Origin of the sequence: Ahrensia marina (genome assembly GCF_001293565.1) — a bacterium.
Classification (GTDB): domain Bacteria; phylum Pseudomonadota; class Alphaproteobacteria; order Rhizobiales; family Rhizobiaceae; genus Ahrensia; species Ahrensia marina.
In genome coordinates this window covers 1-56,840 of record NZ_JXMU01000013.1, presented here as the reverse complement: position 1 = coordinate 56,840, position 56,840 = coordinate 1, and the positions used below count along the sequence as shown (strand labels likewise).

Annotated in this window: 61 protein-coding genes (1 of these 61 running past the window's edge); 38 read left to right on the top strand and 23 right to left on the bottom strand. The window is 49.8% G+C overall.

Annotated elements, in window-relative coordinates:
- The 10 genes from rnhA to coxB form a co-directional block, all read right to left on the bottom strand.
- A protein-coding gene (gene rnhA / locus SU32_RS09690; protein WP_053999159.1) for a ribonuclease HI crosses the window boundary here: on the bottom strand, positions 1-95 show its beginning. It extends 349 nt beyond the left edge of the window; only the first 95 of its 444 coding nucleotides appear in the window; its start codon is at positions 93-95; its stop codon lies off the left edge, out of view.
- Positions 95-1,060, bottom strand: coding sequence for a homoserine kinase (locus SU32_RS09685; protein WP_053999158.1), 966 nt, complete (start codon positions 1,058-1,060; stop codon positions 95-97). The genes rnhA and SU32_RS09685 overlap by 1 nt, the downstream gene beginning before the upstream one ends.
- Positions 1,061-2,071 (bottom strand): 4-hydroxy-3-methylbut-2-enyl diphosphate reductase, encoded by a 1,011-nt coding sequence (ispH, locus tag SU32_RS09680; RefSeq protein ID WP_053999157.1) that lies wholly within the window; start codon positions 2,069-2,071, stop codon positions 1,061-1,063.
- A gap of 38 nt (positions 2,072-2,109) precedes the next feature.
- Positions 2,110-2,859: an SURF1 family protein gene (locus SU32_RS09675; protein WP_053999156.1), complete on the bottom strand. Its 750-nt coding sequence runs from the start codon at positions 2,857-2,859 to the stop codon at positions 2,110-2,112.
- Between the two features lie 71 nt (positions 2,860-2,930).
- Entirely contained in the window at positions 2,931-3,809 is an 879-nt protein-coding gene (locus SU32_RS09670) for a cytochrome c oxidase subunit 3 (protein WP_053999155.1), read from the bottom strand.
- Between the two features lie 5 nt (positions 3,810-3,814).
- The gene (locus tag SU32_RS09665; protein WP_053999154.1) at positions 3,815-4,510 is read right to left on the bottom strand and encodes a cytochrome c oxidase assembly protein; all 696 of its coding nucleotides are present in this window, start codon (positions 4,508-4,510) and stop codon (positions 3,815-3,817) included.
- The gene (locus SU32_RS09660; protein WP_053999153.1) at positions 4,510-4,701 is read right to left on the bottom strand and encodes a PHD finger domain-containing protein; all 192 of its coding nucleotides are present in this window, start codon (positions 4,699-4,701) and stop codon (positions 4,510-4,512) included. Before SU32_RS09660 ends, SU32_RS09665 begins: the two co-directional genes overlap by 1 nt.
- The gene (locus tag SU32_RS09655) at positions 4,701-5,654 is read right to left on the bottom strand and encodes a heme o synthase (protein ID WP_053999152.1); all 954 of its coding nucleotides are present in this window, start codon (positions 5,652-5,654) and stop codon (positions 4,701-4,703) included. The genes SU32_RS09660 and SU32_RS09655 overlap by 1 nt, the downstream gene beginning before the upstream one ends.
- 96 nt (positions 5,655-5,750) lie before the next feature.
- Positions 5,751-7,406: a cytochrome c oxidase subunit I gene (gene ctaD / locus SU32_RS09650; protein ID WP_053999151.1), complete on the bottom strand. Its 1,656-nt coding sequence runs from the start codon at positions 7,404-7,406 to the stop codon at positions 5,751-5,753.
- A gap of 35 nt (positions 7,407-7,441) precedes the next feature.
- The gene (gene coxB, locus SU32_RS09645; RefSeq protein WP_053999150.1) at positions 7,442-8,329 is read right to left on the bottom strand and encodes a cytochrome c oxidase subunit II; all 888 of its coding nucleotides are present in this window, start codon (positions 8,327-8,329) and stop codon (positions 7,442-7,444) included.
- Positions 8,330-8,706: 377 nt separating this feature from the next.
- Between coxB and SU32_RS09640 the strand changes: the two genes are divergently transcribed.
- Positions 8,707-9,237: an invasion associated locus B family protein gene (locus tag SU32_RS09640; RefSeq protein WP_053999233.1), complete on the top strand. Its 531-nt coding sequence runs from the start codon at positions 8,707-8,709 to the stop codon at positions 9,235-9,237.
- A gap of 58 nt (positions 9,238-9,295) precedes the next feature.
- On the opposite strand, the gene SU32_RS09635 is transcribed toward SU32_RS09640, so the two are convergent.
- Positions 9,296-10,519 carry an acyltransferase family protein gene (locus tag SU32_RS09635; RefSeq protein ID WP_053999149.1) on the bottom strand — a complete coding sequence of 408 codons (1,224 nt, stop codon included), beginning with the start codon at positions 10,517-10,519 and terminating at the stop codon, positions 9,296-9,298.
- A 205-nt stretch (positions 10,520-10,724) separates the two neighbouring features.
- Here SU32_RS09635 and tldD point away from each other — a divergent pair, with 205 nt between their 5' ends.
- On the top strand, positions 10,725-12,146 hold the full coding sequence (gene tldD, locus SU32_RS09630; protein WP_053999148.1) for a metalloprotease TldD: 1,422 nt from the start codon (positions 10,725-10,727) through the stop codon (positions 12,144-12,146).
- 27 nt (positions 12,147-12,173) lie between these two features.
- Here tldD and SU32_RS09625 read toward each other — a convergent pair whose 3' ends face one another.
- On the bottom strand, positions 12,174-12,935 hold the full coding sequence (locus tag SU32_RS09625) for an NAD(P)H-dependent oxidoreductase (RefSeq protein WP_053999147.1): 762 nt from the start codon (positions 12,933-12,935) through the stop codon (positions 12,174-12,176).
- 184 nt (positions 12,936-13,119) lie between these two features.
- On the opposite strand from SU32_RS09625, the gene SU32_RS09620 reads away from it, so the two are divergent.
- Positions 13,120-13,812: a fumarylacetoacetate hydrolase family protein gene (locus SU32_RS09620; protein WP_053999146.1), complete on the top strand. Its 693-nt coding sequence runs from the start codon at positions 13,120-13,122 to the stop codon at positions 13,810-13,812.
- Positions 13,813-13,897: 85 nt separating this feature from the next.
- Here SU32_RS09620 and SU32_RS09615 read toward each other — a convergent pair whose 3' ends face one another.
- Positions 13,898-15,997 carry a putative bifunctional diguanylate cyclase/phosphodiesterase gene (locus SU32_RS09615; protein WP_082376611.1) on the bottom strand — a complete coding sequence of 700 codons (2,100 nt, stop codon included), beginning with the start codon at positions 15,995-15,997 and terminating at the stop codon, positions 13,898-13,900.
- 210 nt (positions 15,998-16,207) lie between these two features.
- Complete coding sequence (locus SU32_RS09610) at positions 16,208-16,792, bottom strand: TetR/AcrR family transcriptional regulator (protein WP_053999144.1); 585 nt, start codon at positions 16,790-16,792, stop codon at positions 16,208-16,210.
- A 102-nt stretch (positions 16,793-16,894) separates the two neighbouring features.
- Between SU32_RS09610 and SU32_RS09605 the strand changes: the two genes are divergently transcribed.
- From SU32_RS09605 to SU32_RS09595, 3 genes are all read left to right on the top strand, one after another.
- On the top strand, positions 16,895-17,482 hold the full coding sequence (locus SU32_RS09605) for an NAD(P)H-dependent oxidoreductase (protein ID WP_053999143.1): 588 nt from the start codon (positions 16,895-16,897) through the stop codon (positions 17,480-17,482).
- A 175-nt stretch (positions 17,483-17,657) separates the two neighbouring features.
- Positions 17,658-18,596: an ABC transporter ATP-binding protein gene (locus tag SU32_RS09600; protein WP_053999142.1), complete on the top strand. Its 939-nt coding sequence runs from the start codon at positions 17,658-17,660 to the stop codon at positions 18,594-18,596.
- Positions 18,593-19,354: an ABC transporter permease gene (locus SU32_RS09595; protein ID WP_053999141.1), complete on the top strand. Its 762-nt coding sequence runs from the start codon at positions 18,593-18,595 to the stop codon at positions 19,352-19,354. Before SU32_RS09600 ends, SU32_RS09595 begins: the two co-directional genes overlap by 4 nt.
- Here SU32_RS09595 and SU32_RS09590 read toward each other — a convergent pair.
- Positions 19,351-19,908: a hypothetical protein gene (locus tag SU32_RS09590; RefSeq protein ID WP_053999140.1), complete on the bottom strand. Its 558-nt coding sequence runs from the start codon at positions 19,906-19,908 to the stop codon at positions 19,351-19,353. The genes SU32_RS09595 and SU32_RS09590 overlap by 4 nt on opposite strands.
- Positions 19,909-20,093: 185 nt before the next feature.
- Positions 20,094-20,714 (bottom strand): pyridoxamine 5'-phosphate oxidase, encoded by a 621-nt coding sequence (gene pdxH, locus SU32_RS09585; protein ID WP_053999139.1) that lies wholly within the window; start codon positions 20,712-20,714, stop codon positions 20,094-20,096.
- 63 nt (positions 20,715-20,777) lie between these two features.
- Here pdxH and SU32_RS09580 point away from each other — a divergent pair, with 63 nt between their 5' ends.
- The 13 genes from SU32_RS09580 to SU32_RS09520 all read left to right on the top strand — a co-directional run bounded on the left by SU32_RS09580 (position 20,778) and on the right by SU32_RS09520 (position 30,776).
- Complete coding sequence (locus SU32_RS09580) at positions 20,778-21,245, top strand: RT0821/Lpp0805 family surface protein (protein ID WP_160316305.1); 468 nt, start codon at positions 20,778-20,780, stop codon at positions 21,243-21,245.
- 87 nt (positions 21,246-21,332) lie between these two features.
- On the top strand, positions 21,333-22,253 hold the full coding sequence (locus SU32_RS09575; protein ID WP_053999137.1) for a DnaJ C-terminal domain-containing protein: 921 nt from the start codon (positions 21,333-21,335) through the stop codon (positions 22,251-22,253).
- Positions 22,254-22,341: 88 nt separating this feature from the next.
- Entirely contained in the window at positions 22,342-23,154 is an 813-nt protein-coding gene (gene fabI, locus SU32_RS09570) for an enoyl-ACP reductase FabI (RefSeq protein ID WP_053999136.1), read from the top strand.
- A gap of 26 nt (positions 23,155-23,180) precedes the next feature.
- A complete protein-coding gene (locus tag SU32_RS09565; RefSeq protein ID WP_053999135.1) occupies positions 23,181-23,792 on the top strand; it encodes a histidine phosphatase family protein in 612 nt (203 codons plus the stop codon).
- A gap of 2 nt (positions 23,793-23,794) precedes the next feature.
- On the top strand, positions 23,795-24,889 hold the full coding sequence (aroC, locus tag SU32_RS09560) for a chorismate synthase (RefSeq protein ID WP_053999134.1): 1,095 nt from the start codon (positions 23,795-23,797) through the stop codon (positions 24,887-24,889).
- 8 nt (positions 24,890-24,897) lie between these two features.
- The gene (locus SU32_RS09555) at positions 24,898-25,509 is read left to right on the top strand and encodes a LysE family translocator (RefSeq protein WP_053999133.1); all 612 of its coding nucleotides are present in this window, start codon (positions 24,898-24,900) and stop codon (positions 25,507-25,509) included.
- A 2-nt stretch (positions 25,510-25,511) separates the two neighbouring features.
- On the top strand, positions 25,512-26,609 hold the full coding sequence (ribB, locus tag SU32_RS09550; RefSeq protein WP_053999132.1) for a 3,4-dihydroxy-2-butanone-4-phosphate synthase: 1,098 nt from the start codon (positions 25,512-25,514) through the stop codon (positions 26,607-26,609).
- Positions 26,610-26,720: 111 nt separating this feature from the next.
- Positions 26,721-27,650 (top strand): histone deacetylase family protein, encoded by a 930-nt coding sequence (locus SU32_RS09545; protein ID WP_053999232.1) that lies wholly within the window; start codon positions 26,721-26,723, stop codon positions 27,648-27,650.
- Complete coding sequence (locus SU32_RS09540) at positions 27,651-27,902, top strand: exodeoxyribonuclease VII small subunit (RefSeq protein ID WP_053999131.1); 252 nt, start codon at positions 27,651-27,653, stop codon at positions 27,900-27,902.
- Between the two features lie 126 nt (positions 27,903-28,028).
- Positions 28,029-28,403 carry a hypothetical protein gene (locus SU32_RS09535; RefSeq protein WP_053999130.1) on the top strand — a complete coding sequence of 125 codons (375 nt, stop codon included), beginning with the start codon at positions 28,029-28,031 and terminating at the stop codon, positions 28,401-28,403.
- 47 nt (positions 28,404-28,450) lie between these two features.
- On the top strand, positions 28,451-29,209 hold the full coding sequence (locus SU32_RS09530; RefSeq protein WP_053999129.1) for a TlyA family RNA methyltransferase: 759 nt from the start codon (positions 28,451-28,453) through the stop codon (positions 29,207-29,209).
- The gene (locus SU32_RS09525; RefSeq protein ID WP_053999128.1) at positions 29,202-30,443 is read left to right on the top strand and encodes a class I SAM-dependent RNA methyltransferase; all 1,242 of its coding nucleotides are present in this window, start codon (positions 29,202-29,204) and stop codon (positions 30,441-30,443) included. The genes SU32_RS09530 and SU32_RS09525 overlap by 8 nt, the downstream gene beginning before the upstream one ends.
- Before the next feature lie 3 nt (positions 30,444-30,446).
- The gene (locus tag SU32_RS09520) at positions 30,447-30,776 is read left to right on the top strand and encodes a DMT family transporter (protein ID WP_053999127.1); all 330 of its coding nucleotides are present in this window, start codon (positions 30,447-30,449) and stop codon (positions 30,774-30,776) included.
- 14 nt (positions 30,777-30,790) lie between these two features.
- Here SU32_RS09520 and SU32_RS09515 read toward each other — a convergent pair whose 3' ends face one another.
- Together SU32_RS09515 and SU32_RS09510 are read right to left on the bottom strand one after the other, a co-directional pair.
- Positions 30,791-31,540 carry a crotonase/enoyl-CoA hydratase family protein gene (locus tag SU32_RS09515; RefSeq protein WP_053999126.1) on the bottom strand — a complete coding sequence of 250 codons (750 nt, stop codon included), beginning with the start codon at positions 31,538-31,540 and terminating at the stop codon, positions 30,791-30,793.
- An 8-nt stretch (positions 31,541-31,548) separates the two neighbouring features.
- Positions 31,549-33,324: an acyl-CoA dehydrogenase family protein gene (locus tag SU32_RS09510; protein WP_053999125.1), complete on the bottom strand. Its 1,776-nt coding sequence runs from the start codon at positions 33,322-33,324 to the stop codon at positions 31,549-31,551.
- A 211-nt stretch (positions 33,325-33,535) separates the two neighbouring features.
- Between SU32_RS09510 and SU32_RS09505 the strand changes: the two genes are divergently transcribed.
- The 9 genes from SU32_RS09505 to glyS all read left to right on the top strand — a co-directional run bounded on the left by SU32_RS09505 (position 33,536) and on the right by glyS (position 42,406).
- Complete coding sequence (locus SU32_RS09505; protein WP_053999124.1) at positions 33,536-34,507, top strand: glycoside hydrolase family 25 protein; 972 nt, start codon at positions 33,536-33,538, stop codon at positions 34,505-34,507.
- Positions 34,508-34,608: 101 nt separating this feature from the next.
- A complete protein-coding gene (locus tag SU32_RS09500; RefSeq protein ID WP_053999123.1) occupies positions 34,609-35,484 on the top strand; it encodes a S49 family peptidase in 876 nt (291 codons plus the stop codon).
- A 14-nt stretch (positions 35,485-35,498) separates the two neighbouring features.
- The gene (locus SU32_RS09495) at positions 35,499-35,699 is read left to right on the top strand and encodes a hypothetical protein (protein WP_053999122.1); all 201 of its coding nucleotides are present in this window, start codon (positions 35,499-35,501) and stop codon (positions 35,697-35,699) included.
- 79 nt (positions 35,700-35,778) lie between these two features.
- On the top strand, positions 35,779-36,726 hold the full coding sequence (locus SU32_RS09490) for a glycine--tRNA ligase subunit alpha (protein ID WP_053999121.1): 948 nt from the start codon (positions 35,779-35,781) through the stop codon (positions 36,724-36,726).
- 3 nt (positions 36,727-36,729) lie between these two features.
- Positions 36,730-37,047, top strand: a complete 318-nt coding sequence (locus tag SU32_RS09485; RefSeq protein WP_053999120.1) for a hypothetical protein — start codon at positions 36,730-36,732, stop codon at positions 37,045-37,047.
- A gap of 316 nt (positions 37,048-37,363) precedes the next feature.
- Positions 37,364-37,933, top strand: coding sequence for a LemA family protein (locus SU32_RS09480; protein WP_053999119.1), 570 nt, complete (start codon positions 37,364-37,366; stop codon positions 37,931-37,933).
- Positions 37,914-39,875 carry a DUF2207 domain-containing protein gene (locus SU32_RS09475; protein WP_053999118.1) on the top strand — a complete coding sequence of 654 codons (1,962 nt, stop codon included), beginning with the start codon at positions 37,914-37,916 and terminating at the stop codon, positions 39,873-39,875. The genes SU32_RS09480 and SU32_RS09475 overlap by 20 nt, the downstream gene beginning before the upstream one ends.
- Positions 39,875-40,261, top strand: coding sequence for a glyoxalase/bleomycin resistance/extradiol dioxygenase family protein (locus SU32_RS09470; RefSeq protein ID WP_053999117.1), 387 nt, complete (start codon positions 39,875-39,877; stop codon positions 40,259-40,261). The genes SU32_RS09475 and SU32_RS09470 overlap by 1 nt, the downstream gene beginning before the upstream one ends.
- A 24-nt stretch (positions 40,262-40,285) precedes the next feature.
- Positions 40,286-42,406 carry a glycine--tRNA ligase subunit beta gene (glyS, locus tag SU32_RS09465; protein WP_053999116.1) on the top strand — a complete coding sequence of 707 codons (2,121 nt, stop codon included), beginning with the start codon at positions 40,286-40,288 and terminating at the stop codon, positions 42,404-42,406.
- 75 nt (positions 42,407-42,481) lie between these two features.
- On the opposite strand, the gene SU32_RS09460 is transcribed toward glyS, so the two are convergent.
- Positions 42,482-42,883 carry a hypothetical protein gene (locus tag SU32_RS09460; protein ID WP_053999115.1) on the bottom strand — a complete coding sequence of 134 codons (402 nt, stop codon included), beginning with the start codon at positions 42,881-42,883 and terminating at the stop codon, positions 42,482-42,484.
- Positions 42,884-43,014: 131 nt separating this feature from the next.
- Between SU32_RS09460 and SU32_RS09455 the strand changes: the two genes are divergently transcribed.
- The 3 genes from SU32_RS09455 to SU32_RS09445 all read left to right on the top strand — a co-directional run bounded on the left by SU32_RS09455 (position 43,015) and on the right by SU32_RS09445 (position 46,234).
- Positions 43,015-43,992 (top strand): L-threonylcarbamoyladenylate synthase, encoded by a 978-nt coding sequence (locus tag SU32_RS09455; protein WP_053999114.1) that lies wholly within the window; start codon positions 43,015-43,017, stop codon positions 43,990-43,992.
- A 4-nt stretch (positions 43,993-43,996) separates the two neighbouring features.
- Positions 43,997-45,406 carry an FAD-binding oxidoreductase gene (locus tag SU32_RS09450; RefSeq protein WP_053999113.1) on the top strand — a complete coding sequence of 470 codons (1,410 nt, stop codon included), beginning with the start codon at positions 43,997-43,999 and terminating at the stop codon, positions 45,404-45,406.
- 264 nt (positions 45,407-45,670) lie between these two features.
- Positions 45,671-46,234 (top strand): DUF6101 family protein, encoded by a 564-nt coding sequence (locus SU32_RS09445; RefSeq protein ID WP_160316304.1) that lies wholly within the window; start codon positions 45,671-45,673, stop codon positions 46,232-46,234.
- 11 nt (positions 46,235-46,245) lie between these two features.
- Here the strand turns inward: SU32_RS09445 and ubiA are convergent, their stop codons facing one another.
- Entirely contained in the window at positions 46,246-47,208 is a 963-nt protein-coding gene (gene ubiA, locus SU32_RS09440; RefSeq protein WP_053999111.1) for a 4-hydroxybenzoate octaprenyltransferase, read from the bottom strand.
- A gap of 103 nt (positions 47,209-47,311) precedes the next feature.
- Between ubiA and purD the strand changes: the two genes are divergently transcribed.
- Positions 47,312-48,571: a phosphoribosylamine--glycine ligase gene (gene purD / locus SU32_RS09435; protein ID WP_053999110.1), complete on the top strand. Its 1,260-nt coding sequence runs from the start codon at positions 47,312-47,314 to the stop codon at positions 48,569-48,571.
- Here purD and SU32_RS09430 read toward each other — a convergent pair.
- Entirely contained in the window at positions 48,568-49,332 is a 765-nt protein-coding gene (locus SU32_RS09430; protein WP_053999109.1) for a tRNA1(Val) (adenine(37)-N6)-methyltransferase, read from the bottom strand. The two genes, purD and SU32_RS09430, sit on opposite strands and share 4 nt — an antisense overlap.
- Positions 49,332-49,559 (bottom strand): putative signal transducing protein, encoded by a 228-nt coding sequence (locus SU32_RS09425; RefSeq protein WP_053999231.1) that lies wholly within the window; start codon positions 49,557-49,559, stop codon positions 49,332-49,334. Before SU32_RS09425 ends, SU32_RS09430 begins: the two co-directional genes overlap by 1 nt.
- A gap of 155 nt (positions 49,560-49,714) precedes the next feature.
- Here SU32_RS09425 and SU32_RS09420 point away from each other — a divergent pair, with 155 nt between their 5' ends.
- The 4 genes from SU32_RS09420 (at position 49,715) to moaB (ending at position 54,087) form a co-directional block, all read left to right on the top strand.
- Positions 49,715-50,728: a polyprenyl synthetase family protein gene (locus tag SU32_RS09420; protein ID WP_053999108.1), complete on the top strand. Its 1,014-nt coding sequence runs from the start codon at positions 49,715-49,717 to the stop codon at positions 50,726-50,728.
- A gap of 87 nt (positions 50,729-50,815) precedes the next feature.
- The gene (locus SU32_RS09415; RefSeq protein ID WP_053999107.1) at positions 50,816-52,627 is read left to right on the top strand and encodes a tetratricopeptide repeat protein; all 1,812 of its coding nucleotides are present in this window, start codon (positions 50,816-50,818) and stop codon (positions 52,625-52,627) included.
- A 5-nt stretch (positions 52,628-52,632) separates the two neighbouring features.
- On the top strand, positions 52,633-53,517 hold the full coding sequence (locus tag SU32_RS09410) for a 4-(cytidine 5'-diphospho)-2-C-methyl-D-erythritol kinase (protein WP_053999106.1): 885 nt from the start codon (positions 52,633-52,635) through the stop codon (positions 53,515-53,517).
- A gap of 12 nt (positions 53,518-53,529) precedes the next feature.
- Entirely contained in the window at positions 53,530-54,087 is a 558-nt protein-coding gene (gene moaB / locus SU32_RS09405) for a molybdenum cofactor biosynthesis protein B (protein ID WP_053999105.1), read from the top strand.
- A 4-nt stretch (positions 54,088-54,091) separates the two neighbouring features.
- On the opposite strand, the gene SU32_RS09400 is transcribed toward moaB, so the two are convergent.
- The gene (locus SU32_RS09400) at positions 54,092-54,604 is read right to left on the bottom strand and encodes a glycosyltransferase family protein (RefSeq protein ID WP_053999104.1); all 513 of its coding nucleotides are present in this window, start codon (positions 54,602-54,604) and stop codon (positions 54,092-54,094) included.
- Between the two features lie 122 nt (positions 54,605-54,726).
- On the opposite strand from SU32_RS09400, the gene SU32_RS09395 reads away from it, so the two are divergent.
- Positions 54,727-55,905 (top strand): PA0069 family radical SAM protein, encoded by a 1,179-nt coding sequence (locus SU32_RS09395; RefSeq protein WP_201454914.1) that lies wholly within the window; start codon positions 54,727-54,729, stop codon positions 55,903-55,905.
- A gap of 163 nt (positions 55,906-56,068) precedes the next feature.
- The gene (locus SU32_RS09390) at positions 56,069-56,803 is read left to right on the top strand and encodes a ribonuclease HII (protein WP_245625518.1); all 735 of its coding nucleotides are present in this window, start codon (positions 56,069-56,071) and stop codon (positions 56,801-56,803) included.
- The last annotated feature ends 37 nt before the right edge of the window (positions 56,804-56,840 follow it).

Here is a 56,840-nt window from a genome sequence, read left to right as displayed (position 1 = left end):
TTTTCGTTATTACCGGCTTTCAGAATTGCTCCCCAGCCGCCTGGCCCGGGATTACCTGAACAGGCACCGTCCGTAAAAATTGTAACCTGTGCCATTAGCGGGACAACCCGTAACCGGAGATATCGTCTATTTTTGCGTGAAACCGCATTTTCCGGATGTATTCATTAGGATCTTTCTTCACGACCAGTGAGCCTTCAGGTGTCGTGACCCAGTCATAAAAACGCGTCAGCATGAAGCGCAAAGCTGCCCCTTCACATAGCGTTGGCATCGCTTGGCGTTCTTCTTCAGATAATGGCCGCGCAGCATTATAGGCTTCCAGCAATGCCGCGCCTTTTTCGACATTGAAACTATGATCCGGCTCGAAACACCACGCATTGATGCATACCGCAATGTCATAGGCTAAAGCATCAGTGCAGGCGAAATAGAAATCAATTATGCCGGAAAGCTTGCCACCTAGAAAGAACACATTATCCGGGAACATGTCAGCATGAATGACCCCGCGCTCCAGATCGGACGGCCAATTGGCCTCCAGTTTATCGAGCGTTGCTTCAACTTCAGTGCGCAAAGAAGCTTCCATTTCAGGATCGGCTTCCATGCATTTATTCCAGAGCGGACGCCAGTCATGCAAGGACAATGAGTTTTTGCGCTCCATCTTAAAGCTTTGGCCAGCTTCATGCATCTTGGCAAGCGTGGTGCCGACTGCGCTGCAATGCTCAACTGTCGGTTCACGCATCCAAACACCCTCTAGAAAGGTGATCATCGCTGCAGGGCGGCCTGCCAATTGACCAAGCACTTCGCCGTCCTTGCGTGCAACGGGTAAAGGGCAATTAATGCCGCTTTGTGCCAAGTGCTCCATCAAGTTCAAAAAGAACGGTAAATCATCCGGATTTACGCGCTTTTCGTAAAGCGTCAGAATGAAATTCGCCTTCTCGCAATGAACCAGAAAATTTGTGTTCTCGACGCCCTCGGCAATCCCTTTATAGGAAAGCAATTCTCCCACATCATATTGCGCTATAAAGGCTGTTAGTTCGGCTTCACTGATATCGGTATAGACAGCCAATTATGCACCCGGTCCATTCAAAAATGCCATATCAGATGGCAAGAGTTCAGTTTCGCGAAGGTCGCGCATGACGGGAAAGTTCTCATTTTCCTCAGCCGTCAAAGCAATGTCGATTGTAACGTCAAAATGCTGGCGGAAAGCATCGATGATTTCATCGACGACAATCTCAGGTGCTGAAGCGCCTGCAGACATGCCAAGGGTGCGAACGTCTTTCAAGCGGTCAAAATCAAGCTCTGACGCGCGCTGAACCAGCATTGAGCCCTTTGCACCGTGACGTTTTGCGACCTCGACCAGACGCATGGAATTCGAAGAATTAGGCGCGCCGACAATGATGAACATATCTGTTCCTACGGCAGCCTGCTTTACGGCTTCCTGCCGGTTTGTCGTCGCATAGCAAATGCTTTCAGACGACGGCGGCGTCAGGTTTTCAAAACGTGCTTCCAATGCCGCAATCACATCGGCTGTATCATCAACCGACAAGGTGGTTTGCGTCACATAGCCGACATTATCCGGGTCCGGCACTTTCAAGCCTGCCACCTGTTCAGGCGTCTCGACAAGCGTGACATCTCCCGGCTCAAGCTGGCCCATCGTTCCGATGACTTCAGGGTGGCCTGCATGGCCGATAAGCAGAACGTGGCGTCCAAGGCGCTGGTGACGCATTGCCTGCTTATGCACTTTTGAAACAAGCGGACATGTTGCGTCCAAATAGAAGAAATTTCGTGCTGCCGCATCGGCAGGGACAGATTGAGGAACGCCATGGGCGGAGAATACAACAGGACGATCCTTGTGTTCCTCCGGAATATCGCTCAACTCTTTTACAAAAATCGCACCGCGGTCCCGCAGGCCATCAACGACAAATTTGTTATGCACGATTTCATGGCGCACATAGACCGGCGCACCGTATTTCTTAAGTGCCAGAACAACGATCTGAATTGCGCGGTCAACGCCTGCGCAAAAGCCACGCGGTGCACAAAGACGTATCGTTAAAGGTGGTTTGGAAGGTAAAGCCATTGGTGTTTACTGCCTTGGCAAAGTAATGTTGTAAAGAGCTAAGAACCTCTACGGTATCTTATCAAATAGTAACCCAAAACACCCACAAGCGTGAGCGCCAATCCGTACCATGTAATCGCATATTGAAGGTGATTGTTGGGCAAGTTGATTATGGTCACACCGCCATAGGGCAATTGTGCGCGATTGGCATTCCGGTTTTGATCGATGAAGAACGGAAGAAACTGCTCTGCCGGCTTGCCTGTCCGACCGATCATGGCATCCAGATCTTTCCAATGGAAAATATTCTTCTCAAGATCATTTTCAGGCACGACCCAACCTGCTTTATCCTTCGGCGCTTTGCGGGCCAAACCGACAACATCCTGAGAAAATGAAACAAGTGTTTCCGGACGTGCGTTAGGCTCTTTTAATTCAAAAGGCACAAAACCCCGATTGACGAAGATATAACGGTCCTTGTCGATCATGAGCGGGCTATAAACATAATAGCCGGACATACCATCGAAGGTCGCGAAGAAATGCTGTTCGTTATCGTGATCGAAATAACCTTCGGTTTCTACCGGAAGATATTCGATATCTTCACCGGCTTCATAGCGTTTGAGAAGCTCAGATAACTCGACAGGCTTTGCCTCTGTGCGCTCTTCAATTGTTGCCAGAAGATTTTCCTTCCAAGCGAGCCGTTTGACCTGCCAAGTGCCAAGACTAAGCAATATGGCCAGAACGATTGCGCCTGATATCAGCGCCAGCCATAGCCATGTTTTTGATTTTTTCTCTGTCGTGGCCTGTGCAGTCATTTATCCAATCCCAAATGCAAACGGGCGACCATGTTGCCATGCCCGCCCGTTTAACAAAATTCAGATCATGTTTAGCCGTGGTAAATCGGCGCGCCCCATGAACCCCAGATATAGATCACGAAGAACAGGAAGAGCCATACCACGTCAACAAAGTGCCAATACCAGGCAGCCGCTTCGAAGCCGAAATGCTGTTTAGGCGTGAAGTGACCAGCCATAGCACGCAGCAAACATACAATCAGGAAGATTGTACCAACGATAACGTGGAAACCGTGGAAGCCAGTAGCCATGAAGAATGTCGCGCCGTAAAGCGAATCGGAGAATGCGTATGGCGCATGGCCATATTCATAAGCCTGAACACCTGTAAACACGAGGCCGAGGCCGATTGTAAGCGCCAAGCCCCATTTCAGACCAGAACGGTCATTGTGCAGCAACGCATGGTGTGCCCAAGTGATTGTCGTGCCTGACAACAGCAAAAGCAGCGTATTGTACAAAGGCAAGTGCAAAGGATCGAGAACTTCCATACCTGCAGGCGGCCACTGACCACCGGTGTAGCTCATGCGACCGACCTGAATAGCCTCGTCGTAGAAAATGCTGGCATCGAACACAGCCCAGAACCATGCCACGAAGAACATGACTTCCGAAGCAATAAACATGATCATGCCGTAGCGAAGGTGTATCGATACAACCCGCGTGTGATGACCTTCATGCGCTTCTTTTACAGTGTCGGACCACCAGCCAAACATTGTGTAAAGAACAATGGCCAACCCGATGAAGAAGAGCCATGGGTTTGCGAGCGGCAAGCCGAGCAAAGAGAAGTCATTGCCCTGTGCAGCCTGCATCCAGCCAACTGCGCCAATCATCATTACCAATGCGCCAAATGAGCCAAGAAACGGCCAAGGGCTTGGGTCGATGATATGATAATCGTGATTTTTTGCGTGTGCGTCAGCCATAAAGACTACCCCCGGTTTCCAGCGATGTCAGATTCTTCATCGCCAAGCTTTGGTGTTTTTGTACTCGGTTTTTCTGTTGGTGCAAGTGTTTCAACAGATTGATTTTTGCCGGCAGATACCGCGCTTATTTGCGCAGGTTCGTCAACTTCATAAAAAGTATATGACAATGTGATCGTGCCAATATTCTTTGTTTCAACTGCGTTGACAATTTCCGGATCAATGAAAAAGACGACAGGCATTTCCATGCTTTCGCCCGGCTGCAACGTTGTTTCAGTAAAACAAAAACATTCCATTTTATTGAAATAGGCGCCTGCCGCTTGCGGTGTCACATTAAAGGTGGCTGTACCTGTCGTCGGCACAGACAATGTGTTTTCAGCGCTGTAAGCAATCTGCTTCTGTTCGCCTATCTTGATTGTGACTTCGCGCTGCAATGGCTTGAACTTCCATCCAAGGGCGCTGTCTCCAATGTTGGAATCAAAACGGACATTGATCGTCTTATCAAGAATTGTCTGAGACGCTATTTCTGAACGCTGTGTTGTGCCGCCATAGCCGGTTACCTTACAGAACAAATTGTAAAGCGGCACAGACGCATAAGCCAGACAAAGCATACCTGTGAAAAAAGCCAGACAAGAAAAAGCAAGGCGCGCATTTTTATGCTTGCTGCTCTTATCTGTATCGGTCTTTTGGACTGAATCATTCATTATTGATTAAAGCCCCTATTCTGCATGATTGCCGGACCAAACTTCACAACCGTGGCAACATAGAAAACACCGACAAATGCTGCCAGACATAGTGCTATGGCAATATTGCGGGCTTTGCGGGATTTGAGCTGCTTTTCGCTCAAATTCACGCGTTCGATCTTTTCACCTTTTTTGTGACGAACTTCGGCCATTAGAAAATGTCTCCGAGTGTCAGGGAAAGTCCAAAGCTGCGAAACACAACCGCCTCGATCAGCAATGTGGCAAATACCGCAAACAAAAAGAATATCGAAAAGCCGAACAGATATTTTTCCGCTTTCAAATTCGGATCAGCACCAGCAATTGCCCATACTTTGTATGTTAGCGCCAGAAATGTTCCGGCAAGAATGGTTGAAACGATGGCATAAGCCACACCGCCGAAACCTAGAAATGCAGGTGCGACAGTCACCGGCAAAAGGATTGCCGCATATATAAGCATTTGGTCGCGTGTTTTCTTTTCGCCAACAACATTGGGCAGCATTGGTACGCCCGCATTGTCATAATCACGCATTTTCCAAAGCGCCAACGCCCAGAAATGCGGCGGGGTCCAAAGAAAAATAATTGCGAAAAGAACCGCGCTTTCGATTGTCAATGTACCTGTCACACATGCCCAGCCGATCATCGGCGGGAAAGCACCGGCGGCACCACCAATGACGATGTTCTGCGGAGTCGAGCGCTTGAGCCAGACAGTGTAAATCACTGCGTAAAAGAAGATTGTGAAAGCCAGAAGTCCGGCGGCAACCCAGTTGGCGACAAGGCCAAGTGTGAGTACCGATAGAGCTGATAGAATGACGCCGAAGATCAGCGCTTCGGACGGCGTTACACGGCCTGATGGAACCGGACGCTTGATCGTGCGTGTCATCACGCCATCAATGTCGGAATCATACCACATATTCAATGCGCCGGATGCACCGGCACCGACGGCGATGGCCAGAATTGAGAAAACAGCCAGAAACGGATTGATTGCGCCCGGCGCTGCCAACATGCCGACAAGGGCTGTAAACACAACAAGGCGCATAACTTTTGGTTTTAACAGCTCAAAATAATCCGCCGGTGTCGCTTCAGACACACGCGCATCACCCGAAACTATATCTTCAACCATTGCCATGTGGCTTCGTTCTTTCAAGATTATCTTGTTTCTTTTGCTACTGCCCGAACCATTCACATGATCCGGGCAGTGGAAGTTTTCAACTTGCCTGCGTTTTTACTTAATGCGCGGCAATTGTTCCCACTGGTGGAACGGAGGCGGTGAAGGCAACTGCCATTCAAGTGTTGTCGCACCCTCACCCCAAGGATTAGCGCCTGCTTCACGCTTGCGGGCAAATGCTTCGAACACACCCCATAGGAAGACCAGAACACCCAAAGCGGACATGTAGGAACCGTATGAAGAAACAAGGTTCCAGCCTGCATAGGCATCAGGGTAATCAATGTAACGGCGCGGCATACCTGCAAGACCAAGGAAGTGCTGCGGGAAGAACAATAGGTTCACGCCGATGAATGTAACCCAGAAGTGAATACGGGCGATCATGGATGAGTACATGTAACCGGTCATTTTAGGGAACCAGTAGTACCAAGCGGCAAAGATCGCGAACACAGCACCCAATGACAGAACATAGTGGAAGTGGGCCACCACGTAATATGTGTCATGGAGCGAACGGTCGAGACCCGCATTGGCCAATTGTACGCCTGTCACGCCACCAACAGTGAACAGGAAGATAAAGCCGATAGCCCAGAGCATTGGCGAGCGAATTTCAATTGAGCCGCCCCACATTGTGGCGATCCAAGAGAAGATTTTCACGCCTGTTGGCACGGCAATCACCATTGTTGCGAAAACAAAATAACGCTGTGTGTCAAGTGAAAGACCGACAGTGTACATGTGGTGCGCCCACACAATGAAGCCGACAACACCGATCGCAACCATAGCGTAAGCCATGCCAAGATAACCGAATACCGGCTTTCTTGAGAAAGTTGAAACAATGTGGCTGACGATACCGAAAGCAGGCAAAATCAGAATGTACACTTCCGGGTGACCGAAGAACCAGAACAAGTGCTGGAACAGGATCGGGTCGCCGCCACCATCGGGTGCAAAAAATGCCGTACCGAAGTTACGGTCAGTCAAAAGCATTGTGATCGCGCCTGCAAGAACCGGCAATGAAAGAAGCAGCAAGAATGCTGTGATCAGAACGGACCATGCAAACAGCGGCATTTTGTGCAGGGTCATGCCCGGCGCACGCATGTTGAAGATCGTTGTAATGAAGTTGATCGCACCAAGAATGGAGGATGCACCCGCAATGTGCAGAGACAGAATTGCAAAGTCCACAGCCGGCCCTGGCTGACCTGATGTTGAAAGCGGCGGATACATAGTCCAACCGCCACCAACGCCGAATGCGCCCGGTGCAGATGGCATGAACATTGAAATCGCAAGCAATATAAATGCCGGCGGCAACAGCCAGAATGAAATGTTGTTCATGCGCGGGAATGCCATATCCGGTGCGCCGATCATAATCGGCACCATCCAGTTGGCAAAACCGCCGATCAGTGCAGGCATAACCATGAAGAAGATCATGACCAGACCGTGCCCTGTGGTGAACACGTTATACATGTGCTTACCGGCATCAAGGGCAGCGTCACCCTCTACACCGTAAACCATGGATGCGAGACCGTGAAAGATCTGGATACCCGGCTCAGCGAGTTCCCAGCGCATCATAACGGACAGAAAACCGCCAAATACGCCAGCGAAGATCGCAAAGATCAGATAGAGTGTACCAATATCTTTATGGTTCGTTGAAAATAACCAGCGGCGAATAAAGCCCTGTGGTATGTGATCGTCATGTGCACCATGTGCTACTGCGTCAGCCATGTAATTGTGCTCCTAAAAGGTCTTTAAACTAATTTCTATTCGGCGCTTGCGAGTTTGTTTTTCGCATCGATTGAAGCCATGAGATTTTTATTGGCCTCTTCGACGCTTGCTTGTGCGGTACCGGCCCACGCTTCGTAGTCGGCTTTCGAAACAACGCGAACAGCGATCGGCATATAGGCATGGTCCTTGCCGCACAGTTCTGAACACTGACCGTAATAAAGGCCTTCTTTATCAACATTGAACCAAGTTTCGTTCAAACGGCCCGGAACAGCGTCCATCTTAATACCGAATGCAGGCATTGCCCAGTTGTGCAACACATCACCTGCAGTCACAAGAATACGCACTGTTGTGTTTACCGGTACAACAACTTCATTATCTACAGCCAAGAGACGCGGATATACAGAACGGTCTTCCTTCTCGGCAGGACGGCCTTCTTCAGGCAACAAAATCGCATCAAACGAAATCGCGTCTTCTTCTGTTTCGCCGACCTGATATTCATATCCCCAGTACCACTGGTAACCGGTCGCTTTAATTGTCAGTTCAGCTTCGCTTGGAGGTGTAAATTGGCGCTCAAGAAGCTGAAAAGACGGAACAGCCAAGAACAGGAGAATGATAACGGGTGCAACAGTCCATACCACTTCAATCATTGTGTGGTGGCTGGTGCGTGAAGGCACAGGGTTCGCTTTGGCGCTAAACTTCACGATTACGTAAACAAGAAGTGCCAATACCAACAAGGTAATCGGTATGATGAACCACAATGTGTATTCTTCGAACCAGATGATTTCCCGCATAATGTCGGTAGCAGGCTCTTGAAAACGATATTGCCAAGGCTGCGGCTGATCTGCCAGCGCCGCAACAGGTGCGAAAACACCTGCCAAAGATGTGAGTGCCAGTGCGGCACGGCGAGTCGTAGAATTGAACACGCTTTATTCTCCCGAATTGGACGGAATCGGATTCCGGCCACGTTTACTCGATTTATGGTAGGTCTTTACACTCTAAACCAATCCAATCGCAACCATATGTGTGGCCAAATTGTGCGTCATTTGATCGCTACGCACCAGTTTTCCCACAGAGTGACGACTAATCGGCCTTTGTAAATGCTGCCTTAATCACTTTTCATGGCTTTGTGCCATCTTTTTGCCGTGCTCGCCAACGCATAACGCCCCATGACAGAGCGGCAAAGGAAAAGCGTTATCAACTTGCGGTTTCTTTTAGTCTTTTCTCGTCGTAAAAATAACTGTGGCGATTCGCGGCAATTGCCTTTTGGTCAGTACCAACCCACAATATGGTTATTCGCTTAATGATAAAATCGCTTACCAGTTTCAAATCTCTTTTTACATCATTTGCAGCAGGCGCAACTTTTCTAACGGTTGCACTGGCCCCGCAAATCGCCAGCGCGCAACAGGGCATCGTCCGCTCGACACATGGCGCGTGGTCAATCATCTGCGATACACCCGCCGGCGCCTCAAGCGAGCAATGTGTTTTGATGCAAAACGTTATTGCGGAAGACCGTCCTGAACTCGGCCTGTCGGTTATTGTGGTGAAAACGGCTGACAAGAAAGCACGTATTTTACGTGTGCTGGCACCGTTAGGCGTATTGTTACCAAACGGCCTCGGCCTCAATATTGACGGCAAGGACATTGGCCGCGCTTATTTCGTGCGCTGTTTTGCCGATGGCTGCTATGCTGAGGTCATCTTGGAAGATTCCCTGCTCAGCAACTTCCAGAGCGGTACAGCGGCAACATTTATTGTATTTCAGACGCCGGAAGAAGGTATCGGCATTCCTGTCGACCTGTCAGGCTTTACCGACGGCTTTAAGGCGCTGCCATAAGCAAACCGCGGTTTATAATATTGACTGATGTCAGGCTTTAACCGGCTTGCATGTGGTTTTATGTTGTTCGCCAACGCTGCGGCAAAAGGCTTTCCACGCGGGCAACAAAACGGTTGGAAAATTGTGTACCGCGCCCTTCCGCATCCAATCCGAACAGAAGCCTGCCCCAACCTAAATGACGTATGATGAAATGGTACGACAGAAGTGAAAGCAGTGCTGTGCCAACCGTTACGACACCTAAGCTTGCTGAAAATCCGAGCCCGCTTTTGATTGTAAAATAAAGCAGACCCACAATAATTGTCTGATGAACAATATAAAGCGGGAAAATCGCTTTATTGAAATAGCGGATAAAGCCGTTACTGAAATTCAGGAAACGCCACGATACGATCAAAAATGAGTAAATCATAAGCAGCGATAAACAGATCGAGAATGTCTTATAAAGAGCTGTTTGGTTTGAGATATTGCCCAAATTCAAATTAAATACGTCGCTCCAGAACAGAACGTACATCAATACGGACACTATTATCGTTAATGTAAAAATTTCGGCAGCGTGATGAACAAGCGATCTCATTGCCACTTTATGGTTGCGCGCAAAAAGATAGCCAAAACCAAACCACGACAAATAAACAGCCAACCACGCAAAATCATTGTAAAGCGTATTTGTCGCGCGTGGAAACCATGGCGACAATGCTAAATTCATAGCCAGCGGCAAAACAAACAGAAGATATAAGCCGCGTGTTTGAATAATACTTTCGAAAAGAGCGTTTAACTTATCGCCAAACCCCGTACCAAGCAGCTTCATGACGGGTAAAAACAGCACTGTCATCGTAAACAAATATCCGACGAACCACATATGCGCCCATGTGAAGTTTCCGGTCGGATATTTACCTTCAAGGAAATAGCGCTCTGTCCAAAACTGCCAGAAATTGCCTTGATAACCATCAACAAGCATTCGCTCGTACCAAACTTGCGGTGCACAAATAAGCGCCATTGCAAACAATAATGGGACGACAAGTCTTACGGTTCGCGCTGTAAGAAATTGCACATCAGATTGTTTGCGGAAGGCGAAATATGTGCCCGCTCCCGAAATAAAGAACAAAAGCGAAAGCCGCCACACACGCGGATGCTCCATAACAAGCTCCAGCGTAGAGCTCGTATGCGGGCTGGTAATCAACCAAAAATCGTTTGGGAAAAAGCCAACTGCTGAATGATAAATGATCAGAACGGCAAATGCGATCACCCGCAGCCAGTCAAGATAATGTAAGCGCTCATTGATAACCATAGACCCGACTCTAATTCGGCAGCCCTAGCCCTGCCCCTCAATTTATTTTGTAATTGCCTGATGATAGGCGCCTGAACAAGTAAGTTCGTTTTGCATAGTTAATCGAAACAGTAACAAAATTGCTGTCTACGGCGTCATGAAGCCTCGAAATTGAGCTTAATCCGGCCTATGTAGGTTGATAATATACAATCAGCCGGAGTGCTTCATGTCAGCCGTACCAAACTTGCTCGACCAATTCGATATTTCAGAAGAACGCGTAAAAGCATTGGTCTCCAATGCTCTTGCAAAGGCCGATGACGGCGAACTCTTCATGGAGTACTCAGAGGGCGAAGTGCTCGGTTTTGACAATGGCCGTTTAAAAACCGGCTCTTTTAACACATCCTCCGGTTTTGGCCTACGCAGCGTTGCCGGCGAAGCCGTGGGCTATGCTGAAAGTGACAATTTTTCTGAAAGCGCACTTTTGCGCGCAACCGATGCTGTCGGCGCAGTAACCGCCAACCACTCAGGCACCTATTCCGATGCCCCGCAACGCACCAACAAGAAGCTTTATGTGGACGGGAACCCGATTGGTGAGCCTTCATTCGAGACCAAGGTAAAACTGCTACAGGATATCGACGCCTATCTTCGCGGCAAAGATGAACGGGTACGGCAGGTTTCAGCATCGCTCGCCGCCTCCTGGCAGGTTGTCGAAATCCTGCGCGCCGACGGACATTTGGCAAAAGACATCCGGCCGATGGTGCGCGTCAACGTATCTGTTATTGCGGGCGAAGGCGACCGCCAAGAGACCGGTTCACACGGCATGGGCGGACGCCAGTTATTCGGCGATTTTATCGCGACAGACACATGGCAGCAGGCTGCCGACAATGCACTGCGCCAGGCGCTGGTCAATCTTGAAGCGCGCCCTGCTCCAGCCGGCACGATGGATGTTGTCCTTGCCAATGGCTGGCCGGGCGTCATGCTTCATGAAGCGGTAGGTCACGGGCTGGAAGGCGATTTTAACCGCAAAGGCACATCGGCTTTTGCCGGATTGATGGGGCAACAGGTGGCAGCCAAAGGCGTGACAGTTGTTGATGACGGCACGATTGATAACCGCCGCGGCTCATTGTCGATTGATGATGAGGGAACACCCTCCGGTTACAATGTCCTGATCGAAGACGGTAAACTTGTGGGTTATATGCAAGACCGGCAAAATGCACGGCTGATGGGCATGAAACCAACGGGTAACGGCCGCCGCCAATCCTATGCGCATGTTCCCATGCCGCGTATGACCAATACCTATATGCTTGCCGGTGACAAAACCTCGGAAGAGATCATTTCATCGGTTAAACGCGGCCTATACGCTGTGTCCTTCGGTGGCGGACAGGTGGATATCACATCGGGTAAATTCGTTTTCGGCGCGACAGAAGCCTATATGATCGAAAACGGTAAAATCACCCACCCTGTCAAAGGCGCAATGATGATCGGCAATGGCCCTGACGCCATGCATCGCGTATCCATGATCGGCAATGATCTGGCGCTCGATAACGGTGTTGGTACGTGCGGCAAAGCGGGACAAGGCGTGCCGGTTGGTATTGGCCAGCCTCATTTACGCATGGACCAAATGACGATTGGCGGCACTGAAAAGTAAACAGGTGATGCAGGTTTTGTGATCACATCAAACCGGTTGGTGGCGTATAAACGGCGTCACACTTTCGGCATCGGGCTTTAATTGGCCATTTTCATCAAAGTCGTCATCGGCATTAAATCTGATGAGTGGCAATTCATCAAACCCGGCTATTAACTTAGCTTGATTGTCAAGCACCCCGGTCAATTTCGCCTGAAGTTCCGTAAGGCGGTCGCCGCGATGATAACCATGTACGCGGTGCGCAAAAACCGGCTTTAGAACATCGAAGCCGCAATAACGTAAAGTGTAAGCAGAGGGCCACAATAGCATATTTGCATCTGCTTCCTTGCCGTTTGGCGAACTTTCAAAATCACTTGACCCTGTTGTGACGCAAAACAGTGCCTTTTTGCCCTGGTTCATGCCCTTATCAAAGCGTTGATCAACATTATGAAGCGCGCCGTGGGCCAAGACACGGTCGAACCAGCCTTTCAATATAGCCGGCGGCCCGAACCACCACATTGGAAAATGAAAGATGATCCGGTCAGCCTGTTTGATCTTTTCGATTTCATCAACAATTGCCGCAGGTAGAGCATTTTCAGCGGCTGCGCTTTCCTGTGCTTTTAGCGGGTCAAATGGTCCGTTGTGATCTTCATAAAAATCCGCACGTTCGGCGGGATCAAAATTTAACCGGTAAAGATCCGACCACAGAACCTTTCCGCCATTTTCCTGCACGGCATTGGCCGTAGCATTGGCCCAGCTACCGTTAAAAGAAGTTACTTCCGGATGCGCGAGAACGATAAGTGTAGTAGTCAAGAGTCACTCCTTTATACACCGGTAAATAGCATTCGTACCGCAAAGTACAATGCACCTGTCAAAGCAATGTAAGAACTGTTCTGTGTCATTCAAAAGCTGACTTGCCACGCCGCCAAAGTTGCTAGCAAGGGTTTGCGATAGATAACAATATGTGTCATCTCAAATCCTTCTATAGGACAAGAATATGAATTACATCATTCCCGCTTCATCCCAACCTGCTCTTGCGATCAACGGTTCGGATAAAACATTTCCCGCCAGACGCATTTTTTGTATCGGACGCAATTATGCGGACCATGCACGCGAAATGGGTCATGACCCTGACAAGGCACCGCCGTTCTTTTTTGAAAAACACCCATCGTGCCTTGTGACTGGCAACGGGCCCCTCACTTTCCCATATCCTTCCGCTACAAATGATGTTCATCATGAAGTTGAGCTTGTTGTTGCATTGAAGTCAGGCGGAAAAGATTTGAGCATAAGCGAGGCCGAACGCGCTGTTTTTGGCTATGCGGTGGGCATTGATTTCACCAGACGCGATCATCAAGCAGAAGCAAAAAAGCAGGGACGGCCCTGGACCGTGGCGAAATCATTTGACTATTCCGCCCCCTGCTCTGCCCTCACCAGCATTGATGATTTGCACGATACGGCAAATGCAAAAATCTGGCTCGATAAGAATGACACCCGTGTGCAAGAGGGAACTCTTGACCAGATGATCTGGCCTGTGCCTGAAGCCATAGCCTATCTTTCGACCTTGTTCGCGCTTTTCCCCGGCGATCTGATTATGACGGGAACGCCTTCCGGCGTTGGACCGGTTGCAAGCGGTGATACTCTACACGGCGGCATCGAAGGGATTGGGGAAATCCAGCTCTCGGTAAAATAGAACTTACCGCATATAACCGCATAAGAAAATGGCCGTATTTAAACGGCCATTATTGTTTCGAAATACAGCTTAATTTTATTGGGCGTTAAGCCATGGCTTTAAGCGGAACTACATTTGTATCGGCCTCTGCCTCAATATAATCGTCCCATAGACCGGCACTGATTTGCTGTGTCAAAAGCTCCTCAAACATGTTGTTCGGCATCGGCTTGCCAAACAGGAACCCTTGCACCAGTTGACAGCCTTCAGTGCTCAGAGCGGCCAGATGCGCTTCCGTTTCCACACCTTCTGCAAGAACCGGAATTTTCAAGCTGTTGCCCAAAATCATAGTCGACTTCAAAATTGCGGCGGAATGTTCGTTCTGGTCAATATCCTTGATAAATTCGCGGTCTATCTTGATCTTGTCGAACGGGAAGTTGTGCAATGTTGCCAAGGTCGAATATCCCGTCCCGTAATCGTCCATCGCAATTTGCACGCCGATTTCTTTCAGCTTGCGGATTACTTTAAGTGCCTGTGAGGCGTCACCAATAATCCCGCTTTCAGTAACCTCGAGCTCAAGACGCGAAGGTTCTAAACCTGTCTCTTCCAAAACTGTTTTCACAGTATCTGCGAAGAACGGATCAGCAAGCTGTTTAGCTGCAACGTTAACAGCAACTTTTATCGGCATTCTCCATTGTGACGCCTGAGTACACGCCTCTCTTAAAACCCATGTGCCAAGCTCATTGATAAAGCCAGTTTCTTCCGCAATCGGAATGAAAACATCCGGCGTAATATTGCCACGTGCAGGATTGTGCCAGCGCAACAAAGCTTCAACACCGGTTATCTTGCGTGTTTGCGCATCATTTTGAAGTTGATAATGAACGGAAAGCTCTTCGTTTTCTATTGCAGATGCAAGCGCGGTGGCCAGCGTTGTACGCTCTCTATTCTCGCTATCCATTGCTTTATTATAGCCCACAACGCAATCTTTACCGTTGCTTTTGGCATAATACATCGCCAGATCCGCCTGCTCGAGCAATTGGATTGGATTTTCGCTATCCCATGGAAACATCGAAAAGCCCAAGCTGGCTCTTGTTGAAATATCAGCGTCATTCCACATAACAGGCTGACGGATAGCTTTTAAAATTCGCTCTGCGAACTCTGAAGCATCATCCTTACCACCAATATTTGATTTTAGCGCGACAAATTCATCGCCGCCAAAACGGCCGATCATTTCACCTGGCTGAAGTATCTGTGACACATGCGAGCTTATTGTTTTGAGCAGATGGTCTCCAGCGGCGTGGCCATGAACATCATTAATGCTTTTAAAGCGGTCCAGATCAATACCTACGATTGCAACACCGCGGTTTTCAGGCAGTGGTGCCAGAATGAAGTCTTTCAGATATTTCTCACAACCGTGGCGGTTTGGAATGCCTGTCAGCGGATCGTGCAATGCGAGATATTTGTAATGTTCTGATGTCGCACTTTCATTCTTCATGTCGATCATGCTCGTGATGAAAGTCGTCAGATATAAACATCCCATCAGGACAATAATACCCGAACCAAGAGCAGTGTTGGAAATGAGCTTTTCAACCTCAATGCTCATATTCGCAGGTACAAGCGTCAGACCACTCATGCTCGTAAAGTGCATCAGAGCCACAGCGACGACGAAGACAAGCGCGCCCCAAAGATTGTAGTACTTGGTAAACTTTCTGGCGGTGATTGATACACAGGCTATGCCGATGAACGCTCCGAGTAAAACCGACGCGACCACCGTTGCCGCATCCCACTGAACGCCGCCTTGAATTTTCATTGCAGCCATGCCGGTGTAATGCATCATGCTGACACCGAAGCCAAGAACTGCCCCGCCCAATTCGATGAGTAACGAATTTGTTTTTAGTGACGCAATGGCAAAACCAAGCATTGTGCTACAAACAACAATGATCAACGATGTAATAGTAAGTGTCAGATCATAGCCAAGGATAAGATCACTCTTATAGGCAAGCATAGCAACGAAGTGTGTACTCCAGATAGTGCCGCCGCCGATCATGCCAGCGAGAATAAGCCATAATCTTTGAATGTCATTCTTAGTATGCCGCGCCCGCGAGAACAGGCGCATTGTTACTATCGACCCGACCAAAAGAATAAGTACTGCGCAAGCCAGTAAGATAGGGTCATGTAGATATACGACACAATTGAATAATTTTTGCATAGTCCCACCACTTTGTTTCGTGTGGCTTGCAATGTCTCAAGTAAATTCAATGTTAAAAAACCTGCCAAGTTCTTCTAAACCGTGCCCGAACAGAACTATATTGGCGGTATAAAAAAAGACATAGTTTATAAGAGTTTAAGCGGGTTGTTCAAATGCCTTGTAACTACCTCTGCGAGCGGGAAGTGTGTTACATTTGGATGGCGTCGATATTCAAACTACTGTTTTTGGATTCAGCCAGGCTTCCAGATAAGGCACCAAAATCTCGACAGTGGATTGACTATTGTGAAGCGCACAGAATTTCAAAGCCATTGCCTGAATTAAAAATGCCTGGACCCCATCTGCCAAAAGCTGCGATGATACATCATTCCTGAATGGCCCATCTGCAAGCCAATCTGCCAGTACTTTACCTTGCCGGTCAAACGTCATCGCAATGGCACCTATTTCTTCGACAGCGGCGGCGCCGGAATATCTTAAAATCACATCAAACACATAGCGCTCACACGTCATAAAATTTAACAGCGGCAAAAGCCCGTCAACCAGATCCGTGACATCTTTGGGCTTCAGCTTTGTTTCGACTTGATCAAGAATGGCGTCAATTCTGGTGCCAATACACAGCTCCATCAAGGCATCTTTATCTTTAAAATGAGAGAAGAATGTACCCTTGGCGACACCGGCTCCGGTGACCACGTCCTCCACCCGCAGCGCTTCATAGCCGTTCTTCTTGATGAGTTCGGTTGCAACACTGATCAAGCGTGAACGTGTTGCCTTTGATCTGTTTTGAACAGGCTTTTTCATAATTCTGCTTTCACACAATTTATGACCACAGTCAAATTAGGTATTGACCGCGGTCACTTTTTATCCAATAAATGACCTTGGTCACTTTTTTAGGATTATATTATGAAAAAACGCATTTACATTCTCAACGGTCACCCTGCAGAGGCTTCACTTTCCAAAACCTTTACCGAAATATACGCCAAAACAGCGCGTGCTGCCGGTCATGAGGTCCGCCTCACACATTTGCACGATTTAGAATTCGACAGTGATTTCGGTCACTCTAATTTCAGTGATACGAAACCGCTTGAGCCGTCACTCGAACAGCTCATTTCCGACATTGAATGGAGTGAGCATGTCGTGCTGGCTGCGCCATTGTGGTGGGGCGGTTTACCGGCAAAATTGAAAGGCGCTATAGACCGCACGTTTTTGCCGGGACGCACATTTGATACCCGCGTTAAGGAAGGAACTTTGCCGAAGCCCATGCTGGGCGGAAGGACTGCACGTATCATAATCACGTCAGATACGCCGGGTTGGTACATGCAGCTGATCTATCGCAACGCTATTTTTCAGCAACTTAAAAAGCAGATATTTGGCTTTGTGGGCTTAAAACCTTCGCGCTTTACGCACTTTACAGGCGCCAGCACCGCGAAGCCGGAGAATGTCGCACGGTGGATTTCGAAAGTAGAAAAAATCGCACTTTCTGCAAGCTAGTATTTCTGCGCGCTCAATACTTATTTGTCAGGTTTGCAGCCGCATTTACTTAAGGCTGAGTGTATCGGCAAATATTGCAGTAATTTAAAATGTCAGGAGATTTTGAACTTTCGCATGGCGCATAATTGTTTTGCTGCCTCGAGCACCTAAATAAGCGGTTCGAAGGGGACATTGCATGACCGATAACGCCGATATTCTAATCGATATAAAAAACATCACCAAAAAATATGACAACGGGTTCACAGCGCTGGACGATGTCAATTTACAAATTAAGAAGGGCGAGATTATTGCCCTTCTCGGTCCAAACGGGGCCGGAAAAACCACACTCATATCAACTGTTTGCGGAATCATTACACCAACCTCCGGTACCATTAGCGTTGGCGGCTTGGACACAATAAAAGACTATCGCGACACACGTAAAATGATCGGGTTGGTTCCACAGGAACTTACCACGGATGCTTTTGAAACGGTATTCGACACCGTTTCATTCACGCGCGGTCTGTTTGGCAAGCCGCGCAACCCTGCCGTTATTGAGAAGATACTGAAAGACCTTTCCCTTTGGGACAAGAAAGACAACAAGCTGCGCGAATTGTCCGGCGGTATGAAAAGACGTGTTCTGATTGCAAAGGCATTGTCTCATGAGCCGGATATTTTGTTCCTTGATGAACCGACAGCGGGCGTCGATGTCGAACTGCGCAAAGACATGTGGAATGTGATGCGCAAACTTTCCCAAACAGGCGTCACGATTATTTTGACGACCCACTACATCGAGGAAGCCGAGGAAATGGCCGACCGTATAGGTGTTATTTCCAAAGGTCGCATATTGCTGGTTGAGCAGACCTCAGAGCTCATGCGCAAACTGGGGCATAAGGAAATGCTGATTGAGATCAGCGAACCTTTAAGCGCATTACCCGCTTCATTGAGTGATTTTGACCTGACTTTATCTGATGATCGCAAGCTGATCACCTATTCCTATAATGCCAGCCACGAGCATCCCGGCATTACCCGCCTGCTCAAGGCACTTATTGATGCGGACATTCGCACGACCGACATCTCAACCAAGCAAAGTTCACTTGAAGACATATTCGTCAATTTGGTGAGGGACGCAGCATGAACATTCACGCAATATCCGCAATCTACCGGTTTGAAATGAACCGCATGTGGCGCACGATGGGCCAGTCCATCGTTTCACCGGTGATATCGACCTCTCTTTATTTTATTGTATTTGGTGCAGCCATCGGCCAGCAAATGGGTGCCATTGACGGCGTGTCCTACGGCGCTTTTCTCGTTCCGGGACTGGTCATGCTTTCGCTGCTGACGCAATCGGTATCAAACGCAGCTTTCGGCATATATTTTCCGAAGTTTACCGGTACAATCTATGAAATTCTTTCAGCGCCGGTTTCAGCTTTCGAAATTGTCCTCGGTTATGTCGGTGCGGCGGCCACCAAATCGCTCATTCTCGGCATTATTATTATGTTGACCGCGACATTGTTTGTTGATCTGAAGATTGCCCATCCATTCTGGATGTTGTTTTTCTTGGTCCTAACAGCAATGACATTTTCGCTGCTCGGCTTCATCATTGGCATTTGGGCCGACGGTTTTGACCAGCTTCAGATTGTACCGCTTTTGATCATCACACCGCTTACATTTCTTGGCGGCAGTTTTTATTCAATCAAAATGCTGCCGGAGTTTTGGCAAACTGTAACGCTTGCCAATCCCGTGCTTTATCTTGTTTCAGGTTTCCGCTGGAGCTTTTATGAAATTTCGGATGTGAGTCCGCAAATTTCTATCGCTATGATCTTGGTTTTCTTAGGGATTTGTACCGGCATTGTATATTGGATATTCAAAACCGGTTACAGGATCAAAAGTTAAGCTGCTTGCGATTGGCCGTTGACCGCGTTTTCAACGGCCTTTCGCGCCCAGAGTTTAATCTCTTCTTCAAGCTGCTCATTGTGCTTGCGCAGTTCTTCCAATTCGCTGTCAACCTTATCGCGCTCCGCCTGATGAATGGCATCAAGTTCGGCTTTTAGCTTTTTGTTTTCTTCAATGAGCGATTCCTTGTCGGTGCCGCTCATCATATCAATCGTGTTTTCAAGAGAAGCAAAGCGTGATGCCGTTTTGCTTTGAAATTGCGTAAATGACGCAATCACATCTTCGCTATTTTCTGCTACTGCGCCGCCACTACCTGCTTTCGGCATTGTAAAGATCGCTGCGATGGAAAAAATTGCGAATGTTACGACCGGGATAACCGTCAGCGAGCCGAGCATCGGTGCCAGCCCCATATGTCCGACATCGAAAGTTGCGGCAAATAAAAATGTCGCGCTCAAAACGGCTAAAACGCCAGACACTTTATGTATAAGCGGGCCCAAGCCGGACTTCTTTTTCTCGTTGTCAGCTACAGGTTCTGCTTTTTTCTTCGCGGCCATTTACAATACTCCAGACAGTGCGGCAGCAGCGCCGACTGACATTATCAACTCTGTTTGTTCAACATACCGCACTTTGAAAATGAAGCGGTCACGAGCTTGCATCATGCTTTTAAAAGAAAGCTCAAAGTCAAACTATGTCAGCGGAGTTGATGAAGCGTTAACCATAGCGTCGTGTCCGTCAAAAATTATGGATAAAAACGCGTTTTATCCCAGTCTGAACTTCCGTCCGGACGGCTGAAAATAATCCGGTCATGAAGCCGAAATTTTCCGTCTTTCCAGAACTCGATATAAGTCGGAATGATACGGAAGCCGCTCCAATGCGGCGGCCGTGGAATTTCGCCAATAGCGTATTTGGCTGTATATTTCGCAACCTCTTTTTCTAGCGCAAAGCGGCTTTCTAAGGGACGCGATTGTTTGGAGGCCCAAGCGCCAATGCGGCTGCCACGGGGGCGTGACGCATAATAAATATCGGCCTCTTCGTCGCTGACAATTTCAACTTCACCGCGCACCCTCACCTGCCGGCGCAAGCTCTTCCAGTGAAAACACATCGATGCTTTCTTCTGTCCGATGATTTCCTCACCTTTCTGACTTTCAAAATTAGTGTAGAAAACAAAGCCCCGTTCATCAAACCCTTTAAGCAAAACCATGCGCACATTCGGCAGGCCATCGGCATCAACAGTTGCAAGTGCCGTGGCATTGGGATCATTGGGTTCAGATTTCTCCGCTTCTGACAACCATTCCTGAAATGTTACAAATGGATCGGTTGCTTCTGAAATGTCACGACTTGTTAACTTAGTTTCGGTCATACTTAACCTTGGGCTTATTTTGGGTTAATGCGAGTAATGCAATCCACACATAAATGCGATCTATTGTCGACGAAGGTCAAGGTTTCGATTGTCTCTACGGCAATTTTGTGTGCTGCGTTCACTCTTTCCGGTTGCGCGTCCGGAACCAATGCAATTGATGACGCGATTACAACATCCGCAATTTCCATTGCAGACAGCACGCCCACAATTTCAACTGCCCCTTTTAACGAGCCTGATGTGCAAACAGATGCATCAACCTCCGACAAACTTCTGGATGAAGACACGATCCGCCTTGCTGTCACAGCCGCCGATTTGTCGAAAATTCCAGGTGATGGTCTTTATTGGGCCAATGAAGCAACTGGCTCGTCCGGCAGTATCACAAATCTCGCACAGCGCGTTGAAGCAGGCCAGACATGCCGCAGCTTTAACGCAACCCGCACATCTTATGATGGCGTGACATTGTACCAAGGCGATGTATGCCTTGACAAAAGGTCGGGTTGGTGGACGCGCTCGCTGGAGCCTGTCACTTAAAAGGAACTGTGCATGATGCACTGGAATTTTAAGAACACTACCTCCATATAGAGTTTGATATGTTCAAAATTAAACGGGTAATTGTCGATGCGTGATCCTTACGCAGTATTAGGTGTGTCCAAACAGGCAACGTCAGGTGAGATTAAATCCGCCTTTCGCAAGCTTGCCAAAAAATATCACCCCGATGCCAACAAAGATGATCCCAAAGCGCAGGAACGGTTTGGTGAAATCTCGTCCGCCTATGAAATTTTAGGCGATGAAAACAAGCGCAAGCAGTTTGATCGCGGTGAAATTGACAGCTCAGGGCGCGAAACACATGGGTTTGGCGGCGGCGATCCGTTTGCCGGCTTCCGCCAGCGTGGCGGGTCCAGTGGCGGTGGTTTTGACGCAGAAGACATCTTGAAGACGATGTTTGGCGGCGGAGCCTCCACACGCGGTGGTTTTGGCGGCGGCGACCCATTCGGCAGCGCGCGCCCGCGCCAAAGGCAAGCGCAGCCACCGAAAGGCAAGGATATTGAAGTAACATTACCTGTTACGGCTCTTGATATATTGGATGGCGGCAAAGCCAGACTCAAACTGCCGGACGGACGCGCTGTCGCTGTGACTATCCCTGAAGGTGTTGAAAACGGCCAGACCATCCGGCTGAAAGGTCAAGGCCATCCCGGTCCGGCAGGCCATCGTGGAGACATATTGGCGAAAGTTTCCTTCAAGACTGAAAACGGGTTTCGGATCGAAAGCCCCCATGTCGTGATGGATGTCGATGTGCCTCTGGCAACAGCCGTTATCGGTGGAAAAGTTACAGTGTCGACACCGCAGGGCAAAATTGCACTAAAAGTTGCGCCTTGGTCCAATTCAGGCACAGCTATGCGGCTAAAAGGACGTGGTTTGCCGAAAAAAGCGAATGGAAACGGTGATTTGATCGCGATTTTACGCATTGTCATGGACGATAATGACCGTTCTACGCTGGAATCCATTTTTGACCGGCGCAATGAAACGGTGGAACCTTAACGTAAATGCTTGAACTTGCTTGATGCTTTGAAAGCTCTATGCGATATGCTCCTCAATTCTTAAACAATTGGCATAGCAGGAGAACCGCATGTCTATCGGCTCTGGTATTATGAAAGGCAAGCGCGGCCTTATTATTGGGCTTGCGAACAACCGTTCAATGGCATGGGGCATAGCGAAAGCTTGTGCCGATCAAGGCGCTGAACTCGCACTGACCTATCAAGGTGATGCAATCAAGAAACGTGTTGAACCGCTGGCTGAAGAGCTTGGCGCGATGCTGGCCGGACATCTTGATGTAACCGATGCCGATAGTGTTGAAGCCGTTTTCAGCCATTTGGAAAAAACATGGGGCCGTTTGGACTTTCTGGTTCACGCCGTCGGTTTTTCCGACAAGAGCGAACTCACCGGCCGCTATGTCGATACATCTCATGATAATTTCATGATGACGATGGACATTTCGGTTTACTCGCTTACACGCCTTATCAAACGCGCCGAACCATTGATGAGCAATGGCGGCTCTGTCGTCACATTGACCTATTACGGTTCTGAGCGCGTGATGCCGCACTACAATGTGATGGGTGTTGCCAAGGCCGCACTTGAAGCAAGTGTGCGCTACCTTGCCGTTGATCTTGGTCCGAAAAATATTCGCGTGAATGCAGTTTCGGCTGGACCGGTCAAAACACTGGCAGCTTCCGGCATTGGTGACTTCCGTTATATTTTGAAATGGAACGAGTATAATTCACCATTGCGCCGTACTGTAACAATCGATGAAGTTGGTGATTCAACTCTTTATCTGCTGTCCGATCTTTCACGCGCAGTGACTGGCGAATGTCACCATGTAGACAGCGGCTATCATGTAGTTGGCATGAAAGCTGTCGATGCTCCGGACATTGAAAAAACATAAAATTTCAAAACCGTAAGGCCATTCCCATGTTAATCCCACCACATCCGTTCTTCATGATCAGGCATGGCGAAACGGATTGGAACCGCGAAGGCCGTTTCCAAGGTCAGGTTGATATTGATCTGAATGAGCTTGGCCGCAGTCAGGCAGCGGGCAACGGCAAGGCACTTGCCAGCCTTATTGATCCGTCTCAATGGGCTTTTGTTTGCAGCCCGATGTCGCGCACACGCGAAACAATGGAGCTGATCCGTGAAAATATCGGCCTTCCCCGTGAAGGTTACTCCGTTGATGACCGGCTCATTGAGGTGACATTCGGTGACTGGGAAAAGCACACTTTAGCCGACATTGAAGATACATGGCCTGATCAAGCAAAGCTGCGCCAGGAAAACAAATGGGAGTATGTGCCGCCAAATGGCGAGTCGTACCGTTCAGCCGCAGAACGTATGCGCCCTGTTCTTGAAAGTTTAAAGCAACCGACTGTCATTGTTACACATGGCGGTATCATTCGCGGAATGCGTGTTTTCATTGAAGGGACAGACCCCGATGACACGGCGCATGGCGCGACCCCTCAGGATCAGCTTTATTTTTATGACGGTGATGAGGGTGGCTGGCTCGATAAAGACGATGGGACAGAGGTTTAATCATGTCACACAATAGTTTTGGTCATCTTTTTCGTGTTACAACATGGGGTGAAAGCCACGGTCCGGCGCTGGGCTGCGTTATTGACGGCTGTCCTCCCGGTATCGAGTTTACCGTTGCGGAGGTTCAGGCTTATCTCGACAAGCGCAAACCGGGCCAGTCAAAATTTACTACGCAGCGCCGTGAAGCCGACGAAGTAAAGGTTCTGTCCGGTGTCCTGCCTAAAGAAGATGGTGTCACGCTTGTAACAACTGGCACGCCTATCTCGATGATGATCGAGAACACCGATCAGCGTTCAAAAGACTATTCGGATATCGCCAAACGCTACCGTCCCGGCCATGCCGATTATACCTATGATGTAAAATATGGCATTCGCGATTATCGTGGCGGCGGACGTTCGTCTGCGCGTGAAACCGCCGCACGCGTTGCAGCGGGTGCAATTGCCCGCAAAATTGTGCCCGGCATGATTGTGCGCGGCGCTATGGTTGCAATGGGCACCGAGAACATTGACCGCAACAAGTGGGATTGGGATCAGGTTGATCAAAATCCGTTTTTCTCCCCTGATGCCAGTTCAGTGGACCGTTTTGCCGACTATCTTGATGGCATCCGCAAAGACGGCTCATCGGTTGGCGCGGTCATCGAGATTGTTGCTGAGGGTGTTCCTGCCGGTCTCGGCGCTCCGGTATATTCCAAACTTGATCAGGATATTGCCTCATATCTAATGAGCATTAACGCGGTCAAAGGTGTTGAGATTGGAAACGGATTTGAGGCTGCGCGCATTACCGGCCCTGAAAACGCCGATGAAATGCGTATTGGCAAAGACGGCAAACCAGAATTTTTATCGAACCATGCCGGCGGTATCCTAGGCGGCATTTCAACGGGCGAAGCTGTTATTTCGCGCTTTGCGATCAAACCGACCTCATCCATGCTGACGCCGACGAAATCTATCAATTCTGACGGCGAAGAAGTCGAAGTCGTTACCAAGGGCCGCCATGATCCCTGTGTCGGCATTCGAGCAGTGCCTATTGGCGAGGCGATGGTTGCCTGCGCTATTGCGGACCATTATTTGCGGCACCGCGGACAAACCGGACGTATTTAGGGACAATCATGAGTATTGAATTTCTCATCACATCACTCATTGTTGTTCTTCTGCCCGGAACAGGCGTTCTTTATACATTGGCGATTGGCTTGGGACGCGGATTTCGCTCCTCAATCATTGCCGCTGTTGGATGTACTATCGGAATTATACCAAGCGTAATCGCAACGATTGCCGGACTGGCCGCTATTTTACATACAAGCGCCCTTGCCTTTTCAATCATCAAATATCTCGGTGTTATTTATCTTCTATATATGGCCTGGAGCATAATTCGCGACGGTAGTCCGCTGGATGTGAAAGAAGATAATAAAAAGCGTTCAAACTGGCTCATTATTCGTGATGCGATAGCGATCAATGCGCTGAACCCCAAGCTTTCAATCTTTTTTCTCGCCTTTCTACCCCAATTCGTGTCCAGCGATGCGCAGCATCCCACATTGTCCATGCTTGTACTTGCCGCAACATTCATGGCGATGACTTTTCTTGTCTTTGTGCTTTATGGGGGCCTTGCTTCATTGGCGCGGGATTATGTAATCAACAGGCCAAAAATCACAATTTGGCTTAAACGCAGTTTTGCCGGAGCATTTGCGCTACTCGGTTTACGGCTTGCCCTTTCGGAGCGATAATAATGTCTTACGATCAAGCAAAAGTTGTTGAAGCCATTCGTGCTTTCGAACGCGGTGAAGTGGTTATTGTCATGGACGATGACGGCCGCGAAAACGAAGGCGATATGATCTGCGCCGCAGTTCACACAACGCCGGAAATCATGGCGTTGATGGTGCGCCATACGTCCGGCATCATCTGCGCGCCGATGACCGTTCAGGATGCCAAACGTCTCAATCTTCAGCCCATGGTGGCCGAAAACACCGATGCTAAAGGCACCGCCTTTACGGTCTCTGTGGACTATAAGCACGGCACAACGACCGGCATTTCGGCCGATGACCGCACGCTTAGTGTTCGCAATCTGGCAAACCCAAATGCAGGTGCAGAGGATTTTAACAGACCGGGTCACGTATTCCCGCTTGTAGCGCGCGAAGGTGGCGTTTTGATGCGTTCGGGCCATACAGAGGCCGCTGTCGATTTATGCAAACTGGCAGGTTTGCCAACGGTCGGTGTGATCTCTGAATTGGTGAATGATGATGGCAGCGTTATGCGCGGTCCCCAGGTTTCTGCCTTTGCCAAAAAACACGGATTTTTAGAAGTCTCTGTTGCCGATTTGATTGCCTATCGCCAGCGCAAAGAGACACTTATCGAACATATTGAGGAAGATGAGGTTGAAACGGCAGTCGGCAAAGCTGTCGCGCGCACTTATCGCTTGCCTTGGGATCCGATGCAGCACCTTGCCATCATCGCAGGTGACATCCGTGACGGGCAGGATATCCCCGTCCGCCTGCACCTTGAAAGCGTTGTCGATGATGTGTTCGGTAAGAAACACGAACCAATCGAACAGCTTAAATCTATGGTTGAGAAATATGGCCGCGGTGTCATTGTCTATCTGCGCGAAGGCTCTGTCGGCGTGGCAAAAGGCGGCGGCCGTCCGCATGGTGAAGACCATGCAGAGGCACAGGCGCGCGAAAATGAATGGCGAGAAATTGGTTTGGGCGCTCAAATCCTCAAAGACTTGGGCGTGACATCAATCAAGCTCTATTCATCGCGTGAACGCCGCTATATCGGCCTTGAAGGTTTCGGCATTGAAATTTCGTCGACAGAAATCATGGATAGCTAGTGTTTAAAGACTAAGTCTGGCACAATTTTTGTCACCGCTACGGAATAGAGAGCGGTGGAAAGAATTGTACAGGCTGGTTCCCTAACATCAAAAATACGCTATGTAGATTTCATGGCCACGCGATATTACGAACACGATATTTTCAAAGAACATGTCACACCGCCGGGACACCCAGAGCGCGTGGACAGGTTACGTGCGCTCGAAGCTGCGCTAACAGCCGAACAATTTACCAAGCTTGACCGTCAACAGGCACCTATTGCTGATGAAGGCGCTGTTCTTCTTGCACATCCGGAAGAGTTCTTGCTTCGCGTAAAATCAGAGATACCCGAAGAAGGCATTGCCCGCATCGATGCTGATACCGTTGTATGTCCGCAAAGTTTGAATGCCACATTGCACGGCGTTGGCGCGTCCATGGCGGCGGTTGACGATGTCTTTTCCGGCGCAGCGGACAACGTATTTGTTGCTTCGCGCCCGCCCGGCCACCATGCGGAAAAGAATACCGCAATGGGCTTTTGTCTCTTTAATAATGTGGCCATTGCTGCGCGCCATGCACAAAAGAAACATGACGCTGAACGTGTCGCGATCTTTGATTGGGATGTTCACCACGGCAACGGCACACAGGATATTTTCTGGGACGACCCGAGCGTTCTTTATTGTTCCACGCACCAGATGCCGCTCTATCCGGGTACGGGTGCAAAAGATGAAACCGGCACACAAAACACGATTTGCAACGCCCCGCTTAATGCAGGCGATGGCGGAGATAATTTTCGCGCTGCATTCAAAGACCGCATTATGCCGGCAATACAGAATTTCCAGCCGGATCTGATCATAATTTCCGCCGGATTTGATGCACACTACCGTGATCCGCTTGCACAGCTTAATCTTGATGAGGAAGATTTTGATTGGGCAACGGGGCGGATGATGGAGCTAGCCGACCGGTTTTGCGCTAACCGTTTGGTCAGTGTTTTAGAAGGCGGGTACGATTTAGAAGGGCTGGCTGTCTCAGCCGCGGCCCATATACACAGAATGATGCGAGGCTAAATGAACGAACAACAAAAACCAGCCGACCCTTCCACACTTTCTTTCGAGCATGCTTTGAAAGAACTTGAAGGCATTGTTGACCGGCTTGAGCGCGGTGATGTCGAACTGGAAGAAAGCATCACGATCTATGAGCGCGGCGAGGCATTACGCAACCGCTGTGACGCTCTGCTCAAATCAGCTGAAATGAAGATTGAGAAAATTAAAGCCGGCCGCGACGGGCAAGCCACCGGCACCGAAGCTCTGGACGATTAAAGCGCCCTCAAACGGTGAGCGTTAGGGTTCTGATAACTGAAAGTTTTCAGATTCTTTTAGCCCCGTTTCTTTGCATCAAAATAACCCGCGTCATGTAAACCAATTCCCGACTAAGGGGTTGGTATTATGACTTTCAAGAACGCTACAAAAAGCGTCGGGCTGTCAGTATTCGGAGCATTGGCTGTATCTGTTCTAAGCGGAACAGCAGTCCAGGCGGAACCGAAATATGATGAAACGCTTGCGCGAAAAATTGCAACACATGTTGCCGACAAGCTCGGGGGCTTACGAACAGGTTTTGACTTGAACGAAAAACCGATGTTTGTCGAAATCAAAAGCATCAGGCAAAAACGCATTGCCGACACACTTGAACAAAAAGGTATGACGCTGATCAAGCCGGTCAGCTTCTATTCTGCACCAAAAAACAATAGCGATATTGTTTATGCAAGCTACAAGCCGAGTTCGGTGCGTGTTATCTATGATGGCATCATAATTCAGAACTGAGCGTAATTTACTTGCCTTTGACTAGCGGCGTCTGCCACTAGTCCAATATGGCATATACAGATACGACAGATCACATCCGGCTCGATAATTTACTTGTCGAACTCAATCACTTTCCAAGCCGCAGCCGTGCGCGGGACGCGATCAAACGCGCCACCGTCTATGTGGACGGAAAAGTGATGCAGAAAGCTTCAGTGCTGGTGCATCCCAAAGCTGATATTCGCATTGACGACCCGGCACAAAAATATGTCTCACGCGCAGCTTTGAAACTTGTGACGGCGTTGGATCATTTCAAAATTGATCCGGCAGGCAAAAATTGCCTTGACGTTGGCGCGTCAACAGGCGGATTTACTCAGGTTCTGCTTGAGCGCAATGCAGCGCATGTCATTGCGCTTGATGTCGGCCACGACCAGTTAAATGACGCGCTAAGGGCGGATGAGCGGGTCACCGTTTATGAAGGTCTTAATGCGCGTGATCTTAACGAGGATCATCTGGGCACTCATTTGCCGGAGATTATTGTCTCGGATGTAAGCTTTATCTCGCTGAAACTTGCCTTACCGCCCGCACTTGATTTAGCAGCGCCGGGTGCGCTGTGCATCCTTCTGGTCAAGCCGCAATTTGAAGTTGGGCGCGACAATGTCGGTAAAGGCGGCGTTGTAACGCCTGAACTTGGAAAAGCGGCATCTGAAGATTTGGAAGCCTGGCTTAATTCACTATCCGGCTGGCAAAGCACAGGCATCATCTCATCGCCCATCGCCGGTGGTGACGGTAATCAGGAATATCTTTTGACAGGACGGAAAGATGGCTAGTCAGACACTTGAAATAAAGTCACTGGGCGCGCTTGGTGACGGCATTGCCGCAAACGGTGTTTTTGTACCTGGTGCTTTACCCGGCGACGTGGTTGAAGCCGATATGGATAATGGCCGCGCAACCATTTCTTCATGGCAAATCAAAAGCGACCTGCATGTCACGCCTGTATGCAAACATTTTGGCGATTGTGGCGGCTGCAAGATGCAGCATTTGGATATGGCTGCCTATAGCGCGTGGAAAGCGTCACTGGTTTCAGATGCACTGGCACAGGAAAGCATTGATATTGACCTTCAACCTATCGTCACTTGCGTACCGAACTCGCGTCGCCGTGCCGTGTTCTCCGTGGTTGTAAAAGACGACGGCGTTGATGTCGGGTTTCAGCGTGCCGGTTCAAACCATGTTGTCGCCATCGAAGAATGTCATGTCATTACACCGCGCTTGATGAAGTCGAGCCGATTGGTAGGCCAACTGGCCAAAACCTTTCAGCCACGTGGCAAAACAGCAAGCTTTACAGTTCTGGACAGCAGAACCGGTTTTGATGTGAGCATTTCGGCTGACTACAAGCTGAAAGATAATGACCGCCGCGCCATCAGCGCCTATGCCGTCAAAGCCAAATTGGCCCGTGTCACGGTAAATGGTGAAACAATCATCGAAAACATTCGGCCAATGCTCAGCTTCTCCGGGTTTGACGTTGCACCGCCGCCGGGCGGATTTGTACAAGCTGTACAATCGGTTGAAGAAGTGATGGTTGAGCTTGTCTGCAACCATCTTTCCAAATGCAAACGTATCGCCGACATTTTTGCGGGAAGCGGCACTTTCTCGCTTCCGCTTGCACGTATTGGTTCTGTCGTTGCCGCAGAAGGTGAAGCGGCAGCACTTGGCGCATTGGACCGCGCATGGCGCGAAGCTGCGGGCAAGGGTCTAAAGCCGGTTAAAACCGAAAAGCGCGATCTGCACCACCGCCCTTTTATGGCGAAAGAACTGGAGTTGATGAAAACGCAAGGCGCGGTTTTTGATCCGCCACGCGCCGGTGCTGAAATGCAGGCCAAAGAACTTGCAAAATCCAAAGTAAAGCGCATCGCTGCGGTTTCATGTAATCCAACAACATTAGCGCGCGATCTTCGTATTCTGATTGATGGCGGCTACACTCTGCAGTCTGTCACTCCATTGGATCAGTTCTTATGGTCGCCGCATGTTGAGGCGGTGGCACTTCTCGTACGCGGCAAAGGATAATTCATGCACTGGTTTTATTTGGCAGTAGCGATAACCGGCGAGATTATCGGCACGACTGCTCTCAAATCATCGAACGGTTTTACCAATATGGCAGGCAGTCTTGTTGCAGTGGCAGGATATGCAGTCGCGTTCTATTTTCTGGCACTGGTTCTAAAAACAGTTCCCGTTGGAGTTGCCTATGCCATTTGGTCGGGTGCCGGTGTCGCAATTGTTGCGCTTATCGGTCTTGTTGCCTTCGGCCAGAAGCTGGATTTAGCGGGTATAATAGGCATTAGCCTCATTGTGGCCGGTGTGATTGTGCTCAACGTCTTTTCGAGCACAACCGCACACTAACAACTTCTGTCGCGCTATTTCTTGCGTGTCATGAAAGCCATGAATGCCGCTTTTGCTTCGTCAGACTTGAGCTGCTCCGCAAATAGCTTTCCTTCTTCCAGGATGCGCGCTTTTATGGTTTCAGTGTCAGGCCGCATAAGCCTTTTGGCATGAGCCATTGCCTGCGGTGCGCGTGCGGCAAGTTTTTCGGCAGTGTCTGCTACCGTGCTTTCCAAGGCATCTGCCTCAACAACTTGATAAATCAATCCCGCATCGCGCGCCTGCTCGGCAGATAATGGTTCACCCATTGCCAGCAACGCATAAGCGCGTTGATGCCCCATAATCGCTGGCGCAAGCAGGCTGGATGCGGCTTCAGGAACCAGCCCCAAGTCCACAAAAGGTGTTTTGAACAATGATTGCGGAGTGGCAAATGTTAAATCGCAGTGCATGTGGATTGTCGTGCCAATACCAATCGCCAGCCCATCGACGCCTGAAATAAATGGCTTTTTCACACTTGACATACAATTCAGGAAATCGAACACTTCAGTGCCCATGTCTCCTGATGCGGCAAAAGCCATAAAATCCTGCAAATCATTGCCGGATGAAAATGCGCCCGGTGTGCCTAAAATAACATGGCAGCGTATGGAATCGTCAGCCTCACCGGCCGATAAAGCTTCTGTCATTTGTCCGTACATGGCACGGGTAATCGCATTTTTTTTATCCGGACGGTTGAAGCGAATTGTCTGAACCGCCCCTTGCGTCGAAACCAGTATGTGATCGCTCATGATAAACCTCAATCTACAAGTGAAGCAGCCGCGCTCTCAAAGCTGTCAGCACCCTGCTCCACACGGTTTTGCAGCGCCACGGCGCCATTGACATGATTTTCCGCAAAGAAACGGCAAAGCGCTGCACGGTCTTTTGCTCCCGATGAAGCAAGGGCCGATTTGGCAAGATAGATACCACCGGACACCAGACCGAAAAGCGTCTGATATGGTGTTGCCGCAGCCAGCACATGTTGCGTTTCGCCCGCTTTTGACTTCTCAGTGAGCCAGTCTGTTGCGGATTTTAAAGCCTTCAAACCGTCAGAGAGGATAGCGGTTGAATTGCCAAAGGCCGGTTCGTTCGATGTGCGTAGCTGTTCCAAAATGGAATCAAGCTCATCAAAGTAAGCTGCCACACATTGCCCGTCAGACATAGGCAGCTTGCGCTGTACAAGGTCAATTGCCTGAATACCGTTTGTGCCTTCATAAATCTGCGCGATACGCGCATCACGCATGAAGATTGCAGCGCCGGTTTCCTCAATGAAGCCCATCCCGCCATGCACCTGCACACCGATTGAGGCGACATCCGAGCCAATATCAGTCGAATAGGCTTTCGCAACCGGCGTTAAAAGACTGGCGCGTTCGGACCAAAATTTTCTGTCCTCATCCGAACCGGTTTTTGACATATCAATCGCATGGGCACAGGAATAACAAATTGCCCGCGCGGCTTGTGTAAGCGCCTTCATTGTTAAAAGATTGCGCTGAATGTCAGGGTGATAAACGATCGGCGCCATGCCTTCACCATCCCAAGACGGTGATTTGCCCTGTTTGCGCTCATTGGCAAACGCTATGGCCTTTTGCGTGGCAGCTTCGGCGATCGCAACGCCCTGCACACCGACAGCAAGGCGCGCATTGTTCATCATGGTGAACATGCAGTTCAAACCGCGGTTTTCTTCGCCAATCAACCAGCCTATCGCGCCCGGCTTGTCACCAAACTTTCCATCGCCATAAATCATGGTGCAAGTTGGCGATGCATGAACACCCAATTTATGTTCCAGCCCGCTGCAAAACACGTCATTGCGCTCGCCCAGCGACCCGTCCTCATTGACCAAAAACTTGGGCACGGCAAAGAGCGAGATGCCGCGTGTTCCGGCAGGCGCATCAGGCAAACGCGCCAGAACGAGATGCACGATATTATCGGTCATATCGTGTTCGCCATAGGTGATATAAATCTTCTGGCCAAATATCCGGTAGCTACCGTCATCCTGCGGTTCAGCGCGGGATTTAAGCGCGGCAAGATCGGAACCTGCCTGCGGCTCCGTCAAATTCATCGATCCGGTCCACTCGCCCGAAACCAGTTTTTCGAAATAGATCGCCTTTAGCTCATCACTCGCATGTGCTTCAAACGCTTCAATGGCCCCCATCGTCAGCATCGGGCAAAGGCCAAATGCCATTGAACCGGCATTCCACATTTCTGTTGCGGCCATGGCAAGTGTCGAGGGCAGATTTTGACCACCGAACTCTTCTGGGCCGGACAGCGCGTTCCAGCCGCCATCAATCCAGTTCCGGTATAGTTCTTTCCACCCGGGTGGCGTGGTTACTGAGCCGTCTTTTAAAGTGGAACCATGCTGATCGCCAACCATCAGCATTGGCGCGATCTCATCCGAGGCAAATTTTCCGGCTTCTTCCAAAATAGCGTCGACAAGATCTTCGCTCAACTCACCGGCGTGACCATTATCAATTGCATTGGAAAGACCAGCAACATGTTTGATCGCATGGGCTATTTCATCAACGGGTGCACGATACATAGGCAAATTCCTCCATTTGGAAATGGCTACCTGCTTTTTACGTAAACGTCAATTATTCAATCATCTATTGCGTCACTTTATCCAGACATTCGTTGCAGAGCCAAACGCCAATCCCTTAGCCCATAGCGGTATAGCGGGAATGAGCACATTTCCAGTTTGTTAACCATAAAGCGCAACTATATCCTATTGTCTGACAGTTGGAGTCACTGCTGTGAACATATCGGGTTTAATCTGCGCCAGTTTTGTAACAGCATTAATGACGCTTGGTACGATCCCTGTTCTTGCTTCTGAATTTAATCAGGCATGGCGCAACAAAAGCAGAGCGCTTATTCTGGATGGGTACGAATTCAATCAAATTGACATCAAGAAAGTCGCTCAAAACAAGCGCATTGCAGCCTTTATACACAAAGCGTCAGACGGCTTGCCTGCGCCGTATCGCTGCTCCGGCAACAAGGCCGAGAAAAGTCTTTGTGTTGAAAAGTGGCGGCGTTATTCTGTAGCGCGTGAACTTTACCATACGCGCCGCGCGCTGGCTAAAAAGTCCGGACTAAAATGGGGTGCCTATCACTTGGCAAGAGCAGGCAATCCGCTTGAGCAAGCCCGGCATTTTCTGGATTATGCCGACCCTTCAGAAGACGAAACAATCGTCATCGATATTGAAGACATTGATCCTGAAAAATGGATGTCGCTTGATGACGCGGAGATTTTCGTCCGTTACATCTATCGCAAGCTGAAACGCTGGCCGATGCTTTACACAAACGGAAACACGGCACAGCATATTGCTGATAACCGCGATCAATACGAGATATTGTCCCGTCTGCCGCTATGGTATGCGCGCTATAAACCGGATATCGGCAGCCATTTTCCAAAAGGCCATTGGGAAACATACAATATCTGGCAATTTCAGTCGCAATTAAACTGCTCGCAGAAAAAGTGCCCTTATCGGGTGAACGGCACCAATAATGACATCGACATCAATGTGATCGATATGACGCCCGAAGATCTGCATGCAGCATGGCCGATTGATCAACTTATCGAGGTCAACGAACCTGAAATGCCGGATGGTCCGCTTTTGGTTTCAACACCGCAAAGCAACTCGGGCGACGAAATGGCTCCGCCAGCAGGCTTGGACAATACAGTAACGGCTTCGACCAAACCGCCACGTATCAACGACTTGTATTAAGTCTGAATTTTCAGCACTGATACCGAATTCTGCGCTCAGACTATTGCGCTGCCCTGATTGCTGCTTACATGTGAGAAAAAGCAACTCAAGAGGCTCTACCCGTGAAAAAAGCGCTTAAAAAGCTCGTACCAGCAAAGTTTCGCAAAACGAACCCTGTCGTACCGGTGGTTCGGTTAAAGGGGGTTATATCTGCCGGCGGCAATGCTTTTAATCCAGCTTTATCGCTGGCAAGCTGCGCAGAAATGCTGGAAAAAGCATTTAAAGAAAAAGAAGCGCCGGCGGTTGCCATTTCAGTTAATTCACCCGGTGGCTCACCGGTGCAATCGCGTTTAATTTTCCGTCGCATTCGTGACCTTGCCGAAGAGCACAAAAAGAAAGTGCTGGTTTTCACCGAAGATGCAGCCGCATCAGGCGGTTACATGATTGCAGTTGCCGGTGATGAAATCATCGCTGACCCCTCCTCGATTATTGGTTCAATCGGCGTCATTTCGGCTGGCTTTGGCTTTGTGGAAGCGATTGACAAGCTTGGCATTGAGCGCCGTGTTTATACTGCCGGTCAAAACAAATCGACGCTGGACCCGTTCCGACCTGTCAAGGAAGAAGACATCGAACGGATCAAAGAGCTTCAGCTTGAAATACATGACGTTTTTATAAACCTTGTTAAAAGCCGCAGGGCCGACAAGCTGAGCGATAATCCGGATCTTTTCACCGGACGTTTCTGGGCAGGTCAATCAGCGAAAGAGCTGGGGCTTGTCGATGAAATCGGCGATATGCGTTCATTCCTGAAAAAACGCTTTGGCGATAAAACCGAACTTAAATTAATCACACCGCAACGCGGTCTGTTCGGCCGACGCCAGCCGTCTTCAACAGCATCGCTTTTTTCCGGCGTCAATACTGCGCAACTGTCAGCGGATATGCTAGAAGGTGCTATGCACACGCTTGATGAACGAGGCTATTGGAGCAGGCTTGGCCTCTAGATTGGGAGAGACAAATGCCACAGCTTTTACTTCTTGCAGCGGCGGCTGCGGTCGGCATTTGGGGATATAAGAAATTCCTGAACGAAGCAGAACGTGTGTCCAAAAGTGTGCGGCGCGCGGAGAAAGAACAGGCCAATCAGGCGCACGGCACTTTAATTGAAGATCCTGAGACCGGCGAATACCGGCCAATGCGCGAAGATGAGTTCCAGAAATAATCCTACCGCCGCATCACATCTTGACGCTTGGCGTGTCTCATGCGACTTCGGTTAAAAATCACGCCAACGGCAGAATAAAATGACCGCGCATACGAAAATTGATCCGACACATCCATCCCGTTCATTTCAAGGGTTGATACTGACGCTCCATAATTACTGGGCGCAATATGGTTGTGCGATTCTTCAACCCTACGATATGGAAGTTGGCGCCGGTACGTTTCACCCGGCAACGACATTGCGGTCATTGGGGCCAAAACCCTGGAAAGCAGCCTATGTGCAGCCTTCACGGCGCCCGACAGACGGCCGGTACGGCGAAAACCCGAACCGTTTACAGCATTATTATCAGTATCAGGTTATATTAAAGCCTTCACCGCCCGACTTACAGGACCTCTATCTAGGCTCTTTGAAAGCAATCGGTATTGATCCGCTTCTCCATGATATCCGTTTTGTGGAAGACGACTGGGAAAGCCCGACGCTCGGCGCTTGGGGTTTGGGCTGGGAATGCTGGTGCGACGGTATGGAAGTCTCCCAGTTTACCTACTTCCAGCAGGTTTGCGGTGTTGAATGCTCACCCGTAGCGGGCGAACTTACCTATGGACTGGAACGTCTTGCGATGTATGTTCAAGGTGTCGACAATGTCTACGACCTGAATTTCAACGGAATGGAAGGTGACGAAACGATCACCTATGGCGATGTATTTCATCAGGCAGAGCAGGAATATTCCCGCCATAATTTTGAATACGCCAATACAGAAATTCTGCTCCAGCACTTTAAAGACGCAGAACAGGAATGTGTTGCTCTTTTAGAGGCTGGCGCACCGGCTGAAGGCTCGAATGACGCTTTGCATAAATGCGTGTTTCCAGCCTATGACCAGTGCATCAAGGCATCGCACGTGTTCAACCTTCTGGATGCACGCGGCGTCATTTCTGTGACAGAGCGCCAGAGCTACATTTTAAAAGTTCGTGATTTATCAAAGTCCTGCGGCGAAGCGTTCCTTAAAACCGATGCCGGTGGCGCAAACCTTTAAGTTATGGCCGAACAAATATTCGATCTCGCTATAGCTGCTATGCAGTTCATTATGGCAATCGGATTTGCTGTTCTTGCTGTATTTTTGTTCTGGCATTTCAGGCGTATCAATAGGCCAGTTACCGCTTTTATATTCTGGTGCATCATATTCCTGACATCGCTGATGCCGATGTTCGAGCTCTTTCAATCAGGAATTCCTCTTGGCAATATAGCCATATGGTACTTTGCAATTATCAGCCTTTTGCCGATTGCGGCCATATGCGCTTATCTTGTCAATCCGCTTGCCACCAAGCGGTATAACTATGAAGATGACGAGATTTAGCGGCGTCTCCGCTAGATAATTTCCAAGATAATCAACTCATTGTGACCGCTTGCGATGGAAATTTTTCCCGTCCGGCGCGTTGTTGATTAGGTGGTTCTGTACGTCAGACAGCAAATTAAACGATAGGCATACCCCGAAACTGACACCCCTCGTCAGTTGAGGGGCGAGCACCCCGCGCTATTAATTTCGTGCGGGGTGCTCACATATCAGATCAATGACAGTAATGTGTAAGCATCTATTCACACGTCAAAAGCACGTGACAACTGAGGCATAGCTGTCTACTTTCGCCATATTGCTTAAAACTGAGGGGAAAATCATGTTTGGTGGCGGCACAATTACACTGATCATCGTTGTAGCTATCGTGGCTTACGCAATCATTATTTATAATGGCCTTGTTCGTCTGCGCCAGATGGTTCAGGAAGCATGGAGCGGCATCGACGTACAGCTTAAACGCCGCGCGGACCTTATTCCCAATTTGCTCAATACCGTTAAAGGCTATGCAAATCACGAGCAAGAAACGCTTCGTGAAGTGACCGAAATGCGCACCCGCGCCCAAGCTGTACCGGCCAACGATATCGCCGGTAGAGCAGCAGCAGAGGGTATGCTCAGCCAAGCTCTTGGCAAATTGTTTGCCGTTGCAGAAGCCTATCCTGATTTAAAAGCCAACGAGAATTTTAAGGATCTACAAGATACGCTTGAGACGATTGAAGGCGAAATTCAAATGTCGCGGCGCTATTACAACGGTTCAGCCCGTGACCTGAACATCAAGGTTGAAAGCTTCCCGTCCAATCTGGTTGCAAATACTTTCGGTTTCACGCAGGCGGCCTATTTCGAGCTGGAAAATGCCAGCGACCGCGCTGTGCCGAATGTCGACTTCAGCAAATAGGTTTTCCATGCGCCGTTTTCTTGCACTGATCGCCATATTCCTGCTGGCCGCAAGCCTGCCGGCGGGCGCTGCAGAACGTATTCTCAATTATAGTTCTGATATCATCGTCGAGGATGACGGTGCTTTTCTGGTAACAGAAACGATCACCGTCAATGTTGAAGGGAGACAAATCCGGCGCGGTATATTCCGTGATTTTCCCACCGTACAAGCGGCTGATAATGGGCGCGAGCGCAAAGTCGGCTTCGAACTCATATCGGTTACCAGAAACGGAAAACCGGAAACAGCAAAGGTCGAAAAAGGCTCACGGTCTTTAAATATACGGATTGGTAACGCCGATTATTTATTACCAACCGGCCGCCATACATATGAAATAAAATACAAAACGACACGTCAGCTAAGACGTTTCGAAAACTATGATGAAGTCTACTGGAACGCCACGGGGACAGAATGGGCTTTTCCAATCGACAATGCGCAAGCCACAATTACACTGCCCGAAGGCGGAAAAATTGAAGATATTTTAGCCTTTACGGGCGGTTATGGCTCAAGGGATCAAAATGCCCGTACTTCAATTGCATCAAATCAACGCTCGGCGCGCTTTGAAACGACACAACCTTTGCGGCCGCGCGAAGGTCTAACCGTTGGCATCAAGTTTCAAAAGGGTCTTATTCCAGAGCTTTCACAACAACAGGCCATGGGATATTTTTTGCAGGATTATATTGGCGAGATCATTGCCTTTGCCGGTCTGGCGATAGTCTTTCTCTATTACATTTTCATGTGGCTACGTGTCGGGCGCGACCCCGCCAAAGGCACCATTGTCCCGCGCTGGGATTTACCAAAAGAAATATCACCTGCCCTTTCTCACTACATTTATCACCACAGCCTCAAAAAGCAGGGCTTTACTGCGATTTCTGCGGCGGCGTTATCGCTTGCGGTCAAGGGTATTGTTACGCTGGACAACGCCCGTAACACATTGACGATCACGCAAACAGGTAAAAGCCCCGATGAAAAGCTCCCCGTGGGCGAAGCAATGCTATTATCGCGGGTTGAGATGGCTGGCGGGACATTCAAAATTAACAAGTCGAACGGAAAGTCCGTTCAAAGCATGGCCAAAGCATTTCGCAACGGCATTGAAAGCGAACATCGCGGCAAGTTTTTCAAGCAAAATCTTGGCTATGCTGTTCTGGGCATTTTTCTGTCTGTTTGTGTTTTTGTTTTAGCTCTTTCGCTTGGCGGATTAGGTGAAGAAGCAATCGTTACTCTTGTTCCTGCGCTTATCGTCGGCGTTGTCGTGACATCGCTTATCGTCAGCTTTGCGAAATCATTAGGCGACGGCCTATGGGGCAAAGTGAAAAAGGTCTTCATTCTGTTTTTTGTTGTGATCATGGTGGGTAATGTTGGCGGTGTAGTTATCAGCCAGATTGAATATATCGATGTGCCGATACCTTTGATCCTGGCACTCGTTTCCATTGTGATGATCAATATCCTGTTTTTCTATCTACTGGGCGCGCCGACACAAATCGGACAACAACGTGCCGCTGAAATTGAAGGATTGCGGCATTATCTTTCGGTCGCTGAAGAAGACCGGATGAATATGCTCAATTCTCCTGAAATGTCGCCTCAGCACTATGAAACGCTGCTGCCCTATGCCGTTGCGCTGGGCGTTGAAAAACCATGGTCCAAAGCGTTTCAGGGATGGCTTGCAGCGGCAGTTGCCGCCGGTGCAGCCGCTGCTGTTGCCTATCGCAACAGAGGTCCGGGCTGGTATAATGGCACAGGATTTTCGACAGACCGCATCAGCGATACTTTCGGCAAAATTGGTGATGATATGTCGAGTACGATGACATCCTCTCTGCCTGCACCTAAAAGCTCCTCTTCAGGCTTTTCCAGCGGCGGTGGTTTTTCCGGCGGCGGCGGCGGCGGTGGCGGCGGTGGCGGCTGGTAATGGTAGACAAAGCAAAAATGATCGGCACAGCCTGTATTTTGCTCGTGCGCGATTTTAAACAGAGCTTAAACTACTGGGAAAAATGTCTCGGCTTCACAGGACAAGTCTGGGGAGACCCGCCCGATTTTGCGATTATGGAGCGTGATAATATCCGCATCATGCTCTCCCATGCCCCAGACCATGCCAACAAACCCAATTGGGAAGTCGGCAATGGTATATGGAACGCTTACTTTTGGGTGGACGACGCCAAATCAATTTATGAAGAGTTTATAGCCAACGGCGCCAAGATAGATTACACGCTGCATGAAAAGCCTTACGGAGTCTTGGAGTTCGGTATTCAGGACCTCGACGGGCATGACATCGCCTTTGGTCAATTACTTGACTAAGGGCCAAAACTATCTGGACTGATAATGCCTGATTTATTGCTTGAACTGTTCTCAGAAGAAATTCCTGCCCGTATGCAGCGTAAAGCTGCTGGTGATTTGCGCGCACGCGTAACCAACGCTTTGGTCGATGCCGGCCTTACCTATGAAGGTGCAAAAGAATATTGGACCCCGCGTCGCCTGACCCTTGATCTGCGCGGCCTGACTGCCCGATCAGCCGATATTTCTGAAGAACGCAAAGGCCCGCGCACCGATGCGCCTGAAAAAGCGATCGAAGGCTTCCTGCGCGGCGCCGGACTTTCCTCGATTGATGAAGCAACCATCAAAAGTGACCCTAAAAAGGGTGATTTTTATGTTGCCATCATCAAGAAAGAAGGCCGCAACGCGCAGGATATAATTGCGGATATTATGCCGGATATCATCCGTGATTTCCCATGGCCGAAATCAATGCGCTGGGGCGCACAATCGGCAAAGCCCGGCTCGATGCGTTGGGTGCGTCCATTGCAGTCAATTCTATGTACGTTCGGTCCCGAGACCGAAGAGCCGGAAGTGATTGATTTTGAAGTTGCAGGCATCAAGTCCGGCAATACCACACGCGGACACCGTTTCCATGCAGGCGAAGCATTCACAGTCAAACGTTTTGACGATTATATTGCCAAGCTGGAGAAGAATTTCGTCATTCTGGACGGCGAACGCCGCAAGGAAATCATCGCCAATGATGCGAAAAACCTCGCATTTGCCAATAGCGTTGATCTAGTCGAAGATGAAGGCCTATTGGAAGAAGTGTCTGGTCTCGTCGAGTGGCCCGTTGTGCTGATGGGCGAATTTGAGGAAGATTTTCTGCAAATCCCCGACGATGTGACACGCCTGACAATCAAGACAAACCAGAAATGTTTTGTCTGCCGTGCGCAAGGCTCTGACAAGCTGACCAATAAATTCATTCTGGTCTCCAATATTGAAGCCAAGGATGGCGGCGCGGAAATTTCACACGGCAATGGCAAGGTTGTGCGCGCGCGCCTTTCCGATGCGCTGCATTTCTGGAAGACAGACCAAGGCAACCTGCCGGACCTCGCGCAACTTGAAGCGTCTGCCGCAAAATTCGATCTTGATCTGAAGAAGCCGCTTGATCAACGCATGGCCAAACTCGACAATCTGGGCGTGACATTCCATGCCAAAATCGGCACACAGGGCGAGCGTGTTGCACGCATCGCTGCGCTTGCGGAGGAACTCGCGCCTATCGTCGGCGCAGACCCCAAGCAAGCAAAACGCGCCGCGCATCTGGCAAAGGCTGACCTGCCGACCGAAGCAGTGGGTGAGTTTCCCGAACTGCAAGGTGCAATGGGCCGCCGCTATGCGGAACTGCAAGGTGAAAGCAAAGCGGTCTCCGCTGCGATTGAAGATCATTATAAGCCGCAAGGCCCGTCCGATGCAGTGCCGACCGATCCGGTGGCGATCGCCGTCGCACTGGCCGACAAACTCGACACGCTGGTCGCGTTCTGGGCGATTGATGAGAAGCCGACAGGTTCAAAAGACCCTTACGCGCTTAGAAGAGCGGCATTGGGCGTCATTCGGATTGTAGTGGAAAATGCCATACGCCTAAATTTGTGCAAGCATGGAATGACGAACGACCTCCTCTCCTTCTTCCATGACCGCTTGAAAGTTTATTTGCGTGACAAAGGCGCGCGGCATGATCTGATTGATGCGGTGCTTGCTGAAGGCGATGATGATTTGCTGCTTGTCGTGCGCCGTGTCGAAGCATTGGGCAAGTTGCTCGCAAGCGATGATGGCGCGAACATGCTGGCCGGTACCAAACGCGCGCTCAACATTCTGGCCGCTGAAGAAAAGAAAGACGGCGAAGGCGCATTTGATCAGGACATTGATCAAGCATTGCTGAGCGAGCAGGCTGAGAAAGATTTGTCAGACACCATTCTTGCGGTGCGTGATGATGTTGCCCACTGTATCAAAGCAGAGGATTATGAAGGCGCGTTTGCAATTCTCGCGCAGCTTCGCCCAAGTGTGGATGCGTTCTTTGACGGTGTGATGGTCAATGCGGACGATCCAGCGGTACGCGTCAACCGTTTGCGTCTTCTGGCATCGTTGCGCGCTACAACACAGAGGCTCGCTGATTTCTCCAAAATCGCCGGTTAGTAGGTGTAAAATTTGAACATTAAAAAAACCCGCATTGCTATCGCCATGCGGGTTTAATTTTAAGCTAAATTCGTTTTAGCGCAGTGGTGCGCCATCAAGCAATCTTTCTGCAACGGCATCTTCGATAATGTCATCTTCGAAGTCTTTGTCGTTTTTCTTTTCCAGATCAGCAATCGCATCTTCAACACGCTCATTGACGGACTTAGATTTTTTTGCCGGACCGCCAAGCGACGCCTGAGTCTTGGTCTGCGAACTCTCTGGCTCACTTTCAGCAGGCGGCAAAGCCGGGTCCATTACAGACACACTATTTGATGGTGCTCTAATGATTTTTGGCTCAGCCGCGTCACCGCTGAACTCAACAAAGATGACAGATGGCAGTGAAGAATCTTCCATCAAGGAATAGTCCGCTGAAGCCGGAATTGCGTTCAAAAATGTTAGCGCAGAAGCCGCGAACAATGTCTTATATAAAGTGTTCATATCAGTTCCCCGTGTCTATATCTGACGGGACAATACCTAAAACCTGTGTACGTCCGGTTTGAAAAGCTGGTTAATCTGCCCTTAAAAAAAGGTGCATTGCCGTGCTGTCATTTGCGCGATAGAAGGCCTTCATGAAACATGAAAACGGCAATCAAATCGTAGCTGTCAGTGATGATGCTTTAACGCAGGCATTGGTCATTTTGGGCAATGGCGGTCTTGTTGCTGTTCCCACTGAAACTGTTTACGGGCTTGCCGCTGACGCCACAAATGGCGAGGCTGTCGCGGGCATTTTTTCCGCCAAGGGTAGACCTCAATTCAATCCGCTGATCTGTCATGTTTCCAGCCTGGAAATGGCTCAGGAATTTGCCGTCTTTGACGAAGCATCTTTAGCCCTTACAAATGCGTTTTGGCCGGGACCGCTGACACTGGTTTTGCCGCTTAAAGACAACACCAAAATCCACCCTTTAGTGACAGCCGGACTAGACACAATCGGCCTGCGTTTTCCCAAGGGGTTAACAGCAGAATTGATCGCGCAATATGGCAAGCCGCTTGCCGCGCCCAGCGCCAATGCATCGGGAAAAATCAGCCCTACCACCGCATTGGCCGTGCAACAAAGTTTGGGAAACAAAGTAGACTTAATTCTGGATGACGGTCCATGTGCGGTTGGACTTGAAAGCACGATCGTTAAAGTTGCCGGTGACACAGCCACTATTTTGCGGCCCGGAGGAATTACTTTAAGTGACCTTGAAAAGATGAGTCATTTGAATCTGTTAGAAGCAGAAGCCAATGCATCGATTCAAGCGCCCGGTATGATGACTTCCCATTACGCACCCAATGCACTTATGCGGCTTGATGCTGAGAAAGTGGTTGAAGGCGAAGCGCTACTTGCATTTGGATCAAGCCGTATTACCGGCGCGGATCAGGCGGTCAAAATATTGAATCTATCTCCGACAGGGGACCTGATTGAAGCGGCTTCCAATCTGTTTTCAATGATGTCTGAACTGGACAATTCAAATGTTGCGCGCATCGCCGTTGAACCGGTCCCGATGAGCGATATTGGTATTGCAATTAACGACAGACTTAAGCGTGCTGCTGCGCCAAGGGGATGAAAAGATGAATGACGATTTACGTGAGAAATTTATTGCGATTGTTGGCACAAAAAACGCCCGCGTAAATCAGGAAGATATTGCCCCCTATTTGCGTGAATGGCGCGATCGTTGGGAGGGAAAAAGCGAACTTGTTTTGCTGCCTGCCAACACGCAGGAAGTCAGCCAGATTCTGGCGTTGGCAACAGAAACCAAAACACCGATTGTTCCGCAAGGCGGCCACACAGGACTGGTTGGCGGCGGTATGCCCGACATGAGCGGCGATGCCGTTATTTTGGCAATGGGACGCATGAACAAAGTGCGCGATATTGATACAGCAGGCAACACGATCACAGTCGAAGCAGGTTGTATTTTACAATCTGTTCAGGAAGCAGCAGATGATGTCGGAAGACTCTTCCCGCTTTCTCTTGCAGCAGAAGGCTCTTGTCAAATTGGCGGCAATTTATCATCCAATGCAGGCGGTACGGGCGCACTGTCTTACGGTGTTGCGCGTGATCTTGTTCTAGGGTTGGAAGTGGTTTTACCGACCGGTGAAATACTGAATGATCTGAACGCTTTGAAAAAAGACAATACGGGCTACAATCTCCGCCATCTATTTATTGGTGCTGAAGGCACGCTCGGCATTATCACCGCCGCAGTTGTAAAACTATTCCCGAAGCCCAAAGGGCAGATCACCGCTTTTCTCGGTTTGGAAACACCCGCCGCTGCATTGGAACTCTTTCAGGCGGCGCGGGATTTTGCAGGTCAATCACTCACTGCCTTTGAGCTTATGCCGCGTCTTGGCGTAGAATTTACCACCAAGCATGTGGACGGTGTTCGCGATCCGCTTACCACGCCCTACCCTTGGTATGTGCTGCTTGAAGTTTCATCAGGGGAAAGCGAAGACCACGCGCAATCCCTGCTTGAACATTTGCTGGAAAACCAAATGGAAGCCGGTTCGGTGCTTGATGGTGCCGTTGCTTCCTCTGTTTCACAATCAAAGGATTTTTGGCACTTGCGGGAATCGATGTCAGAAAGCCAGAAGCCTGAAGGCGGTTCCATCAAGCATGATATATCGGTTCCGGTACATGCGATCCCGTCTTTCATGTTAGATGCCGAAAAAGCCGTACTCGATATTGAGCCTAGCGCCCGTATTTGCGCCTTTGGTCATTTGGGTGATGGCAATTTGCATTACAATATTTCCCAGCCTGTCGGCGCAGACAAACAAGAATTCCTGGCGATGGACCGCGTCATCACGCCGGCCGTTCATGGTCTTGTATTAAAATATAACGGTTCAATTTCCGCCGAACATGGCATCGGTGTCATGAAACGGGATGAAATGGCCAAGATAAAAGACCCGACAGCGCTCGACCTTATGCGGCGGATCAAGAAAAACTTCGATCCGGCGGGCATCATGAATCCGCAAAAAGTACTCTAGGCCCGCACCTCTTATGGTTTACAAAGAGCATATATTAACGTCTTCGACATCTATCCTACCATTTTGTTACAGGTGGTAGAAAATCGGTAACCATCTCTAAAATCAGTATTTTCTTAACTCTGTCTGTTAGTTCGATTTTGTCGTCTTCCCCCTAATTTGGTTTTTGACGAGGTGGCAAAGACCATCCGTTTACAGGGACTTTAAGTGAGATGAGCAAAGAGGCAAAAGCCCGCGCTCTTGAAGAAGACAGGCGAGATGTCAAACATGTCAACAGTTGCGCAGCCGGTTTGGGCCGGCCAAGAATTCAGACTTGATCCAACACGGCTACCACAGCAGGTGTCTTATGCATCACGTGTAAGCGGTGATGCGGTTGAGATAACAGTCAATAAGCGCGGTGCCGTTTTGAAACATACCAGCGATGCGAATCTCGCTGATTTCAACATTGCACTGCCGAACAACTCTTTTCGCGGTGTGGCCGCGCGTGCAACTGAAACAGGGCCTGAAACGGCGCTGGTTACCCTTGAACTGCTGCACGAAGATGAAGCGCTTTGCGTGCCATTGCGTGTTGGCCACGAACTTGCGGATATCGCAACTGACTGGCAATTGTGGGCCGAGCTCTTGAAGCTTCCGATGATGATTATCGATGCAGACGGCGTAGCACGCACGCTGGAAGAAAGCGCTGCCCATGCTGTTGTGAATGATCCGGAAGGACGCGGGCACACGAAAATGTTCGCCGACAGCCGCCCGCCATATTCAGCGCGTCGCCGCTTGGGCAATCTGGGTGTGCGTCTGAGCGTTGGCGGTCAGCAGATTATCGCCAGCAATTAACAACTGAAAAGTTAGATAGCGGTAGAAAGTCCTGCCGCTATCAAGCCTGCAAAAATAATCCAGCCTACGGTTCTGTTGGATTTAAACAGGGCCAGACATTGATCTGCATTATCAATATCAATCACGATAATCTGCCTTGCCAGATGAATGGCAGCAACGGCCAGCCCGATATAGGAAACCCAAATCACGCCCGCCGTGTAAAATGCAGCCGCAAAGAACAGCAGCATCAACACATAGAGTATGCCAAGCGCCAGCTTTGTTTTTTCGCCAAACAGCCGCGCGGTTGATCTAACGCCAACCAAAGCATCGTCTTCCTTGTCCTGATGCGCATATATCGTGTCGTACCCGATCGTCCAGAAGATGCATCCGAAATAAAGCAAAAAGGGTGTAATCGTCAGCGCACCGAAATATGCGGCCCACCCCATGAATGCTCCCCAAGAGAACGCAAATCCGAGAAATAATTGCGGCCAGTCGGTCACACGTTTCATAAATGGGTAAATTGCCACCGCACCAAGCGAACAAAGGCCGACAATAATCGCATAATTGTTGAACTGTAAAAGCACCAGCAAACCGACTAGCGCCTGTGCGACCAGAAATGCTTTCGCCTGCAGGCGTGTAACCTGCCCTGACGGCAAGGGGCGCGAACGGGTGCGCGCGACCATATCATCGATCTTCTGGTCGACCAGATCATTATAGGTGCAACCGGCACCGCGCATGGCAATTGCGCCGATGAGAAACAAAATCAAATGCCAGACATTAGGAAGTGCGACCGATCCATTCAAACTGTCTGCCAATGGTGCCAGTGCTGCTGACCACCAGCAGGGCCACAGTAACAACCACCACCCGATCGGGCGGTCCCATCTGGCAAGTTGAGCATAGGGCCACGCACGGCGCGGCAGCAATTTATATGTCCAATGACCCGATGGAGAGTCCGCTACGCGCCCTTGCGCATTATGTGATTGAATCGAATCCATAATCTTGAGTTACAAAGCGTGGACAAAAGGTCAAGTGGCACCTGAGATATTGACCTGCGTCACGGCAACGCTTAGCCAGACCGTAAGATACAGGAGAGTGATGATGAATGTGCTTTTGATCGGTTCCGGCGGCCGCGAACATGCCTTGGCATGGAAGCTCGCACAATCGCCCCTGCTTAAGACGCTGTTTTGCGCGCCCGGCAATCCCGGCATCAGCGATGTGGCAACGAATGTTGTGCTGGACCTTCAAAACCATCAGGCTGTTATTGATTTCTGCCGCCTGCAAAATGTAACGCTGGTTGTTGTCGGGCCGGAAGCGCCATTGGTTGATGGTATCGCCGATAGTTTGCGCGCCGCAGATATCGCCGTATTTGGCCCTTCGCAAGCCGCATCGCAGCTTGAAGGATCCAAGGGCTTTACCAAAGATCTTTGCGCCAAATACGACATCCCGACAGCGGCCTATCAGCGATTTAACAACGCACCAAAGGCTAAAGCCTATATTCGTGCGCAAGGCACGCCAATCGTTATCAAAGCAGACGGTCTGGCGGCAGGCAAAGGCGTAACCGTTGCCATGACAATGAGCGAAGCGATGGACGCTATTGAAGATTGCTTTGAAGGCGCTTTTGGCGAAGCGGGCGCAGAGGTTGTTGTCGAGGAGTATCTTGAGGGACCGGAAGTCAGTTTCTTCTGTCTTTGTGACGGTAAAAATGCGGTCCCGCTGACTTCGGCGCAAGATCACAAGCGCGTTGGCGAGGGTGACACCGGCCCGAATACCGGCGGTATGGGCGCTTACTCCCCTGCTCCGCTTTTTGACGCTGCGATGCAGGCCGACGTCATGGCAAGAATTATCGAGCCGACCATGCGCGGTATGGCCGAAATGGGGCACCCTTTTTCAGGTGTATTATTCTGCGGTATCATGGTGACCAAAGACGGCCCAAAACTGATTGAATATAATGTTCGCTTCGGTGACCCGGAATGCGAAGTATTGATGCTGCGTCTTGAAAGCGACCTGCTTCCACTCCTCAAGGCATCAGCGGAAGGCGATTTGTCAGATATAAACCTGAAGTGGAGCGACAAAACGGCGCTCACAGTGGTCATGTGTGCGCCCAATTATCCCGCCACACCGGAAAAAGGATCGCAAATAGATCTTGAGGCAGTGGCTGCCATTAAAGATGTGACCGTGTTTCATGCAGGGACAGCTTTGAAAGATGGCAAGTTGATCGCCAATGGCGGGCGTGTTTTAGCCGTTTGCGGCTCAGGCAACACCGTAAAAGAAGCGCAGAATAAAGCCTATGAAGGGGTTAAAGCCGTTCAATGGCCGGAAGGCTTTTATCGCAGTGATATTGGCTGGCGCGCGGTTTAAAGAGACGCCAATCCATTGATCAACGCATCGGCGCGGCGCGTAAAGCCGCGCCCGTCATTTTCATGCAGAACAAGCGGCGCACTCATTTCCAGTTTTTGTTTCGAGCCTTTTTTGCCCGTCACTAAAATGCGAATTGCATCTTCATCAGCGCGTGCATGAACAGGCGTTATGCGCAAGGCACCGAAACGCCCCATAAACCCTGCCAGAATTTCACCTATGGATTGCGGGCGTACAATCATTGAAAAATAGCCGCCGGGCTTTGCAATGGAAGCAGCTGTGCGTGACCAAAGCTCAATCGTCTTTCCATCCATCACATGGGCAAATGAACGTTCACTGTGGGGAGACCGGCGATCATCTTTATCATTGAATGGCGGGTTTGCGATCACCCAGTCAAAGCTGTTCTGCTCAAGTCCGCAGCGCGAGCGAACCTCTCCATTGGCGGTGATATCGGCTTTGCATATTCTTGCCCGGGACGCGAAAGTTTCATTGTCGCTGTGGGCCAGTGTTCTATTCGCGCAATCCAGCATCGCGTCAGATATTTCAAATAGAGAGGCACTTGCCTGCGGGCAGCGGCTTAAAACGGCCAAAGCACCTGCACCGGCACCCGCACCAAGGTCGGCTAGCTGCCCGTCAAAGCCACCAGCAACGCAAGCGGCAAGAAGCATCGCATCGATGCCTGCACGGTGACCGCCTTTTTGAGGTTGCACCAATGTAAATTTTCCACGGTGAAATGTGTCCGTTGTCAGCTCAGTCGCGGCCATTAAGCGTCATCCCGCAACTCTTTTTCCAAGCCGACCTCAACGATAATCTGCCGTGCTTCTTCCAGTTTAGCCGCATCCACAAGAATGCGCTGCGGAATAGCGCCCACAGACCCTTCAAGGGTACTCATATTTTGATCGGCCCACAAACATTCAATGCCGGCATCACGCATCAGCGATTGAACGAAGGAAAGCGTAATCATGTTGTTGGATCGAAGCAGTTCTTTCATCGCAATCATATAGGCATGTTTTTACCCAACTGCAAAACACAACAGATCACATATTTCTAACTTTTGTGTTTGACCAATTGCCTGCCGCGCCAATTCGCCACTTGCCCCGCAGCGCGCAAGTTTTTAAAGTGGTCCGGCAACAAAGGAGAAATATATTGGGCGTTGTCGTATCACTCAATGAGACACGTAAAAGCAATGGCATTTCTGCACTGACGGAGCTTTGCGCCGATGGCATGAACAGCGTAAATGAGCTTATTCTGTCCAAGGCCGGTTCCGATGTCGAAATGATACCGGAAGTTGCGCGTCATTTGATTTCTTCAGGCGGCAAGCGCCTGCGCCCAATGTTGACTTTAGCCGCTGCTGATTTGTGCGGGTACAAAGGCGACGGGGATGTCAAACTGGCAACCAGTGTTGAATTTATGCACACCGCAACGTTGCTTCATGATGATGTGGTTGATGAAAGTGACCGTCGCCGGTCCAAACCCACAGCCCGTATGATATGGGGCAATCAGGCATCTGTACTGGTTGGCGATTTCTTGCTTGGGCAGGCATTTAAAATGATGGTTGAAGTCGGCTCGATGGAAGCGCTGGACGTCCTCTCGACAGCCGCCTCCATTATTGCTGAAGGCGAAGTGATGCAGCTTGCTGCTGCAAAGAACCTCGGCACAACCGAAGACGAATATCTCGCCGTTATTAACGCTAAAACAGCCGCTTTGTTCTCCGCCGCTGCTGAAGTCGGGCCTATTATTGCCGGATCTGCAAAAGATGAGCGTGCGGCACTTAAATCCTACGGCACAAATCTCGGTCTTGCTTTCCAGCTTGTCGATGATGTTCTGGACTATGGCGGCAATGCCAAAGATTTGGGTAAAAATGTCGGCGATGATTTCCGCGAAGGAAAAATCACGCTGCCCGTCCTTTTGGCTTATCGCCGCGGCAATGATGAAGAACGAACGTTCTGGCGTGAAAGCCTTGAAGGCGACAACAATACAGATGAGCGATTGGAACATGCCCGTGCGCTCATGTCCAAACATGGTGCATTAGCCGATACAATTACACGCGCGAAGCACTTTGGTGCGATTGCCCGTGATGCGCTCGGCCCGTTTAAAGATTCCAAAATGAAAAACGCCATGCTGGATGTTGTGGATTTTTGTATATCGCGCGTTAATTAAGCTGATATTCCTTGCCATTGCGGGTTCATCTTAAATTGGCCATTGTGCGTGCTATATTCGTCAAAACGATTCACATCAGGTATTTTAATGGCCCATTTTTCTATGCGTAAATCTATTGTCGCTTCTTTTCTTAGCGCAACATTATTGGCGTCGCCCGTCTTTGCGCAAGAAAATCTGGAGCTTGAACTAAAATCAGCATCAACATTTGCCGGTGCTTTTCTAGCAGGCGGGGCCGCGCTGCAAGAATATGATTTTGAAGCTGCGGCTTTTTATTATGCCGACGCATTAAACTACGACCCTGAAAATGTTGATTTGCAGCGCGAATTAATGATCGCTTACATCAACACGGGTAAATTTGAGCAGGCCATACCACTTGCCGAAAAACTGAAAGATAAAGTCGAAGTCGAGCGCATTGCACGTCTGGTTCTGGGCGTTCAGGCAATTCGTGAAGGCCGTTATGACGAAGCGCAGCCTATTTTAATTTTGAAACAGGCTAATGATATCGAGCGCCTTATAACCGGCATTATGCGCGCCTGGGCACTTCAAGGTGCCGGTAACACGGAAATTGCGCTCAAAACCGTAGATGAATTAGCCGGTCCCGACTGGTTCGACATTTTCAAAGCCTATCATGGGGCGCTTATTGCCAATGCTGCCGGTCGCGATGACACTATGCAGCGCTTTGAAGAGGCTATGAATGATGCAAATGGCGGCAACGCATCTCCTCTGACCTATCTGCGTATTGCCGAGGTTTACGCTGCCAAACAAGCAGCAAATGGCGATATAGAAGATGCACGGACCACCATTGAACGCGGTTTGGCGATTGCGCCCAACAATCCGCCCCTGCTCCGGCTGGCCGATACGATAGATAGTAATCCTAAAACATTGACGATCGACTCGCCGATTAAAGGTGTCGGGGAAATACTTCTGAACCTCGCCTCTGCAATAAACCGGGAAGGCGCAGAAACATTTGCGACGATCTATCTGGAAATGGCTCGTGTTGCGACGCCGGATGAGCCGCAAATATTCTTTGAACTCGGTGATATAGCCGAGCGGTTAAATCTGACCGAAAGAGCTATCGAACTTTATGCATCCGTGCCGGAAAGTTCAGCTTTGTTCCGGCCTGCCTCTTTGCAACAGGGACTTGCTTTATCGGCGCTTGACCGGAACGAAGAAGCCGTCAAAACGCTCAAGACGCTGGTTAAAGAAAACCCGTCAGATTACGCCGGCTATATGGCTCTTGGCGGCGTTCTTTCTACCGAAAAACGGTATGACGAATCTATCGACGTCTATAAACAAGCTCTGACGCAACTTGATGCGGATGACCCGCGTTTCTGGCCCCTGCACTACCGTCTCGGCATATCCTACGAACGCACAAAACAATGGCCAAAAGCCGAAGAAACATTTTTACACGCGCTGGAGCTTTCGCCCAATCAGCCAGATATATTGAACTATCTCGGCTATTCATGGGTGGATATGAATATGAATCTTGATGAAGGTTTGGAGATGATCCAGAAGGCCGTCGAAATGCGTCCGCGCGATGGCTATATCACCGATTCTCTGGGCTGGGCCTATTACCGCCTTGGCGACTTTGAAAAAGCTGTCGAATCGTTGGAACGCGCAACCGATTTGCGTCCGCGCGATGCCACGATCAATGATCATTTGGGAGACGCCTATTGGCGTGTAGGCCGCAAGCTGGAAGCCATTTATCAATGGAGCCAGGTTCTTGGCATGGAAGGCGAAGATATAGACAAAAAGCGCGTTATCGAGAAGATGAATGCGGCGAACCAAGGTGATGCATCCAAATTCATTGCAGAAAGCATTGATGACAATATGGCCAAGGATTCAGAAGCTGCGACCGGCAATAACAGTGCAGCTTCCAGTGCCGCCGATGACGGCTAAAGCAGATGCAATTACTTAATGCACCTGCGAAAATTAACCTCGCACTGCACGTAACCGGACAACGCGATGATGGCTATCATCTGCTTGATACCATTGCTGTATTTTCCGATACGGCTGATACATTCGATACGATTATCGTCAGCAAATCGCAGGTTGACGGCTTCGGTGTAAGCGGTTCTTTTGGCGCAGAGCTTGGCGATCAGGATGCCAGGGATAATTTAGTCATCAAAGCACGTGACCATGTGCGTCTTGGTGCAATTAAAGCGGGTATCTCCGTGCCTGCGGTTCATATCAGCCTAGAAAAACGGCTACCGGTAGCTTCAGGTCTTGGCGGCGGTTCATCTGACGCTGCCGCAGCGTTGATGTTACTGCACCGGCACTGGCAGGTTCCTTTTGATCCCGACCACAGCGGTCCAATTGCCCTGTCACAAAAACTGGGAGCCGATGTGCCGATGTGCATGCTCAAAACGCCTTTACGGGCCGTGGGCATCGGTGAAAAAGTTATCCGATTGACGAATTTTCCGGCGCTCCACATGGTGCTCGTTAATTGCGGGCAGCACATATCAACACCAGAGATTTTCTCCGCACTGAAGCACAAAGATAATCCTGCGATTTTCGACATTCCGGATACGGCAGAGAAAGTGGTGTCTTTCCTCAAAGAGCGTACCAGAAACGATTTGCAGGACGCTGCGATTGAGCTTTGCCCGGATATTCAGAAGTCACTCCATCTACTGTATAATAAAGGCGCCCTTCTAGCCCGAATGAGCGGATCAGGCGCAACATGTTTCGGTATCTTCAACACCGCTCCTGCCGCAAGAGCGGCAGCGCAGGCCATCAGCGAGGCAGAGCCCGACTGGTGGGTGAAAGCAACGCGTACCACTTCTTCATAACAGGGATTTTCAATGAGCAGGATTGATGAAAGCCGCGCGTTTATTCCGGTTCGTATCGCCGTTCTTACGGTGTCCGATACGCGTACTATCGAAGAAGACAAGTCAGGCAACACACTGGCCAAGCGGATTGAAGAGGCAGGTCATATTTTGGCTGCACGCACCATCTGCCGCGACGAGACAGCCGACATTGTCGATCAGGTTATTCAATGGTCAAAACAGGAAGACATCGATGTGGTGATAACGACCGGCGGTACCGGCTTTACTGGACGTGACGTTACGCCCGATGCTCTCGAACCACTGTTTGAAAAACGGATGGACGGCTTTTCGATCATGTTTCACAAAATTTCAGCCGAAAAGATCGGCACCTCGACCATTCAGTCACGCGCAACGGCTGGCTTAATCAACCAGACCTTTGTGTTTGTTTTGCCCGGCTCTCCCGGTGCCTGCAAAGATGGTTGGGATGGCATCTTAAAGCATCAGCTTGATTACAGGCACATGCCCTGCAACTTCGTGGAAATCATGCCGCGATTGGACGAACATTTTAAACGGGGAGCAAACAAGTCCGCCTAGCTTGTTAAGCAGGAATTATTTTTGCCCGTAAGCGTTTGACCGCAAGCCCGCGCACAAGTTCAACCGGCGTTTTCTGCTTTTTTGAATTCGCGCGTACCTGGCGCTTCGATATGAGAAGACCGCGCGCGAGCGGCTGTTTGAATATCTGCGGTGCCAGAAACCTTTGCCACAACGGGCGCGCCTTGCTTACCGAAAGTCGAAATGATGCCGCCCCGCCATCGGCGTTCGCATGGGCATTGACTATATCGGCCCAGCCGCTTGCAAGCGTTGCACCTGCCTCCATAAACAATAGCCAATCACCGCGCGCATTTGCGCAGACCGATTGAATATCGTTGGCATCTTCAACAAGGTTGCAACCGGCCTCTTCGGCCAAATAGCGCGTTGTTTCATCAAGCCCTGAATGCAGAACCACGACTTCCTGCACAAACCCTTCCACCGCATAAGAAACCAGGTTCTCAAGTGTTTGAGCCAGCTGCTGGGTATCGCTCTGTTTGACTGTCACAATTACCGTAATCATGCGCACTTAATAATGCATGTTGTGCTGCAACGCAAAACGCAAATATGTTCTTGTTATGTTCTATTTTTATGATAGGAATATTGTCATCAAACAACAGAATCGGTTTCACGATTGGAAAAATCATGAAGTACACATTATTGGATTCTATCAAATTGGCAGACAAAGCTGCATTTAGCCGTTCAGGAGAAGCCGGAACCGAACTCGCCAATGGCCTGATTGCAGAGGCAAGCCTGCGCGTTCATGAACGCCGTTCACGCGGACGCGGCTCCTCCATTAATCCGTCAGGCCGTTTTGAAGCATTTTCACGTACAGACATTGATGATGGCTGGCAGACAATTGATGATCTTCCGCCTTTCAAGACCGAGATTGCGGTTGAACGCGCCCGCACGATTATAACCAAGAATACATCACCGGATATTTCCTTTGATAAGTCTATCAATCCCTATCGCGGCTGTGAGCACGGATGCGTATATTGCTTCGCGCGGCCGAGCCATGCCTATCAAGGATTGTCAGCCGGTCTTGATTTCGAGAGCAAACTTTTTGCCAAGCCCGATGCGGCAAAACTGCTTGAACGCGAGATTACGCGCCCCGGCTATAAGGTCAAACCGATTGCTATCGGAACGAATACGGATCCCTACCAGCCGATTGAGCGTGACTGGCTTATCATGCGTTCAATTCTGGAAGTGCTGGAGAAATACAATCATCCTGTGGGCATTGTGACCAAATCTGCGCTTGTGACACGTGACATCGACATTCTGTCGCGCATGGCTCAAAAAGGTTTGGCTAAAGTGGCCCTTTCTGTCACCACGCTTGACCGCACTTTAGCACGGACAATGGAGCCGCGCTGTTCAACGCCGTCCAAGCGCCTTGAGGCAATCAAGCAATTATCCGAGGCGAACATTCCAACTTCTGTCATGGTGGCGCCCATCATTCCCGGGCTTAATGACTATGAGCTGGAGCGTATTTTAGACAGCGCCTATGCTGCCGGTGCGCGCGAAGCAGGCTATGTATTGCTGCGGCTACCTCTGGAAGTTGCGCCCATCTTTAAAGAGTGGCTTTTACGCCATTATCCGGAGCGTTATCGGCACATTATGTCCCTCATCCGCTCAATGCGGGGCGGCAAGGATTATGACGCCGATTGGGGCAAGCGGATGCGCGGTACCGGCCCCTATGCCTGGCAAATTTCCAGACGTGTCGAGATGACATGTAAGCGCCTTGGCATGAATACGAGCCGGTATAAATTAAACACTGATCTTTTTATCCAGCCTAAGCCAGATCAAGAGCAGTTGGAGCTTTTGTAGCACCACCATATCTGCGCAGTTTTTCTCCCCCCTGAGATGCTGTGCGGTTGGTGTCCAATCCCTGTTTGCCTGCGATGCCCCACTTCGTCGCTGAGCTTGATTATCCCGATCCACTGGTTTCAAGCGAATACATTGATTGGACACTTGCAGAGAGCTGGCTGTCATGCCAAGCCAGATCATCATGAAGATGAACAAACGCGACGCCGGCTCTCTGCCCCTTTTTCAAACAACCCAAGGTGTCAATGAACCTTTTCCAAATTTTCCTTTCGATAGCAAAACAGTCCCGGATTATCAGTTTGAAGCTTATTTGGTTGATCAGGGTTTTAATTTTATCGCCGGAACAGATGAAGCCGGACGCGGGCCGCTGGCCGGTCCGGTTGTTGCAGCCGCCGTCATATTACCGCTTAATGCGAAAATAGACGGGCTGAATGATTCAAAAAAGCTGAGCATCGCAAAGCGCGATGCCCTTTATGATGCTGTAATGGAAACGGCCCTTGCGGTGTCTGTTACATCGATCTGCGCTGAAACAATTGACCGGACAGATATCCGCAAAGCTAGCTTGGAGGCCATGCGCCGCTCCATCGTGCGGCTTTCTATTATTCCTGATTTTGTCCTTGCGGACGGGCGCGACATACCCCCTGCCTTGCCACCTCAAATGCAAGCCAAGGCAATCGTGAAGGGCGACGGGCGCAGCATGTCGATTGCAGCAGCCGCTATCATTGCGAAAGTTACACGTGACCGGATGATGGCACAGACTGGCCATGAGAATGAAGGCTATGGCTTGGAAAAACACATGGGATATGGCTCTGCGCAGCACCGCGCGAAAATCGCATTAGATGGTGGCATCAAGCGTATACACCGGTATTCGTTCAAGCCTTTACGCCGAGACACGCCTTAGAGCGTGCCAGCTTTTCACTGAATCGCATCCACGCTCA

Bases quoted from the DNA above. Each gene is read 5' to 3' on its own strand.
- SU32_RS09540 (WP_053999131.1), top strand. From the start codon at position 27,651: ATGAACGAACAACAAAAACCAGCCGACCCTTCCACACTTTCTTTCGAG.
- SU32_RS09455 (WP_053999114.1), top strand. From the start codon at position 43,015: ATGAAACATGAAAACGGCAATCAAATCGTAGCTGTCAGTGATGATGCT.
- SU32_RS09460 (WP_053999115.1), bottom strand. From the start codon at position 42,883: ATGAACACTTTATATAAGACATTGTTCGCGGCTTCTGCGCTAACATTT.
- SU32_RS09655 (WP_053999152.1), bottom strand. From the start codon at position 5,654: ATGGCAATGGTTGAAGATATAGTTTCGGGTGATGCGCGTGTGTCTGAA.
- SU32_RS09480 (WP_053999119.1), top strand. From the start codon at position 37,364: ATGTTTGGTGGCGGCACAATTACACTGATCATCGTTGTAGCTATCGTG.
- SU32_RS09575 (WP_053999137.1), top strand. From the start codon at position 21,333: ATGCGTGATCCTTACGCAGTATTAGGTGTGTCCAAACAGGCAACGTCA.
- SU32_RS09400 (WP_053999104.1), bottom strand. From the start codon at position 54,604: ATGATTACGGTAATTGTGACAGTCAAACAGAGCGATACCCAGCAGCTG.
- SU32_RS09545 (WP_053999232.1), top strand. From the start codon at position 26,721: ATGGCCACGCGATATTACGAACACGATATTTTCAAAGAACATGTCACA.
- SU32_RS09510 (WP_053999125.1), bottom strand. From the start codon at position 33,324: ATGTATCGTGCACCCGTTGATGAAATAGCCCATGCGATCAAACATGTT.
- SU32_RS09470 (WP_053999117.1), top strand. From the start codon at position 39,875: ATGGTAGACAAAGCAAAAATGATCGGCACAGCCTGTATTTTGCTCGTG.
- ispH (WP_053999157.1), bottom strand. From the start codon at position 2,071: ATGGCTTTACCTTCCAAACCACCTTTAACGATACGTCTTTGTGCACCG.
- SU32_RS09485 (WP_053999120.1), top strand. From the start codon at position 36,730: ATGGCCGAACAAATATTCGATCTCGCTATAGCTGCTATGCAGTTCATT.
- pdxH (WP_053999139.1), bottom strand. From the start codon at position 20,714: ATGACCGAAACTAAGTTAACAAGTCGTGACATTTCAGAAGCAACCGAT.
- SU32_RS09600 (WP_053999142.1), top strand. From the start codon at position 17,658: ATGACCGATAACGCCGATATTCTAATCGATATAAAAAACATCACCAAA.
- SU32_RS09640 (WP_053999233.1), top strand. From the start codon at position 8,707: ATGATAAAATCGCTTACCAGTTTCAAATCTCTTTTTACATCATTTGCA.
- tldD (WP_053999148.1), top strand. From the start codon at position 10,725: ATGTCAGCCGTACCAAACTTGCTCGACCAATTCGATATTTCAGAAGAA.
- SU32_RS09565 (WP_053999135.1), top strand. From the start codon at position 23,181: ATGTTAATCCCACCACATCCGTTCTTCATGATCAGGCATGGCGAAACG.
- moaB (WP_053999105.1), top strand. From the start codon at position 53,530: ATGAGCAGGATTGATGAAAGCCGCGCGTTTATTCCGGTTCGTATCGCC.
- SU32_RS09590 (WP_053999140.1), bottom strand. From the start codon at position 19,908: ATGGCCGCGAAGAAAAAAGCAGAACCTGTAGCTGACAACGAGAAAAAG.
- SU32_RS09490 (WP_053999121.1), top strand. From the start codon at position 35,779: ATGACCGCGCATACGAAAATTGATCCGACACATCCATCCCGTTCATTT.
- SU32_RS09395 (WP_201454914.1), top strand. From the start codon at position 54,727: ATGAAGTACACATTATTGGATTCTATCAAATTGGCAGACAAAGCTGCA.
- SU32_RS09635 (WP_053999149.1), bottom strand. From the start codon at position 10,519: ATGGTTATCAATGAGCGCTTACATTATCTTGACTGGCTGCGGGTGATC.
- glyS (WP_053999116.1), top strand. From the start codon at position 40,286: ATGCCTGATTTATTGCTTGAACTGTTCTCAGAAGAAATTCCTGCCCGT.
- SU32_RS09670 (WP_053999155.1), bottom strand. From the start codon at position 3,809: ATGGCTGACGCACACGCAAAAAATCACGATTATCATATCATCGACCCA.
- fabI (WP_053999136.1), top strand. From the start codon at position 22,342: ATGTCTATCGGCTCTGGTATTATGAAAGGCAAGCGCGGCCTTATTATT.
- SU32_RS09390 (WP_245625518.1), top strand. From the start codon at position 56,069: ATGCCAAGCCAGATCATCATGAAGATGAACAAACGCGACGCCGGCTCT.
- SU32_RS09615 (WP_082376611.1), bottom strand. From the start codon at position 15,997: ATGCAAAAATTATTCAATTGTGTCGTATATCTACATGACCCTATCTTA.
- SU32_RS09595 (WP_053999141.1), top strand. From the start codon at position 18,593: ATGAACATTCACGCAATATCCGCAATCTACCGGTTTGAAATGAACCGC.
- ubiA (WP_053999111.1), bottom strand. From the start codon at position 47,208: ATGGATTCGATTCAATCACATAATGCGCAAGGGCGCGTAGCGGACTCT.
- purD (WP_053999110.1), top strand. From the start codon at position 47,312: ATGAATGTGCTTTTGATCGGTTCCGGCGGCCGCGAACATGCCTTGGCA.
- SU32_RS09515 (WP_053999126.1), bottom strand. From the start codon at position 31,540: ATGAGCGATCACATACTGGTTTCGACGCAAGGGGCGGTTCAGACAATT.
- SU32_RS09410 (WP_053999106.1), top strand. From the start codon at position 52,633: ATGCAATTACTTAATGCACCTGCGAAAATTAACCTCGCACTGCACGTA.
- SU32_RS09610 (WP_053999144.1), bottom strand. From the start codon at position 16,792: ATGAAAAAGCCTGTTCAAAACAGATCAAAGGCAACACGTTCACGCTTG.
- SU32_RS09430 (WP_053999109.1), bottom strand. From the start codon at position 49,332: ATGGCCGCGACTGAGCTGACAACGGACACATTTCACCGTGGAAAATTT.
- SU32_RS09555 (WP_053999133.1), top strand. From the start codon at position 24,898: ATGAGTATTGAATTTCTCATCACATCACTCATTGTTGTTCTTCTGCCC.
- SU32_RS09425 (WP_053999231.1), bottom strand. From the start codon at position 49,559: ATGAAAGAACTGCTTCGATCCAACAACATGATTACGCTTTCCTTCGTT.
- SU32_RS09530 (WP_053999129.1), top strand. From the start codon at position 28,451: ATGGCATATACAGATACGACAGATCACATCCGGCTCGATAATTTACTT.
- SU32_RS09520 (WP_053999127.1), top strand. From the start codon at position 30,447: ATGCACTGGTTTTATTTGGCAGTAGCGATAACCGGCGAGATTATCGGC.
- SU32_RS09620 (WP_053999146.1), top strand. From the start codon at position 13,120: ATGAATTACATCATTCCCGCTTCATCCCAACCTGCTCTTGCGATCAAC.
- aroC (WP_053999134.1), top strand. From the start codon at position 23,795: ATGTCACACAATAGTTTTGGTCATCTTTTTCGTGTTACAACATGGGGT.
- SU32_RS09450 (WP_053999113.1), top strand. From the start codon at position 43,997: ATGAATGACGATTTACGTGAGAAATTTATTGCGATTGTTGGCACAAAA.
- SU32_RS09445 (WP_160316304.1), top strand. From the start codon at position 45,671: ATGTCAACAGTTGCGCAGCCGGTTTGGGCCGGCCAAGAATTCAGACTT.
- SU32_RS09415 (WP_053999107.1), top strand. From the start codon at position 50,816: ATGGCCCATTTTTCTATGCGTAAATCTATTGTCGCTTCTTTTCTTAGC.
- SU32_RS09605 (WP_053999143.1), top strand. From the start codon at position 16,895: ATGAAAAAACGCATTTACATTCTCAACGGTCACCCTGCAGAGGCTTCA.
- SU32_RS09525 (WP_053999128.1), top strand. From the start codon at position 29,202: ATGGCTAGTCAGACACTTGAAATAAAGTCACTGGGCGCGCTTGGTGAC.
- SU32_RS09665 (WP_053999154.1), bottom strand. From the start codon at position 4,510: ATGAATGATTCAGTCCAAAAGACCGATACAGATAAGAGCAGCAAGCAT.
- SU32_RS09475 (WP_053999118.1), top strand. From the start codon at position 37,914: ATGTCGACTTCAGCAAATAGGTTTTCCATGCGCCGTTTTCTTGCACTG.
- SU32_RS09660 (WP_053999153.1), bottom strand. From the start codon at position 4,701: ATGGCCGAAGTTCGTCACAAAAAAGGTGAAAAGATCGAACGCGTGAAT.
- ribB (WP_053999132.1), top strand. From the start codon at position 25,512: ATGTCTTACGATCAAGCAAAAGTTGTTGAAGCCATTCGTGCTTTCGAA.
- ctaD (WP_053999151.1), bottom strand. From the start codon at position 7,406: ATGGCTGACGCAGTAGCACATGGTGCACATGACGATCACATACCACAG.
- SU32_RS09495 (WP_053999122.1), top strand. From the start codon at position 35,499: ATGCCACAGCTTTTACTTCTTGCAGCGGCGGCTGCGGTCGGCATTTGG.
- SU32_RS09535 (WP_053999130.1), top strand. From the start codon at position 28,029: ATGACTTTCAAGAACGCTACAAAAAGCGTCGGGCTGTCAGTATTCGGA.
- SU32_RS09675 (WP_053999156.1), bottom strand. From the start codon at position 2,859: ATGACTGCACAGGCCACGACAGAGAAAAAATCAAAAACATGGCTATGG.